Here is a 54,617-nt window from a genome sequence, read left to right as displayed (position 1 = left end):
GAGCGCGCGGGCCGCTTCGATCTGCCCGGTGGGGACGGCCGCGACACCCGAGCGGACCGTCTCGCAGACGTACGCGCCGAAGTACAGCCCCAGGCCGAGGACGACCGAGCCGAACAACGGCACGGTCGCCCCAACGTAGGGCAGCCCGAACACCACCATGACCAGGACGAGCAGCAACGGCGAGTTGCGCAGGCACTGGACGTAGAACCCGGCCACCGCCCGCAGCGGGCCGATCGGGCCGACCCGGCAGACGCCGAGCACGGTCCCGATGAGCAGGGCGAGCGGGAAGGCGAGCACGGCCAGCTCGAGGGTCACCAGCAGGCCGGTGAGCAGCTCACCGATGTGATCGAACAGGACGGACATGGTGGTGGCCTCTCAGGAACCGGGCACGGAGCCGATCTGCGGCGGCTGCGGCGCGGGTGTCTTGACGAGCTTGCCGACCGTGGCCTGCCAGAGCTTCGTCCACGTCCCGTCGGCCTCGATCGCCTTCAGGAACCCGTTGACGACGTCCTTGAACGCCGGGTCGTCCTTGGGCAGGCCGATGCCGAACGGGTTCGACCCGAACGTCGAGTCCAGCAGCTTGACGTCGCTCTTCGTGGCGACCACGCCGTAGAGCGACGCGTTGTTGAGCGTCATCGCTTCGGCGCGGCCCTGCTCGACGGCGGCGACGCACTGCGCGGCGGTGTCGAACAGGACCGGCTGTGCGGTCGGGACCGCCTTCAGGAGCGCGTCTTTCGCGGCACCGGACTCGGTGGCCACCTTCTTGCCGGCGAGGTCACTCGCCTGCCGGGTGGTCGTGTCCGACGTCTTCACGACGATGCCGCTGGCCGCCATGTAGTACGGCCCGGCGAAGTTGACCAGCTTCGCGCGGTCCTCGGTGATGGTGTAGGTCTGGATGGCCGTGTCGATGGTGTGGTTGCCCAGCAACGCTTCCCGCGTGTCGGATCCGCCGCTCTGCAGCTTGGCGTTCGGCTTGCCGAGCAGGTACTTCGCGAGCAGCTGGGCGATCCCGGCGTCGAAGCCGGACAGCTTGCCGGACGCGGGGTCGAGCTGGGAGAAGCCGATCGTGTTGCGGCTGCCCGCGAACGACAGCTCGCCCTTCTGGCGGATCTTGTCCAGCATCGGCGTGCTGGGCAGGTTCTGCCCGATCGGGCCGGCGTCCACCACGGACGTCTGGTCGATCTGGCCGGCGATCTCCGCGCCGGCCGGCTTGGCGGCGGCGCCGGGAGTCTGGTTGGGCGCGCTGCCGCACGCGGTCAGCGTCGCCAGCAGGGCGGTGGTGACCACTGTGGTGCGGGTGGCCGTGCGGATTCTCATGGGTGCTCCCGGGGGTGTACGGCGGGTCAGTGCTGGAGGACCTTGGACAGGAAGTCCCGCGCCCGGGCGGTGCCGGTGCGGTCGAAGAACTCTTCGGGCGTGCCCTGCTCGGCGATCCGGCCGTCGCTCATGAACACGACGCGGTTGGCGGCCTTGCGGGCGAAGCCCATTTCGTGGGTGACGACGACCATCGTGGTGCCGTCGGCGGCGAGCGAGGTCATCACGTCGAGCACCTCGTGCACCATTTCGGGGTCCAGCGCGCTGGTCGGTTCGTCGAACAGCACGAGCTTGGGGTTCATCGCGAGCGCGCGGGCGATCGCGACGCGCTGCTGCTGCCCGCCGGAGAGCTCCGCGGGCCGTTTCTCCGCCTGGTCGCCGACGCCGACGCGGTCGAGCAGGCGCCGCGCTTCGGTTTCGGCTTCGCGCTTGGGCACCCCGCGGACCTGGATCGGGCCGAGGGTGACGTTGTCGAGGATCGTGCGGTGGGCGAAGAGGTTGAACGACTGGAAGACCATCCCGACGTCGGCCCGCAGCTGCGCGAGCCGGCGGCCCTCGGCGGGCAGGGGCTCCCCGTCGAGGGTGATGGTCCCGGAGTTGATCTGTTCGAGGCGGTTGATGCACCGGCAGAGGGTCGACTTCCCCGAGCCGGACGGCCCGACGACGACGACCACTTCGCCGTGGTGGATGTCGAGATCGACGTCGTGCAGGACTTCGATGTCACCGAAGCTCTTGCACAGGCCGCGGATGCTCACCAGCGGGGTCATCGGCTTCCTCCGGATTTTTGGAAGCGTTCGCTACAGTTAACGAGATGTTGTAGCATCAGCTACCGATAAGATAGACCGTGCTACCGAGATGTCAACACCTGTCGTCGTCGCTACACCCGCAGCCATCCCAGCCGAGGAGCAGTCATGTCGAGTCCGCGCCCGAGTGCCGACGCGCGCGTCCTGGATCCGGTCGAGTACTACCACTCGGGTCCGACCGCTTTCTTCGCCTCGCAACGGGATCAGCGCTTCTCGTACTGTCTTTACGTGCCCGGCGTGCACCGCACGGCGACCAAGCCGCTCCCGCTGACCGTCGTGGTCCACGGGACGCAGCGGATGGCCGAGCGCTACCGCGACGCCTACCGCGGCTTCGCCGAAGAGAACGAGACGGTCGTGCTGGCCCCGCTCTTCCCGGCCGGCATCGGCGAACCGGGCGACCTGCACGGCTTCAAGCGGCTCAGCTTCCGCGGCGTCCGGTTCGACCGTGTCCTGCTCGACATCGTCGACGAGGTGGCGCAGCGGTACCGGGTCGACGCGACGCGGTTCGCGCTCCACGGCTTCAGCGGCGGCGGCCAGTTCGTCCACCGCTTCGCCTACCTGCACGCGCACCGGCTGTCCGCGCTCTCCATCGGGGCGCCGGGCCGCGTCACCCGGATCGACCCGCGGGTGCCGTGGTGGCCGGGCACGGCCGACCTGCGCGAGCGGTTCGGCACCGACCTCGACCTCGACGCGCTGCGGGCGGTGCCGGTGCAGATGATCGTCGGCGCCGAGGACACCGAGACCTGGGAGATCGCCGAGCCGGACGTCGACGCGGGCGGCGACACGCGGGTCGCCCGGCTGACCTCGCTGCGGGACAACTTCGAGGCGCACGGCATCGGCGTGCGCCTCGACGTCGTGCCCGGGCTCGCGCACCGCGGGCTCCAGCTGCAGCCGGTCGTCCAGGACTTCTTCGCCGGTGTGCTCGCCGGCCGGCCGTGACGGGGGTGACCACTACGATGCGGCGGTGCCGAGGGGAGAACCGATGACCGAGCCGGACGGCGAAGACCGCTCGCTGAGCGCCCGGATCAACCGCAACCTGGCCGGGATGTCCCGGGCGGAGCGGATCGTGGCCGAGTACCTGCGCGACCACGGCCGGCGCGCGATCTTCGCGACCGCCGAGCAGATCGGCACGGTGACCAAGACCAGTGACGCGACCGTCGTCCGCACGGCGAAGTCCCTCGGGTTCAGCGGGCTGCTCGACCTGCGGCGCTCGCTGGCCGCGGAGGTCGTCGTCGAAACCAGCCCGGTGCGGCAGTTCCACGACGAGCGGGAAAACGGCGGCTCGGCGGTCGCCCGGGTGTTCACCGAGGCCGCCGAACGGCTCGCGGCGACCTGGCGGCTGGTCGAAGACGACGAGTTCGCCGCCGCGGTCGGCCTGCTCGACGAAGCCCGCGAGGTGCTCGCCTTCGGGCTCGGCGGGTCCGGGCTGCTCGCCCGCTACCTCGCCCTGCGGCTGACCCGCATGGGCCGGCGCGCCCGGGCGAGCTGGGCCACCGGGTTCCAGCTCGCCGATGACCTGCTGGGCCTGCGCGCCGACGACGTCGTCGTGCTCTACACCCCGGCCCGCCTGCTGGCCGAGATCGAGGTCGTGCTCGACCACGCGCACGCCGTGGGCGCCCGGGTGCTGCTGGTCTCCAGCTCGCTGGGGGCCCAGTTCGCCGACCGCGTGGACGTCACGCTCGCCGCGCCGCAGTCGACGAGCAACTTCACCGGGGAGATGCTCAGCGCCGAGGTGCTGACCGACGCCTTGCTGCTGCAGCTGGGTTCCGGTGACGAGACGCGCGCGACCCGGGCTTCGGAACTGCTCACTTCGCTGCGTTCGGAGCTGGTGCAGGGCGACGAGCGCTCGGCCGCCCCGAAACGGCGGCGCAAGAAGCGGGCCTGACGCCGGTTTTCCTTACGCCGCGGGTTGATCGCCACGCGGTGGTCTCGTGCTGTCCATTGTGGACCACGGATTTTCTGTAGTGGAAACTTCGTACTTCACATTTCAGAAGCGTCAGCTACACTCGGGTCATCCCAGTTCCCGCCGAGGAGACCGCCGTGATGTCGTTCCTGCTCGCGCAAGTCCCGGCCGCCGTTGCCAACCCCACGCCCGCGTTGTGGCGGATCGTCACGAAGATGGCCTACTTCGCCGGCCTCATCGGGACGATCGGCGCCACGATGCTGCACCTGCTCGTGTTGCGTCCCGTCCTCAAGCGACAGTCCGTCGACGAAGCCGACCGCGCGGTGCTGCACCGCCGGACGAGCCTGCTGCTCGCCGTCGCGGGCAGCTGGTTCCTGGTCGCGCTGTACTTCCAGATCGCGGGCAAGGCCGCCCGCGTCAAGGGCGTCGAAATCCCTTACGGCCGCGCGTTGCAGCCGGGGAGCATCTGGAAGTACGTCACCGTGCCCGCCAAGAAGGGGGAGTGGCTCTCGACCGGCGCGCAGACGCTCACCCAGTACCTGCTCTGGGCGGCGTCGGCGATCGTGCTGATGCTCCTGTGGTCGCCGCGGGTGCGCGCGCACCTGACCGCGGTCGTGCTGACCTCGCTCGCCCTCAACTTCGTCGCCTACCAGGTCACCCTGCTGCCGACCGACTTCTCGAAGGAGACGGCCGACACCCTCGTCGACGGCCTGCTGGACCACACGCACGTCTCCGCCGTGTCCACGTGGGTCGGCGGGATCGCCGCCCTCGTCGTGCTCGCGACCGCCCGCCGCCGGCTCACCCCGCGCGCCGGGGCCACGTGGGCGCAGATCTGGACGCGGTTCAGCACCGTCGCCCTGTGCGCCGTCGGCTGCCTGCTGATCAGCGGCCTCTACCTGGCCTGGAGCCTCGTCGGCAGCCCCGGCGAGCTGCTCACCACCAGCTTCGGCCGCTTCCTGCTGGTCAAGGTCTGCCTGGTGGCGACCATGATCGGCGTCGGCGGGCTGAACGAGTTCGTCCTCATGCCGCGGATCGCACGGGCCCGCGCGGCGGGCGAGGAGGGCTCGGTGTTCCGGCTCGCGCTGCGCGTGTTCCCCGCCCTGGTCACCGTCGAGGTGGTCCTCGCGGTCGGCGTGCTCTTCGTCCTGTCGTTCCTGACCGGGTCGGCCCGCGTCGAGGCCGGCGAGCCCGACCCGACGCTCAGCGGCGGCATCGTCGGCATCGGCGTCCTGCTGGCCGTGCTGCTCGCGATCTCCTTCGTCACCACGGCGAAGGTGAGCGAACGGCTCTCCCGGACGGCCGGCCCCGCTCCCGCTCGCGAAGCGGTCCCCGAGTACTGACCCCCACCGTCCTAGGAGGACACCTCTCCATGACCGACCTCGCCTCCGAGCGCGCCCACTTCGTCGGCGGCACGCCCTTCTTCGCCTCGCAGCACGACCAGCGCCTGTTCTACGCGCTGTACGTGCCCAAGGACCACACGCCGGACGCCGAACCGCTGCCGCTCGTGGTCATCCAGCACGGCACCGGGCGGTCGGCCGAGCTCTACCGCGACCGCTGGAAGGCGTTCGCGATCGAGCACCGGTGCGTGATCCTCACGCCGCTGTTCCCGGCGGGCCTGGTCGACAAGGGCGAGCTGCACAGCTTCAAGTTCCTGGAGTACCAAGGGATCCGCTTCGACGAAGAGCTGCTGCACATCGTCGACGAAGCCGCCGGCACCTTCAACGCGCGTGGCGACCGGTTCTACCTCCACGGCTTCTCCGGCGGCGGCCAGTTCGCCCACCGCTTCTACTACGCGCACCCGGACCGGCTCGCCGGCGTGTCGATCGGCGCGCCCGGCCGGATCACCCAGCTCGACGACAGCCTGCCGTGGTGGCTGGGCACCGGCGGCTTCGAGGAGCGCTTCGGCATCCGAATCGACCTCGACGCACTGCGCCGGGTACCGGTGCAGATGGTCGTCGGCGCCGAAGACGTCGAAACCTGGGAGATCATGAACCCCGGCGGCCCGAACTGGATGGACGGCGTGGAGGCGACCGGCGAGACCCGGGTCGCGCGCTTGGAAACCCTGCGCGACAACTTCGTCTCGCAGGGGATCGACGTCCGGTTCGACGTCGTTCCCGGCGTCGCGCACCGCGGCACCGGTGTGGTGCCCGTGGTGCAGGACTTCCTCGGCGGCCTGCTGGCCGGAGCCCGGAGTGTGCGGTGACGCCGGTCGGGTCCCTTTTGGACACCCTCGCCGCGCGCGGCATGCGGGTGCACTCCCTGCTCGTGCACCGGCACGGCGAGCTGGTGCACGACCTGTGGCAGTGGCCGCACGACCCGTCGCTGCGCCACAAGCTGCACTCGGCCACCAAGAGCTTCACCGCCACCGCCGTCGGGTTCGCCGAGGCCGAAGGGCTGCTGGACCTCGAAGACCCGGTCGCCGGCTACTTCCCCGGCAGCGATCTCGACACCAGGATGCGCGTGCGCGACCTGCTGACCATGCGGACCGGGCACGCGCGCGGGCTCTCCGGCGCGACGACCCGGCTGCGCAAGACCGGCTGGGCCGGCGAGTTCCTCGAAGAACCCGTCGTCGACCGGCCCGGCCGCGGGTTCCGCTACAGCAGCACGACGAGCCACGTCCTGTCGGCGATCGTGCAGGAGGTCGCGGGCGAACCGGTCGACGAGTACCTGCGGCCGCGGCTGTTCGACCCCTTGGGGATCACGGACTACACGTGGGAACGCGACCCGGCCGGGGTGTCCAGCGGGGGCAACGGGTTGTCGCTGCGTCCGCGCGACCTGCTGTCGTTCGGCGTCCTCTATCTGCAGGACGGCGTCTGGGAGGGGAGTCGCGTGCTGCCCGCCGGGTGGGTGCGCAAGGCGTCGGGCCTGCACGTCCGGAAGGCGGTGAGCGGCGAGTGGAACGGCACCGAGCTGGTCCCGCCCGGCCCGGACGCCGTCGCCGACTCGGGGTACGGCTACCAGTTCTGGGTCAGCGAGAACGGCGTCTACTCCGCGTCCGGGCTCTTCGGGCAGGAGTGCATGGTGTTCCCGGACCACGGCGGCGTCGTCGTGGTCACCGGCGCGATGCCGGACCCGACCTACCACGACCTGCCGGGCCTGCTGCGTGAGGCGTTCTGGCAAGCGTTTTCTTCCGGCGACGTCGAATCGCTTGCGCAGTGGGTGACGCGCGCTCGTGAACCTGAGCGTCTTGAGTCTGTTGTGGACAATCTGTTTTCTTTCCGTGCCTTCGATTTCGAGACCAACGACCAAGGCATCCGCTCGTTGTCCGTCGAAGTCGACGACGGTGTCGTCCGGCTCGGGATCGAAGACGACCAGGGGACGCACAAGATCGAGCACGGCCTGGGGGAGTGGACGCGGCAGCGCACGGGCGTGAGCGTCTGGCGGCTGCACCACTCCTACCAGGAGGACGCGGCGCCGATCCTGGCCGGCGCGCGCTGGGCCGGGCCTGGCGTGCTCGACCTGACCTGGCACTTCCTGGAAGGCCCGTTCATCGACCGGCTGACACTGCGGTTCGAGGGCGACGACGTCGTCCTCGAGCACCGCGTCAACTGCAACTCGGGCCCGACGGAGCTGCCGCCCGCGAGGGGGACCGCCCGTGCTTGACGCCGCCGTGCTCGACCAGGCGTGGGACGTCGTGTCCCAGCACCTGCCGCCGACCCCGCTCATCCCGTACCCGCAGGCCGGGCTCGACGTCCCGGTGTACCTGAAGTACGAGGGCGCCCAGCCGATCGGCGCGTTCAAGATCCGGGGCGCGCTGACGGCTCTCACGGCGTACGCGGGCAAGCCGGTCGTGACGGCGTCGGCGGGCAACCACGCGCTCGGGATCGCCTACGGTTCAAGGCTGTTGTCACGCGAGGCGACCGTGGTGGTGCCGAAGACGGCTGCCGCGGTCAAGGTCGAAGCGCTGCGGCGCTACCCGATCGACCTCGTCCTGGCGGGCGACGACTTCGACGGCGCCGAGCGGCACGCACTCGGGCTGCCCGGGCAGTACGTCTCGGCCTACAACGACCCCCATGTCATCGCGGGGCAGAGCACGCTCCTCACCGAGGTGGCTCGCGTGCTGGAGGACGACTTCACGATCGTCGTCCCGGCCGGCGCCGGTGGCCTGCTCTCCGGCGTGGCGCTGGGCGCTCGCCGCGCGGCGCAGGACGTCCGCGTCATCGGCGTGGAAGCCGAGGCATGCCGCGCGTTGTCGACCGCCGTCGCGGCGGGACGCGTGGTGCCGGTGGAGATGGGGGAGACCATCGCGGACGGGCTGGCCGGCAACCTGGAACCGGAGTCCGTGACGCCGGCGATCGTGCGCGACTGCGGCGTGACCATGGTCGCCGTCGCCGAGGCGGCGATCCGCCGGTCGGTCCGCGAGCTCGTGACGACCGCCGGGCTCGTGGCCGAGGGCGCCTCGGCGACGTCGCTGGCGGCATTGCGTGCCGGGCTGGTGCCGCTCGATCGGCCCCTTGTGCTGGTCGTTTCCGGCCGCAACATCGACCTGGGCCTGCTGACCACGATCCTGGGAGAGCGATGATCACCACGACCGACTACCACACCGCCGGGGAGCCGTTCCGGATCGTCACGGCGGGCACGCCGGACATCCCTGGGGCGACCGTGCTCGACCGGCGGGCCGCCGCGCAGGCGTCCCCGGAGATCGACGCCGTCCGGCAGCTGCTGGTGCAGGAGCCGCGCGGGCACGCCGACATGTACGGCTGCTTCCTCGTCCCGCCCGACGACGACGGCGCCGAGTTCGGTGTCCTGTTCTGGCACAAGGACGGCTACTCGACGGCGTGCGGGCACGGCACGATCGCGCTGGGCGCGTGGGCGGTGCGCACCGGCCGGGTCGCCGCGGTTGCCGACGGCGTCACCGAGGTGGTCATGGACGTTCCGTCCGGGCGGGTCACGGCGGTGGTGACGTGCGTTTCCGGCGTCGTGCGGGAGGTGGCTTTCCGGAACGTGGACGCGTACGTGATCGGCCGGGACGTTCCGGTGGGCTCGACGCGCGTCGACGTCAGCTACGGCGGGGCGATCTACGCATCGGTCCCGGCTTCCTCGGTGGGGCTTACGGTTTCGCCGTCGCACTACCCGGAGCTGATCGCCGCGGGGCGCGAGATCAAGGGCGCGCTGAACACGACGTCGTGGGCGTCGCACTCGGACAGCCGCTTGAGCGGCATCTACGGCACGATCTTCTACGACGACCTCGGGGACACGCCTTCGGGACCGCACCAGCGGAGCGTCACGATCTTCGCCGACGGCCAGGTCGACCGGTCGCCGTGCGGATCGGGGACGTCGGCGCGGCTCGCGCTGCTGGCCGCCGACGGCCGGCTGCCTATTGGCGCGGTGCTGACGCACGATTCGATCATCGGGACCCGGTTCACCGGCCGGGTCCTTTCCGGCGGCTCCTCCGTCGCGACCGAAGTTTCGGGAAACGCCTACCTGACCGGCGAGTGCACGTTCAGCCTCGATCCGGACGACGAAGTGGGAAGGGGGTTCGTGCTGCGATGAGCACGACCATCGTGGGCGGCGGGAACATGGGCGAGGCCCTGCTGGCGGGGCTCGGTGCGGATGTCACCGTCGTGGAGCAGAATCCTTCGCGGGCTGCGTACTTGAAGTCGCGGTATGACGTTTCGGTGGCTTCGCTGGAAGCGGCGGTCGCTTCGGCCTCGACTGTTTTCGTTGTCGTGAAGCCGTATCACTTCGCGGCGCTGCTGGATTCGCTGGCACCGCACGTGCGGCCGGGGCAGCTGATCGTGTCGGCGGTGGGCGGGACGCCCCTCGCTCGCATGGAGGCGAGCCTGCCGGACGTGGCGGTGGTCCGCACGATGCCGAACCTCCCGGTCTCGGTGGGGCTGGGCACGATCGCGATCTCCGGCGGCACGCACGCGGTGGCGGCGGATCTCGACCGGGTCCGGACGATGCTGGCACCGCTGGGCCGGGTCATCGAGGTGGCGGAGACCCAGCTGGACGCGGTAACGGCGCTGTCGGGCGGCGGACCGGCGTATTTCGCGCTGATGGCGGAGGCGATGATCGACGCGGGAGTCCTGGCGGGCTTGCCGCGGCCGCTGGCGGAGGAACTGGTCCTGACGACGGCGGAGGGAACGGGCCGGATGCTGGGGGCGCCGGACGCGGACCCGGCGGGGCTGCGGGCAGCGGTGTGCAGCCCGGGAGGCACGACGATCGCGGCGATGCGGGAGCTGGAGGGCCGGGCATTGCGGGCGGCGGTGATGGCCGCGGTGGTCGCGGCGCGGGACCGGTCCATCGAAATGGGCCGGTGAGCCACTTCAGCTGCGCCGCGAGCGCATGTCCCGTGGCGCCAACCGGTCCCGCAGATCGGCCAGCAACTCCGTGTTCGCCGACACCGCACCCGGCTCCCGCTTCGCCACCGCGAGCAGCAGACAATCCAGCACCAAAGTCGTGCTGAGCCCCTCCTGAGTGAGCCCAGTAGAAGACCGCACGGCAGGGAGCGTCACATCCACCTGGCTGTCCAAAGTGGCCCCGAGCGAATCCGTCAGCAGCAGGATCCCCGCCCCGGCAGCGCGAGCGTGGCGGAGCGCCGTCGTCATGTCCGGCAGCAGGCGCTCGGGCGCGTTCAACACGAACACGTCACCAGCCTCGAGAGGCAACAGCTCGTCGGCGAGCCGGAACCCCGTCGCCGACGTGCTGCGCGCCCGGCGGCCGAGGCGCTGCAGGCGCGTCGCCAGGTAACGCATCGGGAGCTCCGCGATGCCGAGGCCGTAACCGAGCACCTCGCGCGCGCCGGCAAGCAGATCCACGGCTTGGGTGAACGCGGGCTCGGTGAGCAGCCGCCGGGTCTCGGTCAGGCGGTCGACGGACTCCGCGAGCAGCTGGTCGAGCTGGGACGCGCTGTCGTCGCCGGCCTCCTCGACCCGGTGCCGCAGCCGGGTGGCCGGCGTGTCCGACACGACGTGCCTGCCCACCGTGCGCTTGAGCTCGGGCAGTCCCGAATAGCCGAGGGACTTGACCGTCCGGATGACGGTGGCGTCACTGGTGCCGCTGAGCTCCCCGAGCTCCCCGGCGGTCGACAGGACGATCATCCCGGGGTGCTTCCACAGGTACTCGGCCACCCGCCGCTCGGCGGCCGACAGCTCGCCGATCCGCTGCCCGATCCGCTCGGCCAGCTGGCCCTGGCCTTCTTCCTGACCGCTCACCCCGGAAGCCTACCCACGACCCCGCGCCGAGCGCGGCTACCACGGCACGGCGAGCCCGGCGCGCCGCTCGCTCCGGAGGAGAGCATTCCGGGGGTCGTCGACGTGACGTGCTCAAGCCCCGTCCGAGCTGACGGCGCTCACTTCCGTTCCTCGATACCGGTGTAGCGGCCGGGCATCACCATGCAGTACAGCCCGCCGGTCTCGTTGGTCATGCAGTAGACCGGCCGGTCCGAGTCGGAGCCGGCGGTCGGATCGCTCTGGTCGCCGATCTGCTGGATGGTGATGTGCTGCGGGTTCTTGGGCGGCTCCGGCAGCGGCGGCTTGTCCCACGGGTGCCACGCCAGCAGGCCGCCGCCGATCCCGGCGACCAGGATCGCGAAGGCCAGCAGGCCGGTGCCGGCCCGTGGCTTCGCGGGCGTCGCCTGCGGCTCTGGCTGGGGCGGGGACGGCTGCGGTGCCGGGCTTTCCGGGGTCGACATGCCCGACAGTCAACATCATCGCCGCCCGAACCGAGACAGGACCCGCCCCTGAGTCTCGGTACCCGGACGTAGCGTCGGACGAGACCGGTGCCGCGGACGAGGGGCGAGGTGCATGCGGGCGGAGTCCGATCCGGCCGACGACGTCGTGCTGTCGACCGGCCGCCGCGTGTGGACGGTCGGCGTCATGTGCACGGCGGTCGGCCTGGTGATCGCCATGGTGACGATCGTGAACGCCGCGCTCCCGGCGCTGGCCGCCGACACCGGCGCGAGCCAGGCCGAACAGACCTGGATCGTCGACGTCTACACGCTGATGCTGGCCGCGCTGGTGCTGCCGGCCGGCGCGCTGGGGGACCGGCACGGGCGCCGCGGTGTGCTCGTCGCGGGCCTGCTCGTGTTCGCGGCCGGGTGCGCCGCGCCGGTCTTCCTCGACACGTCGACGTGGATCATCGCGGCCCGGGCCGTCACCGGCCTCGGCGCGGCCATGATCATGCCGGCCACGCTGTCGATCATCACCGCGAGCTTCCCGCCGGAACGCCGCGGCCGGGCCATCGGGACCTGGGCCGCGGTGGCCGGTGTCGGCGGGCTCGGCGGGCTCGTGCTCGCCGGGGTGCTGCTGCAGCACTTCGCGTGGCACTCGGTGTTCCTCGGCCCGGCGGTGCTCTCCGTGGTCCTGGTGGCCGCGAGCCTGACGGTCCCGACGTCACGCGACCGCCGTCCGCACGCGTTCGACGTCGCCGGCGCGGTCCTCAGCGCCCTCGCGATCGGCGCGGTGGTGTTCGGCATCCTGCGCGTCGCCGATCTCGGCTGGGGCAACGCAACCGTCCTCGGGTCGATCGCGGGCGGGCTGGTGCTGGGCGCGCTGTTCGTCGGGTACGAGCTGCGACGCGAGTCGCCGCTGCTGGACGTCCGGCTGTTCGGCAACGCGGCCTTCGCGGCCGGGTCGGTTTCGGTGACCGTGCAGTTCACCGCGGCGTTCGGGATGTTCTACGCGCTGGCGCAGTACCTCCAGCTGGTGCAGGGATATTCGGCACTGAAGTCGGGGCTGGCGCTGTGGCCCGTCGCCGTGACGCTCTTCCCGCTGTCACTGGCTTCGGCGCCGCTGGTCCGCCGGTTCGGGCTGCGCGCGGTGACGTGCACCGGGCTCGCCGTCGTCGTGGTCGGCATGGTCCTCATCGGACAGCTGGACGCCGGCAGCGGGTACGCCGCACTGGCGATCGCGGTGTGCGTGCTGGGTGGGGGGATCGGGGTGACGGCCCCGGCGGCGACGAGCGCGATCCTCGACAACGTGTCGCCGTCCCAGTACGGCGTGGCCTCGGCGGTCAACGACGCGACGCGCGAAGTCGGTGCGGCACTGGGGATCGCGCTCGTGGGCAGCGTCCTTTCCGCCGGCTACACGGATTCGGTCCGCTCGGCGACGGCGGCGCTGGCACCGCCCGCGCGCGAGGCGGCGGAAGGTTCGCTGGCGGGCGCGCTCGCGGCGGCGGTGGGGCCGGGCGGCGCGGAGCTGGCGGCGTCCGCGCGGGCGGCTTTCGCGCACGGCATGGGGATCAGCATGCTGGCGCTGGCGGCCGTCGTGGTGGCCGGCATCGTCGCGGCCGCGGTGCTGGTCCGCCGCTGAGCGTGTATCTGGGGGTGGCCGCGGGTCCCTTTGTCTTCAGTACAACCACGATTGTCCTGGAGGGGACCATGGCCGAACTGCACATCAAGTCGCTGAAGTGCGTCAAGAAGGACGACGTGATCGGGAAGGACGAAGTCCGCCTGCGGGCCAACGGCGTCACGATCTCGGGCCCGCACAAGCTGGGCAAGGGCGACACGGTCGCGCTCAACGCGAGGCCGCCGTTCGACGGCTCGATCAAGGTCACGCTCGTCGACGAGGACGGCGGCAAGGACGACGTCCTCGGCTCGGTGACGGTCACCGAGACGCAGGCCGGCCTCGACACGCTGACGGCGTTCTTCAACGCCTTGCCGGGCGCGGACTACCACATGACGTACGACGTGCACGCCGGCTGACCGCGGCGCGCCGATCAGCGATCGGCGGGCTCGGCGGTCCACGAAGCCAGGATCCGCAACGCTTCGTGGGCCGGCGAGCCAGGCTCGGCCGTCAGGACCATGAGCCGCTGCCCGCTGCCGTCCGGGCTTTCCCACATGTCGCAGTCCAGCGTCAGGTCGCCGACCACCGGGTGGCGGTACCGCTTCACGCCGTAACCCGCGCTCGTCACGTGGTGGGCCGCCCACCACGTGCGGAACTCCGGGTGGTGCACCGCGAGCTCGCCGACGAGGTCCGCCAGCTCCGGCGCGTCCGGGTCGCGCGCGGCCTCCAGGTGCAGGGCCGCCACCGCCGTGCGGGCCGCCTCTTCCCAGTCGGTGTGGAGCGCGCGCACCGACGGGTCCGCGAAGAGCAGGTAGACGTAGTTGCGGCGGTTCGCCGGGTAGCGGGCGAAGTCGGTGAACAGCGCCGCCGCCGACTCGTTCCACGCCACGATGTCCAGCCGGTGGCCCAGCACCATCGCGGGGGTCTCGGCCAGCCGGTCGAGCAGCCTTTTCATGGCGGGGCGCAGTTTTTCGCCCGCCCGGCGCCGCGGCCGGCGGAACGGCTTGCCGGCCAGTTCGTACACATAGGACTGCTGGTCGTCGCTCAGCCGGAGTGCGCGGGCGAGGGTGGCGAGGACCGACGACGAGGCCTGCACGCGCCCCTGTTCGAGCCGCGTCAGGTAGTCGACGCTGATCGCGGCGAGCTGCGCGACCTCTTCCCGGCGGAGCCCGGCCACGCGTCGCGGCGAAGCGAGTTCCGGCAGGCCGACGTCGCGAGGGCTCAGCTGGGCGCGGCGCGCCTTGAGGAAGTCGCCGAGCTCCTTCGGCTGACCGGTGGGCTCCATGCGACCGATTGTCCCCCGAAACCCGCCGGTCCTGGGTGGGCCGGTTCCTTCCCCCGCTCAGCCGCGCAGCTCGGCCGCCTGTTCTCGCAGGGCCGCGACCACCGCGGTGGCGCTCGCCGAGCGCCCGTGCCGGGTGACGACGACCGCGGCCCGGCCACGCCAGGCCGGGTCCTCGACGGAGACGACCGCGACCCCGGCCGGCACCGACGCGGCCGCCACGCCCGGCAGCAGCGCGACGCCGAGCCCGGCCGCCACCATGCCCAGCCGGGTCGTCCAGCTGCGGACCGCGTGGCCGACGCGGGGCTCGGCCAGGGTCGGCCACGCGCCGAACTGGGGTTCGCCGCGGCCGCCGCGGCCGACGATCCACGTCTCGTCACGCAGGTCCGCGACGTCCACCAGCCGCCGGTGGGCGAGCCGGTGCCCGGCCGGGACGGCGACGCGCAGGTCGTCCTCGGTCAGGACGTCCTGGTGCAGGCCCGCGAGGTCGTAGCCGGGCAGCCCGTCGCCGACGCCGATCACGACGGCCTCGGTGCGCCCGCCGCGGAGCCGGGCGAGCAGCGCCGGGGTCGCCCCTTCCTCGAGCGTGACGGCCAGCCCGGGGTGCCGGGTGCGCAGCACCGCCAGTGCGCGGGGGACCAGGACCGCCGCCGCGGCCGGGAACGCGCCGATCGCCAGGCGCCCCGCCAGCCGGTCGCGCAGGCCCGCCAGCTCCTGCTCCGCGGAGTCGAGCACCGCCAGCGCGGTGGTGGCGTGCCGGGCCAGCAGCGCGCCGGCCGGGCTCGGCCGCACCCCGCGGGCATGCCGCTCGAACAACGCCGTGCCCGCGGCGGCTTCCATCATCGCCACCTGCCGAGAGATGGCGGACTGCGTGTACCCGAGGGACGCGGCCGCCGCGGTGAACGAGCCCGTGGCCGCCACTTCGCGGATCACCCGCAGGCCGGTCAGCGTCACTTCTGCCATGCCGCCAGCCTAGCCATGAGCGAAGCGCACAGCAGATGTGCGAAGGCATCGCTGGTGCTCATGCCTGGCCGGGCGCAGCATGGAAGCATGATTTGGTTCATCACAGGATCTTCGAAGGGCTTCGGCCGCCACTGGGCCGAGGCCGCCCTCGAGCGCGGCGACCGGGTCGCCGCCACCGCACGCACCCCCGCCGACCTCGACGACCTCGTGCGGCGGCACGGCGACGCGGTCCTCCCGCTCGATCTCGACGTCACCGACCGGGCGGCCGCGTTCGCCGCGGTCCGGCGCGCCGCGGACCACTTCGGTGGCCTGGACGTCGTGGTCAACAACGCCGGCTACGGCCACTTCGGCCGGGTCGAAGAACTCGGCGAAGACGACGTCCGCGCCCAGCTCGAGACCAACTTCTTCGGCGCGTTGTGGGTCACGCAGGCCGCGTTGCCGATCCTGCGGGCGCAGCGCCGCGGGCACATCATCCAGGTCACCAGCGAAGGTGGTGTGCTCGCCTTTCCGGGCATCGGCGCCTACCACGCGTCGAAGTGGGCGCTGGAAGGCCTTTCCGAGTCTCTGGCGCAGGAGGTCGCCGAGTTCGGCATCCACGTCACCAACCTCGAGCCGGGCCCCTACGCGACCGACTGGCTGAGCGTGGGCTCGCGCCGGAGCACCCCGAACCCGGACTACCCGGCCGTCGGTGAGGGCCACTGGGACGTCGGCGACCCGCACGCCACCCGCGCGGCCGTGCTCGAGCTCGTCGACGCCGCCGCCCCGCCGCGGCGGATGTTCCTCGGCAAGTCGCTGGCCGCGGTCACCGAGGTGTACGAGGACCGGCTGAAGACGTGGAACGACTGGCAGCCGGTGGCGGTGCGGGCGTTCGGCTGAGCGCCGCGTGCGGGTCGTCCGCGGGCACCCACCCGGTGTCGAGGTCGAGCCCGCCGACGTCCCGGGTGAGCGCCGCGATCGTCGCCAGGACCGGCGCGCGGGTCTCGTCGCGGCGGGACACCAGTGACCACGTCCACAGCGGTGCCGGCCCGGTCACCGCCCGGCGCGCGAGGTCCGGCGGGACCGGCGTCGCCTGGCCCTTCGGCGAGTTGAGCACCGGGCGCCGCAGCCGGCGGACGTGGTCGAAGAACGCCGGGCCGGTCACGCCGCCGTCGTGCGTGCGCACGACCTCGGCGCCGGTGACCCGCGCGAACTCCGCGGCGTAGACGTTCCACGACGCCCAGCTGGCGGTGTCGTCGTCGACGAGCACGACGACGTCCTTCGCCGCCACCTCGGCGGTGCCGGTGCCGATCGCGTGGAGGCGGTCGGCGCCGAGCAGGTGGGCGTCGAGGTCGTGCTCGGCCAGGTCGGCGGCCCGCGCCCAGCAGATCGCCAGGTCGATGCTCCGGTCGGCGACCCGGCGCAGCTGGGCGTGCGAGGGCAGCACCCACGTGTCGACGTGCAGGTGCGCGACGCCCGCGACGCGGTCGAGCAGGTCGGCGGGGCGCCAGTTGACGTAGCCCAGCCGCACCGGCTCGCGCGCGCCGATCCCCGCCGCCGAGCGGCGGAGCTCGTCGGCCTGCTCCAGCAGCGCGAGCACCTGCGGCAGCAGCGATTCCCCGCATTCGGTGAGCGTGACCGACCGGCGGTCGCGGTCGAAGAGACGGACGCCGAGATCGCGTTCGAGCGCCTTGATCTGCTGGGACAGCGAAGGCCCGGCGATGCGCAGCCGCTCCGCGGCCCGGCCGAAGTTCAGCTCTGTGGCGACGGCCACGAAGTACCGAAGCTGGCGTAGCTCCATACCGGGAGCTTAGTGCGGTGGGAGCCCGGGCCTATCAGGTGAGAGCGAACCGGTCGTGGCGAACCGGTTTCGCCGGGCACATCCTCGGCTCAGGAAGCACCACCCACCAGGAGGTTTTCATGAGCACCCAGAAGGTCGCGGTCGTCACCGGCGCCTCGCAGGGCATCGGCGCTGCCGTGGTCGAGGCGTACCGCAAGCTCGGCTACGCCGTCGTCGCGAACTCGCGGTCCATCACCCCGTCGGGCGACGCCGGGATCCTGGCCGTCGCGGGCGACATCGCCGACCCGGTCGTCGGCGCTCGCGTGATCGACCAGGCCCTGGCGACGTTCGGCCGCGTCGACACGCTGGTGAACAACGCCGGCGTCTTCGTGGCCAAGCCGTTCACCGAGTACACCGCGGCGGACTTCGACTCCGTGACCGGCGTCAACCTGCGCGGCTTCTTCGAGGTCACCCAGCGTGCGATCGCCGCGATGCTGGAGGTCGGCGGCGGGCACGTCGTCAACGTCACGACCAGCCTGACCGACCACGCGAACAGCGCGGTCCCGTCGGCGCTGGCGTCGCTGACCAAGGGCGGCTTGAACTCGGTGACGAAGTCCCTGGCCATCGAGTACGCGGCGCGCGGCGTGCGCGTGAACGCCGTGTCGCCGGGCATCATCCGCACCCCGATGCACCCGGCGTCGACGCACGACGCGCTCGCGGGCCTGCACCCGGTCGGCCGGATGGGCGACACGAGCGACATCGTCGACGCGGTCGTGTACCTGGAGGGCGCACCGTTCGTGACCGGCGAGATCCTGCACGTCGACGGCGGCCAGAGCGCGGGACACTGAGCACCATGGACATCCTCACCGGCGTATTGGACGCCTGGAAGTCGGCGGTCGACGCCCACGACCCGAAGCGCGTGGCGGCATCGTTCACCGAAGACGCGATCTTCCAGGGCCTGCACCCGTACAGCGTGGGCCGCGACGACGTGGCCGCGTACTACGACTCCCAGCCGCTGGGCATGACGGCGGAGTACCGGATCGTGGAGACCCGCCGCCTGGCCGACGAAGTGATCCTCGGGTACGCGAGCGTCGACTTCGCGTTCACGGACCGGGAGACGATTTCGGTGCACCTGAGCGTGATCGTCCGCCGGGTGGGCGACGCTTGGCTGATCGCCCACTACCAGGTTTCGAGGCTCTGAATGGAGTTCCTGGTCGACATGAGGACGACGGTCCCACCGGGCACGTCCGACGAAGAGGTGGCGGACACCCGCCGTCGCGAGGGCGTGCGGAGCAGGGAACTGGCGGCCCTGGGCCACATCCGGCGGTTGTGGAAGCCGCCGGAGGGGCCGGGGGAGTGGCACACGATCGGGTTGTTCGCTGCCGGTGATGAGGAGGAGCTGCGGCAGGTGCTCGAGTCGATGCCGTTGCACGCGTGGATGGCGGTGACGGTGACGCCGTTGAAGCCGCACCCGAGCGACCCGGGCCGGTCCTAGCCGCGCCGGATTGTGCTGCGGTCCCAGCGGTTCAAGGCGGATGTTACTGGCCGTAGGAGAAACGGAGATCGGCGAACAGCAGTTGGTTGAGCCGTCGCCTAAGGTGTCCGGTCTTGCTCTGGTCGGGGGCTTCGTCGGGGGTGAGCAAGGTGAATCTCAGCAAGGTCCCTCCGTCGGAGGAGGCCGTGAGTGCGAAATGGATCTGGTCATTTGGCCGGCTCGGCCACAGCGATGACCACACTGCCAGGCTGGGCTTCTCCGCGGTCAGGACTCGGGGATCGACCTCGTCGGCCAGCAAACGGAGCCACGGACGAGTTCCTGGCCGGCGAGGCTCCACGAGCGAGTCCCAGACGACAGACGGAGGTGCCGGCAGTGTGCGCGCCCGCGAACCGATCTCGATCACACGAGCAGAGTATGTCGATTAACCACCAAGCACACATTCAATTCGGCATGCGAGGACGCCGTGGAGGAAACTGGCCGAGTGTCGAGCAGTGAACGAAGGGATCGGGCGGCCATGCACCGTGCCGCGGTCGAAGGAGTGGCGGCCTACCTTGCCGATGAGGACGCGGACGTCTACAACATCACCGACGCCGCGGTCCGGGAGGACGCGGTGGGAGCAGTACTGAATCTGACCGCGCTGGCGGCAGCAGCTGTCACAGCCCTCGCCGAGGCGACAGGCCTTACGTCAAGCGAGGCCCTACGCTCCATCGACCGAGCAGGCGTCGACGACATATCGCGCCGGCCGCCGCCGGCCCATTAGGGAACACAACGCCTGTGACACCGGAGTCCCGTCCGATGGGTGACTCCCATAGCCTGTCGCCGTGGTTTCGAAGGGGTGGGCCGTCAAGGTCGTGGAGCGGCATCTGGCCGGATGGTCGGCGCAGGGCGGCTCGACGATGGTGGTCACGGACGTCGGCCGCACCGGCTGGGTTGGGTGATCAGCAGCCAAAGCGAGCGCTACCTGCTCACCCGCGAAATCACGGACGCGGCGGTGGGCCGCGGGTCGTTCCTGGTCGATGGAGTGGACGGCAGCCTGCACGAGGTCCATGCGACCGCTGATGTCGAGAACGGTGAGTGGATCGAGGAGTACCTCGAGCGGGTTCGGGGGATCGAACGTGATGATCCGTTGCGGTCTCGGATCGCTGGGTTGATCGATTCCGATCAGCGTCTCGAGGCGCTCCGACTTGTACGGACTTCCGCGCCCGATCTAGCAGCGCGCGAGGCCAAATAGTACGTCGAGGCTGTGGCAGCAGGTGTGCCGGTTCGTGAACACCTCCGTGCACGCTTGCCTCGCTCGCCGGTCGGGCGCACCGTATGTCGGCGATTGTCCGGCCCGAACCCCGAGCCGGGTGCGTGAGCACTGAGTCCTGCCGGCGTGGACGGCCTGATCTGCAGTACGTCTGCGACTCCGACGATCAGTCGTAGTGCTTCAGGGACGGCCAGAGCTGAGCCCAGGTGCCGTGCGGTTGCCGGCACTCGTAGATCGCGGCGTGCTGGTCGGTCTCCTGGTTCGCGACACCATTCGGCATCGTGATCGGCTCGAGGCGGCGCACGTCCGACCAGAATCGCTGCAAGTAAGGGAGTTTGAACTCGCCGACGCACAGCACGGTGTCCGGGGTGCCGGCCGGTGGCCCCCAGTCGCTGTACGCGTTCTGGCCGCTGAAGACCGGATTGGCCGGCCCGTCGAGGATCGTGAGCGCGCCGGCTTCGCCGTAGTTGCTGGTGAGAATCGGGGTGCCGGCGGGCAATCCGGCCGCCGCGGTCTTGACCTGGTCGACGAATTCGGGCCAGCCGACGGTCTCCATGACCGTCGGGTTGAGCACCCGCACCGAGTTCTCGGCCCGGGGCGGCAGGATCGGGTACCCGATCAGGATCGCGATCAGTCCGGACACGACGATGACGGCCGGCCAGCGGAGCCGCGTCCGGGTGGTTGCCTCCGCGCGCACCGCGCCGGCCGCGAACAGCGCGATCAGCGCGGGTGCCGGGTAGTACGGCTTGCCGCCCCCGGCGGTGAACACGACGATCGCCGTCGCGACGACCACCAACGCCCACCGGTGGCGGGGTTCCCGGCCGAGCCGGCGGACCCCGAGCACGCACAGCACGACCAGCGGCGGGCCCGCCAGCAGCGGCAGCAGGGGCAACTGCGCCAGCGCGCCGAGCGGCCCGCCGGTCCGGTCGCCGAGTACCTGCGCCATCGCCAGGTTCGGCCAGCCGTGCCGCGCGTCCCACACCACGTTCGGGACGGCCAGCAGGCAGGCCACGGCACCGGCGAGCCACGGGCCGGGCGTGCGCAGCGCGTCCCGGTGCCACACCAGCAGGCCGATCGCCACGCCCAGCAGCAGCACGGCCACCGTGTCCTTGTTCTCCAGGCCGATGCCCCCGATCAGCCCGGCCGCCGACCACGCCGCGGTGGTGCGCAACCGCAGCGCCCGGGCGACGGCGACGAACATCGCGGCCCAGATCAGCTGATCGGTCACGGTCGTGCCGAACAGCACCGACGCCGCGACGAACGCCACGCTCGCCGCGGTCGCGCCGGCGGCGATCGCCTGGGCCCGTGCGCCGCCCCCGAACTCGGCGGCCAGCTTGGCGCCGAGCAGGACGCAGCCGGCCTGGCAGGCGATCGCGAGCACCCGCAGCGGCAGCACACCGCCGGGCAGCGCGGCGGCCCACCGCGCGAGCAGCGGGGTCAGCGGCGGCTGGTCGACGTAGCCCCAGGCCGGGTGCCGGCCGGTGATCACGTAGTAGAACTCGTCGCGGTGCCAGCCGTACCGGGTGGCCACCACGAGGTGCACCACGACCGCCACGGCGGCGATGGCCACCACCGGTCGCCAGGCCAGCTTCGGCTGCCGGGCGGGATCCACGGTCGTGACCAGTGCGCCGGTGTCACTCACGAGTCCTCCAGGAAGGCGCTGGTCAGGAGGTGGTGGACGGTCGCCCGGCACTGGTCGTCGGTCAGCATCGCGGAATCGGGGTCGCCCAGCCGGTGCCAGGCGAACCAGGCCACGGTTTCGGCGATGAAGCGGGCGGCCGTGGGCACATCGGGCACGTCCCGGAGGTGCCCGGACCGGATGCGCTTGCGCAGATAGCCGCTCAGCGCGTCGAAATGACCCCGGCGGCGCTGCACGAACCAGAACTGGAACATTTCGGGCAGTTCGCGGGCGCACTGCGCGACGAGCGCGAGGACGTCCCGGTTGCCTTCGATGAAAGCGTAGAGCTCGTCGACGATCTCGCCGAACTCCTCGCGGACCGAGCGCACCTGCCGCCGGGCCGTCGCGGCGGCCAGCTTCGGAAACCCCTCGGCCTCGGTCCACCGCCGAGCGAGCGCGACGATCTCGTCCTCGGACGACAGGCGCACCGGGGTGTCGAGGCCGTCCAGCAGCTCCGGCCCGATCGCCCAGGCCAGGGCGACGTAGAGCAGCGCTTCCTTGCTCTGGACGTAGGTGTAGAGCGCGCCGTGGCTGAGGCCGAGCGCTTTCGACACGTCGGAGATGCCGGTTTCGCGGTAACCGCGCTGGGTGAACACCTGCGCGGCCGCCGCGGCGATGTCCGCCAGCGACCGCGTGGCCACTCGTCCTGCCATGGGTGCGACTATTTCCTAACTGACTCAGTCAGTCAAGTATCATCGGGTCAGGGCGAGCAGTTCGTCGACCGCCGGCCCCGAACGGCCATTTCCGAGGTGTGCGACGGCGAACATCGGCGCGATCACCCGGCTCCAGGCGTACAACCTGTCCCCGTCGAGCCCGGATGCGGTCGCCACCAGCCGGCACCGGGCCTCGACACCCTCGTGCCCGGCACCGGACACCACGTAGTCGACCGCGTCGAAGCACGGATCACCCCAGCACGCCTTCGGATCGATCGCGACCAGACCCCGGGACGGACCGCCGTCGAGGGCGTTGCCGAGGTGCAGATCGCCGTGCAGCAACACGATCCCGGCCTGGGTGTCCAGCAACGCCTCGTAGCGCCGGATCGCCCGCTGCCACGTGCGCCGGTCGATCCGCGCGCCGATGGCCGGTTCGGACAGTCTCCGGCCGATGCGGGCGAAGGCCTCGTCGCACCGGCCGCGCAGGTCACGCGGCCAGTGCGCGGGCTGGGGCACGGCGTGCAGGGCGGCGAGCAACTCTCCCCACCGGTGCGGCAACGACTCCGGTGACAGGTCCCCGGCCTCGGTGCCGGGCCGGATCTCCTCCAGCGCCATCGCCCCCGCTTCCGCGTCGGCGGCAAGCACGGCCGGTACCCGGCCCGAAGGCGCGAACACGCGCAGCATCTCCGCCTGCGCGGTCAGCAGTGCCCGGTCCGGACTGAGCTTGAGCACCGCCGGCGTTCCGTCTCGCCAGCGGCAGCGCATGACGACGGAGGACGCCCCGCTCGCGAACAGCTCACCGAGCCCGAATCCCCATTCCGACGCCAGCCGCGCGGCGAGGGCCGGGACTTCCGCGAGCCACTTCACGGCTCCGGGCCCGAAACGATCCACCACCGGCGCGCCGGCTTCTTCGATGTCCATCCCGGCAGTCTCTCGCGAGAGCCTCAGACGGTGAGGACGACCTTGCCCCGCAGGTGGCCGCGCTCGATCAGGCGGTGTGCGTCGGCGATGCGGTCGAACGGGAACGTCTCCTGCACGTGGACCCGCAGCTTGCCCTGGTCGACAAGGTCGACGAGACCGCGCAGCGCGACCGGATCGGGGTCGACCGCGATGCCGCTGAAGCGCATGCCCGCGGCCTCGAACTTGGCCGCGAGCTCAGTGTCCTCCTCGGCGACCGCCGTCACCAGATGGCCTCCCGGGCGGAGCACCCCGAGCGACCTCTCGACGGTGTCACCGCCGATGGTGTCGAGCACGACGTCGATGTCGCGGACCGTCTCGGTGAAGTCGGCCGCCGTGTAGTCGATCACCTCGTCGGCGCCGAACCCCTCGACGAACTCCCGCTTGCTCCCGCCCGCGGTCGTGATCACGTGCGCGCCCAGCGCTTTCGCGAGCTGGATCGCGACGTGGCCGACTCCGCCACCGCCGCCGTGGATCAGGACGCGGTCGCCCTCGGTCACGCCGCCGAGGTCGACCAGGCCCTGCCACGCCGTCAGCCCGACGACCGGCAACGCCGACGCCTCGACGTGCGAGAGCGAAGCCGGCTTGTGCGCCAGGTGCAAGGCAGGCGCCGCCACGACCTCGGCGTACGCGCTCGCCGCCCGTGGGAACAGCGGCATCCCGAACACCTCGTCGCCGGGCCGGAACCGCCATGTCTGTGGCGCCTCCTCGACGACGCCGCTGATGTCCCAGCCGAGGACGAACGGCGGCGGGCCGAGCAACGGGAATTCGCCCGCGCGCAGGCGCGGTTCCAGGGGGTTCAGCCCGATCGCCTCGACGCGGACGAGGACCTCGGCCGGCAGGGCGCGGGGCTCGGGCGCGTCCACGATGGTGAGGACCTCGGGGCCCCCGAACGTGTGCTGGGTGATGATTCGCATGACACCGACGATGATCGCCGCGACGCGCCCGTACCACCGTTGTCGCGCCAGGAAATCCCGATAACCCGCCACACCCGGGGACTCGTGAACGCGGGCTAGGGTGCAGGGCATGACCGAACTTGCCCACGAGCCGGTCTTCTCGACCGGCGATTCGGCGGTCTGCGAGCCCCTGGCCCACGGCGAGGACGTCGCCGCGCACTTCCACGACTTCGGTCAGCTCAGGTACGCCGCCTCGGGGGCACTGGTCACCACGACCGACGTCGGGACCTGGGTGGCGCCGGCGAACCGCATCACCTGGGTGCCCCCGTTCTCCGTGCACAGCAGCCGTTCGCACGGCGAGACCCACATCCGGCTGCTCCGCGTTCCGGCGGCACTGGCCGGGCACCTGCCACCCGAGCCGTCGGTGTTCGTCGCCAGCGCGCTGATGCGCGAGGCCTACCTGGCGCTGCTCGACGACCGCGAACCGGACGACAGCCCTCGCGGCCGTCTGCTGCTCGACGTCGTCCTCTCGGAACTCGCCCGGTCCGAACAGGAACCACTGCGCCTCCCGGAGCCGGGCGACGCTCGCCTCAAGGCCGTCACCGACCTGCTGCACGCCGACCCGGCCGGCCCGGCGACGCTGGCCGAGCTGGGCCGCCGCACCGGTTCGAGCGAACGAACCCTCAGCCGCCTGTTCGGCAGCGAACTGTCGATGAGCTTTCACCAGTGGCGCACGCTGCTGCGCATCCAGCGGGCCGTGCTCGAACTCTGCGCGGGCACCTCGGTCACCGACACGGCGATGCGGCTGGGCTGGGCGAACCCGAGCAGCTTCATCGACGCGTTCACCGATCTCGTCGGGCAGACTCCCGGACGCTACCGAGCCGCGGCGCGCGGCTAGCGGCAGTGCGGCGGGTTGGTCTGAGAACTCAGTGCTCGACGTCGTCTTCGTGCACGGGCTCGACGGCGACGCCCGCAAGAGCTGGTCAGCCCGGACCCGAGGCACCGTAGGCACCGCCGGGGTGCATCAGGTTCCCGGCGGCGTGCGCACGTGCCGGTGCCCGCTGCCGGGGAAGGCCGGCGGTGCGGCCGGTAGCAGGTCGTACAGGACGTAGCCGCAGTTCTCCGCCACCCGGCAGGAGGCCGGGTTGTCCTCCGCGTGCAGCAAGTCGAGGCGGGTCAACCGGACGAGGTGCTGCGTGTGAAGTGCCCACCGCGACGCGGTCTCCAGGGCACGCGCGGCGATGCCGCGCCCCCGGACCTGGGCCGCCGTCCAGTAGCCGACCTCGGCGACACCAGCTGTCCCCACCTTCACCACCACGTGGCCGAAGGGTGCGTAGTCGTCGTCATCGGCCACCACCGCGAAACTGAACCGTGTCGCGGAGTCCCAGCCCGCGGCCTGTGCGTCCAGCCACCGCCGGGCATCGGCTCCGCCGGCCAAGGAGGTGGCCAGCCAGCGGCGCAGCGCCGGATCGCGATGCGCCGCGACCAGCGCCGGCAGGTCGTCCGGCCGCCATGGCCGCAGCCGTAAGGCGGCTTCGGACTCGGTCTGCGGTACGGACAGGATGATCGTCACGGTCGTTCATTCTGCGCTGTCGAGGTGACTCGCCTGAGTTCCTTGATTCTTCTCGGTGGCGACGGCGGAGGCGGACACCAGCGTCGCGGCGGTGAGGCTGCCCCAGAGAGCAGCCGAGCCGTGAGCGGCGAGAGCCGTGATGACCGCCGGGGAAACGGCGAGGCCGAAGCCCGTGGAGAGCTGGAAGCGGGCCAGGGCGCGCCCCAGGACCGGGGTCGGGGCGAGGGCTGTGACGAGCGCCGTGGCGCTGCCCGCGTAGATGATCTCGCCGATCGTGCAGACCACCGACACCGCGGCGACGGCCGGGGGACCCCAGCCGGCTCCCAGCGACGTGGCCGCGAGGAAGCCGAGGTAGGACGCCGCGAGCACCACGCCGCCGAGCGCCAGCACGGTCCGGCGGGCGAAGCGGGACAGCAGGACGGTGACCGGCACCTGCAGGGTGACCACCAGCACCGTGTTCGCCACGAAGATCGCCGCCGACCACACCGGGGACGCGTGCATCTGCGTCACCAGGACCAGCGGCACCGCGATCTCGGGGACGTTGAGGCAGAAGACGTAGATCACGTTGGCGGCCAGCAGCGCGCGCATCCGGGGTGCGGGCTCGTCGACCGCGGCCGGGGCGGCGGCCGGCTGCGCGTGCACGTGGACCGACCACGCCAAGGCCGCCGCGGTGAGGTAGGCGAGCCCGGTGACGGCCGCCAGCACCTGTAACGCGGTGGTGCCGCCCGCCAGGCATGCGGTGGCGATGAGCGCACCCACGCCCAGGCCGGCGTTGCGCAGCGCGCGGCCGCCCGCGAGCGCGGCGTCGCGTTCGCGCCCGTGGGCGACCGTGGCCACCAAGGCCGCGTGGGCCGCCGGCCACGCCTGGTTGCCGATGCCGAGGAAGAGCGACGCCGTCGTGAACAGCCCGACGTGCTCCGCCGGGGCGGCCAGCAGGAGCACCACGCCCAGGACCCGGACGAGCATCGACGCCGCCACGACCGTGCTGCGCGCGCCCCGGTCCAGCCACCGGCCCACCGCGGGCATGCACACCAGCCCCACGACGACGCCGACCGTCATGGCGATGCCGGTGACCGACGCGGACAGCCGCAGCACCGTCACCCCGTAGAGGAGCAGGAAGGGCCGCAGCATCCCGGTGCCGAGCGCGTCCACGACCAGCGCGACGGCGTAGCGGGGGCCGCCGGACGCCCGGACGAGGACGCGGGGCCGGATCTTGGTGGGGGTTGCCATGGCGTCCACGGTGCGGGCGGCCGCCCGGCTTGCCACGTCGATTGACGGACACCGTCAATCGACGCGGTCCTCGGCCGTCCGACCAGCGATGATGGGGGCGTGACGTTGAGGATCGACATCGGCGGCCTGCCGGCCGGGCGGCTGCGGTTCGCGGTTTCGCCGCTGGCCGAGCTGACCGCGATGCTGCACGTGCTGGCCGAACCCGGGCATCACCCGCAGCTCGCCGGCTGGGCCGCGGACGTCTGGGCCGGGCTGCGGCCGGAGCTGGCCGAGCGGCTCCGGGAGGCGGAGTTCCTCTGGCGTTCCTCGCGAGCCGACTTCCTGGTCCCCGCTCGTCCCCGGCCGACGCTGGCCGAGGAACTGGACGACGTGGACCGGATCGACGACGAGACCTATGTGACCGCCGCGCTCATCACCACGTGCGGCAGCAACCGGGTCCACTTCGGCACACCGTCACCGCTCGCCGACGCGACGGCGCGTGAGCGGGCCCTGGACCTCGCCCAGGCCCGCGGCGCGCTCCAGGAGGCCTTCGCGGAACGGCTGCTCGCGGATCCCGCCGCTGTGCGGGCGCGGGTGCGGGACACCCTCGAACAGTGCGCCGAGGCCTTCTTCGACGCCGCTTGGACGGGCGTCGCCGGGCAGCTCGCCACCGACCTGCGCCTCAAGGACGACCTGCTGAAGCGCCAGGGCCTCGGGGCGGCACTCGCGTCGGTCTCCGGCGCCGTGGCCCTGGCGCCCGACGGCGCCTGCATCGTCGTGGACAAGCTGCAGGACAACGCGACCACCGCTCACGGCACCGGGGTCACCTTCCTCCCCAGCGTCTTCGGCCGCCCGCACCTGGTGGCGGTCCACGCGCCCGGGTGGCAGCCGGTGGTGCAGTACCCCGTCGCCGAGGCGAGTGTGCCGGAGCCGGTGTCGCTGGAGACGGTCACGCTGCGGCTGGAGGCGCTGGCGCACCCGGTCCGGCTGCGGCTGCTGCGCACCCTGGCCCGCGGCCCGCACACCACCGGCGAGCTGGCGCACGCCTGGGCGCTTTCGCCCCCGGAGGTGTCCCGCCACCTCGCCGTCCTGCGCCGCGCGGGCCTGCTCACGACCCGGCGGCAGGGCCGGTACGTCCGCTACACCGTCAACCTGCCCGACCTGACGGCGTTGGGGTCCGACCTGCTGGCGGCCGTCCTGCGCTGATCCGGGCGGTTACTGCCCGGCCGCCGCCATGACCGGGTGCCACGGCGTGGCGTCGAAGATCAACGTGATGGCTTCGATCTTCCCGTCCCGCAACCGGAAGTGCTCGGCCGTGCGCTGGGTGCCGACCGGGGTCGCCGTGTGCACGTCGTACACCAGGGTGGCCTCCGATTCGCCGTAGAGCTCGCTCAGCATGTCGACGCCGGTGACCACGCTGACGAACCCGCCGAGGCCGGCGAGGTGGCCGCGGGCGTCGTCGGAGCTGATCATCGGGCTGCGGAAGGTGAACGTGCCGGCGAGCTGGGCGGCCGCGGCAGGCACGTCGCCGGCGAAGCGGGCTCGGGAATAGGCCTGGACAGTCTCACGGGTGGTCATCGGTCCTCCAGGTAGCGGGAGAGGTGCTGCTGGTTCTCGGCGAGACGCAGGCATAGGTGGCGCAGCTGGGTCGTTTCGGCGGCGGTGAAGCCGCGGAAGAGCGCGGCCATGGCCAGCTGTGACGGACGGCGGAACTCCTCGAGCCACGTCCGGCCGTCGTCGGTGATCCGGACGAGCACCGATCGCCGGTCGCGCGGGTCGGGGACGCGCACCGCGTGCCCGGCGCGCTCGAGGGTGTCGACCAGGCCGGTGACGTTGCGCGAGCTGACCCCGGCGGACGCGGCGAGGTCCTTGATGTTCGCTTCCGCCGTGCTCAGCCGGATGAGGATGTCGAGGGCGCCCGGGCTGAGGCCGCGGCTGTCGGTGCCGTGGGCCCGCAGCTGGTCCAGGCTCCGCGCGGCCACGCGCACCGCCGCGGCGGCTTCGAGCACGCCGGTGTCCTCGCCGCGGGTGAACCCGGCCAGCGCGCCGCGGGTGTCGGGGGAGTAGAGCAGGTCGTCCGGGTCGCGAGCGAATACGTCGTTCATAGTGAAGTACTACATTAGTACGTACTTCCGTATTCGTGTCAAGATCATGTCCGTCCGCAGGCGTTTACCAGGGTTTCGCCCGGCGTTAGCCTCGGGCCCGGCACAGGTTCTCGAAGTCCCGCACATACTGACCCGGCTCTCCACCACGACACCCCCGGAGTCCTCATGACGGACGTCAACCGACGGCGTTTCCTGCAGCTGGCCGGCGGCACCGCCGCCCTTTCCGCGCTCTCCACCAGCATCGCCCGCGCCGCCGAAATCCCCGCTCACCGGCGCACGGGGTCCTTGAAGGACATCGAGCACATCGTGGTCCTCATGCAGGAGAACCGGTCGTTCGACCACTACTTCGGCACGCTCCGCGGCGTTCGGGGCTTCGGCGACCCGCGCCCGGCGACGCTGGCCTCCGGCAAGTCCGTCTGGGCGCAGTCCGACGGCAAGCGCGACATCCTGCCCTTCCGTCCCGAAGCGGACAACCTGGGCCTGCAGTTCATCCAGGACCTGCCGCACGGCTGGAACGACACGCACGCGGCGTGGAACGGCGGCAAGTACGACAAGTGGGTGCCCGCGAAGGGCTCGACCACGATGGCGTACCTGACCCGCGAGGACATCCCGTTCCACTACGCGCTGGCCGACGCGTTCACGATCTGCGACGCCTACCACTGCTCGTTCATGGGCTCGACCGACCCGAACCGCTACTACATGTGGACCGGGTACACGGGCAACGACGGCACCGGCGGCGGGCCGGTCCTCGGCAACGACGAGAAGGGCTACTCCTGGACGACCTACCCGGAGCGGCTGGAGCGGGCCGGGGTGTCCTGGAAGATCTACCAGGACGTCGGGGACGGCCTCGACGCCGCCGGCGGCTGGGGCTGGATCGACGACGCCTACCGCGGCAACTACGGCGACAACTCGTTGCTGTACTTCAACTCCTACCGCAACGCGAAGCCGGGTGACGCGCTGTACGAGAAGGCGCGCACCGGTACGAACGCGAAGGCCGGTGACGGCTACTTCGACCGGCTGCGCGCCGACGTCAAGGCCGGGAAGCTGCCGCAGGTCTCGTGGATCACGGCGCCCGAGGCGTTCTGCGAGCACCCGAACTGGCCGGTGAACTACGGCGCCTGGTACATCGCGCAGGTGCTCGACGCGCTGACGGCGAACCCGGACGTGTGGAGCAAGACCGCGCTGCTCATCACCTACGACGAGAACGACGGCTTCTTCGACCACGTCGTCCCGCCGTACGCCGCGGCCGGACAGTCCACTGTGGACACGACCGGCGAGATCTTCGCGGGGTCGCCGTCGAACCCGGCCGGCCCGTACGGGCTCGGCCAGCGCGTGCCGATGCTCGTGGTGTCGCCGTGGAGCAAGGGCGGCTACGTGTGCTCGGAGACGTTCGACCACACGTCGATCATCCGGTTCATCGAACGCCGCTTCGGGGTGCGGGAACCGAACATCACGGCGTGGCGGCGCTCGGTGTGCGGCGACCTGACGTCGGCGTTCGACTTCGCCCGCACCGACGTCCGGGTGCCCGCGCTGCCGGACACGGCGGGCTACGAGCCGCCGGACCGCGTGCGGCACCCGGACTACGTGCCCGCGGTCCCGGCGCACAACGTGCTCCCGAAGCAGGAACGCGGGCTGCGGCCGGCGAGGGCGCTGCCGTACGACCTGGCGGCCGACGCCCGGCTGGCCGGCGGAACCCTGACGGTCACGTTCGCCAACCACGGCCGCGCGGGCGCGACGTTCTACGTCGTGACGCCGTCCGGCGAGCCGCGGACCTACACGGCCGGGGCCGGGGCCGCATTGCCGGCGGCGTTGCCTGCCTCCGGGGCTTACGACTACACGGTTTACGGGCCCAACGGGTTCGTGCGGCAGTTCCGCGGCGGTGCCGCCGGGCCGGAGGTGAGCGTCCGCCAGGAAGGCGGGGAGCTCGCGCTGGTCCTGACCAACAGCGGCACCACGACGGTGCGGCTGACGGTGTCGGACGCGTACGGCCGCTGCTCGTCGACGCACCAGCTGCGCCCGGGCGCGCGGGTCGTCGAGCACGTGGATACCAGGCACAGCAACAACTGGTACGACGTGTCGGTGTCGTCGGACCGCGACCCGAAGTTCCTGCGCCGCCTGGCAGGGCACGGGGAGACCGGCCGCCCGAGCACGAGCGACCCGGCGACGCTCACGAAGTGACGTCCGCGCCACCGCGGCGCCAGTCCGACGGGCTGGCGCCGCGGTGGCGTTTGAAGGCCACGCTGAAGGCGAACGGGTCTTCGTAGCCGACCGCCTTGGCCACCGCGGCGACGGTGTCTTCGGTGGTGCGCAACAGATCCGCGGCGAGCGTCATCCGCCAGCCGGTGAGGTAGGTCAGCGGCGGCTCGCCGACGAGGCGGGCGAAGCGCGCGGCGAACGCGGCCCGGGACAGCCCGGCCCGGGCGGCCAACGCCGCGACGGTCCACCGGTGGGCAGGCTCGGCGTGCAGCAGGCGCAGGGCTTCCCCGACGCCGGCGTCGCCCAGCGCCCGGTACCAGGCCGGCGGCGTTTCCGTCGCGGCGCACCAGGCCCGCAGAGCGAGGACGAGCACGAGGTCCAGCAGGCGGCGCAAGACCGCGTCCTGGCCCGGTTCGTCGCGGGCGACCTCGGCGGCGAGCAGGTCGAGGGCCGCCCGCGTCCGCGGCCCGGCGGGCACGACGGCCAGCGGCGGGAGCATCGCCAGCAGCCGCTCGGCGACGACGCCGTGGAGTTCGTAGGCGCCGCGCAGCATCGTCGTGGCGCCGGGCGTTCCGTCGCCGTACGTGCGGGGAGCCCGGGGGTTCGGGTCGCCCGTGCCGGTGATCGGGTACTTCTTCGCGCCGCGGATCACGACCTGCGGTGCGGTGCCCGGGTCGTCGGCGATCGTGTAGCTCTTCGTGGAGACCAGAGCGATGTCGCCGGCGGCCAGGCGAACCGGCGGCCCGGTGCCGAGGCTGACGAAGGCGTGCCCGCCGAGCGTCGCGACCAGGGTGAGGGGCGGGGCGTCCGCGAAGGTCATCGACCACGGCGGCCGCTGGATCAGCTGCCGGACCAGCGCGTCCGTGGCGTGGGCCCGGTGCAGCAGGTCGCTGAGCACGTCCATTCCCCGACCCTAGACGATCACAAAGGAACCATCGACTTTCTCCCATGGATCGTCTCGCGCATCCGCGGTTGCCTTGACGGCATGACCACCCTCATCCTCGGCGGCACCGGCAAGACCGGCCGCCGCGTCGCACAGCACGTCGACCAGGCCCGGATCGCTTCGCGCGGCACCGGTTTCGACCTCGGCGACCCCTCAAGCTGGGCACTGGACGGCGTCACGGCCGTCTACCTCGTGGAACCCGACCTGCAGGCCGAGCCGCGCCTGCCGCGGTTCGTCGCCGAAGCGGTCGCGGCGGGCGCGCGACGGCTGGTGCTGCTGTCCGCGCCGCGCGCGGGCGAGGAGGGCCATCCGCTGTACTCCGCCGAGCGGGCCGTCCGCGAGTCCGGCGTCGGCTGGACCATCCTGCACCCGAACTGGTTCGCGCAGAACTTCAGCGAAGGCCCGTGGGCGCAGGGGATCCGCGACGGCGTCCTGACCCTGCCGACCGGGGAGGGACGCGTGCCCTTCATCGACGCCGAGGACATCGCCGAGGTCGCCGCGGCGGCGCTGACCGGCGACCGCCACGACGGCGAGGTCTACGAGCTGACCGGGCCGCGGGCCGTGAGCTTCGGGGAGGCGGTCGCCCTGATCGCCCGGGCCGCCGGGCGGGAGATCGAGCACGAGGACGTCGACCCCGAGGCGTTCGTCGAGCGGCAGACCGCTTACGGCGTCCCGCTTCCCGTGGCCCGGCTGCTCACGGGCTTGCTGACGGACCTGCGCGACGGCCGGGGCGCCGACCTCGGGGACGGCGTCGAGCGAGCCCTCGGCCGGCCGCCGCGCTCGTTCGAGGACTTCGTCGCCGGGACCACCTGGACCTGACCGCCCCGCGCCGGTGCGGTCAGGCGAGCCGCTTGATCGTCAGCCGCACCGAGCCGCGGTTGCCCGAATACCCGAGCCAGCTGTCGTTGGCGAACGCGTAGAAGTACCCCGGCTTCCGGTTGACCCACTTCTCCAGCCGGCCGCCGATCGGGAACGCCTCGTACGGCTGCTGCACGTCGTGGGCGTCGAGGTTCGGGGCCGCCACCGCGCCGGTCAGCGCCATCCACTTCGCGGCTTCGCAGCGGCGGCCGCCGAACGGACGGGCGTGGGCGTCGTTGAGCCGGGCGAGCTGGGCCTGGAGCCAGGCCGACGTCGTGGCCAGCGCGTGCAGCACGTCCTGGAAGTCCAGCCGGGCGTGGGCCTCGGTGCCGTCGGGGTGGTGCGCGATCTTCCCGTTCAGCCAGGTGCCCTCGGCGGCGAACTCGTACTCGCCGGGGTCGAGGTAGATCCCGGTCCAGTTCCACGGCTTCCCGGCGTAGACGTCGACCGTGGCCGACTTGCCGGCTTCGAGGCGGCGCCCTTCGCGGTAGGGGCCCGTGGTGATCGGCGGCGTCGCCTGCCGGTCCACCGCGGACGGCGCGACGCCGGCGGAACCGGCGGCGATGAACGGGAAGGCGCGCGGTGCCGGGCACAAGACCGTGTACACGCTGTGGAGCGAGTTGTGCAGCACGCCCTGGGCGTCCGGGGTGATCTGCTTGTACATCCCGTCGTCGAAGACGAGGTCCGGCACGACCGCGCGGCACTCGTCGATCATCCACTGCAGGGCGGCGTCGGACAGGCCGCTGCTGTCGTGGCCGCCGCCGACATCGCAGTGGTCGCCGGGGAACCAGACCTGCGCGGCCGTGCGGCCGCCGTCGACCTCCTGCAGGTTCGACCACAGGGTCGGCATGAACGGGCCGCGCATCTCGTCGATGGCGAGGGCCTGGCGGGCGTGTTTGACGTGGTCGCCCAGCTTCGTGTCGTGGAAGCGGGGGAGGTGCCCGACGTGGTCTTCGACGAGCTTCAGCGGGCCGAGCCAGTCCGGGATGCCCAGCGAGCCGACGGTGTCCCAGACGCCGAGGAACTCGATCGGGACCGGGTCGGCCGCCTCGCCGGCCCCGGCCCGGTAGCCGGTGGTGAAGAGCCGGTCGACCTCGGCCCAGAACTCGGTGGACCCGGCGGTCTTGAGGTCCGCGGGCAGGCCGCACCGGCGGATCATGCCGCAGAGGCTGCGCACGGTGAACGCCCCGCGGCTGAACCCGAAGAGGTGGATCGCGTCGCCGGGGGAGTAGGTGCGCGCGAGCCAGCCGTAGGCGCTCTTGATGTTCTCCGAGAGCCCCTTGCCGACGAGCCCGCCTTCGAGGTGGTCGAGCAGCCCCGGCCCGGTGCCGACACCCGGGTGGTAGTACCGCGGCTGGCTGTCGAGGTTCGCCACGGCGTGGTGGATCCGCGCGACGTTGGTCGGCGTGGGCCGGCCCTGTTGCTCCTGGTCGGGCGTGTTCCAGGTGCCGTCGCAGCAGACCACCAGGTGCCGCCGGGTGGCTTTCGGCTCGGTCATCCGTTCCCCCTGTCGCTCCCCTCGGATGCTATTAGGAGGCACTGGGCGGCCGGGGAGATACCGTCGGATCCGTGACCGTGGACTTGATCGACTACGTACGGGCGCAGCGTGCGGGCGTCGTCTCGACACTCGGGCCGGGCGGGCAGCCGCAGGCCGCTTACCTCACCTTCGCCGTCACCGACCGCGGCGAGCTGGTGTTCGACGCCAAGCCGGACTCGCGCAAGGTCGCGAACCTGCGCCGCGACGGCCGGGTGGCGGTGGTCATCGGCGGTCCGGACGGCACGACCCTGCAGGGTGAAGGCACGGCCGGCTTCCCGGCCGGCGCGGACCTCGACCGCTGCACGGCCGCCTACGTGGCGGCGTTCCCGGAGTTCGCGGGCTCCTTCGACGCGGGCGCCGTCGTCGTCCTGCGGGTCGAGCTCGCGTGGGCCCGGTTCGGCGACTTCCGCGGGGCCACGCCGGAATTCCACGAGGTGCCGCTCCCGGGGTAGCGCCCGCTGGGCCATCCCGGGCTTGCCCGGTCGATCGCCGTTATGCTCCGGGACCGTGCCGGAAACGCGTCTCGACCTCGACCGGATCCGGGCCGCCCGCCGGGTGATCGACCCGGTCTTCCTCGACAGCCCGCTCTACCGCTGCGAGCCCCTGGAACGCGAGCTCGGCTGCCGGGTGAGCGTCAAGCTCGAGACCGCGAACCCAGTCCGCAGCTTCAAGGGCCGCGGCACCGAACTCGTCGTGGACGGCCTCGCCGGGCGTGACGAGCGGGCCGCCGTGTGTGCCAGCGCGGGCAACCTCGGCCAGGCCCTCGCGTTGTCTGGGCGGAGCCGGGGGATCGACGTCACCGTCGTGGCGTCGAGGTTCGCGCCGGCGGCGAAGCTCGAGCGCATCCGCGCGCTCGGTGCCGGCCTGGAACTGGTGGACGGCGACTTCGAACTGGCCCGCTCCCGCGCGGTGGCGCTCGCCCGGGAGCGGGGCGTGCGCCTGGTCGAGGACAGCCTGGACGTCGAGACCTGCGAAGGCGCGGCGACGATCGGCCTGGAACTGGCGGACGCCGGGCCGTTCGACGCGGTCCTCGTCGCCCTCGGCGGCGGCGCGATGGCCACCGGGGTCGGTCACGTCCTGAAGACCCGCGCCCCGGACACGGAAGTGATCGCCGTCCAGCCGGCGGGCGCACCGGCGATGACGCTGTCCTGGCGCGCGCAGCACGTCGTCACGACGGACTCGGCCGACACGATCGCCGACGGCGTGGCCGGCCGGTTCCCGATCCCGGAGGTCCTCGACGACCTGCTCGCCGTGGCCGACGACGCCGTCCTGGTGCGGGAGCCGTCGATCATCGCGGGGATGCGGCTGTTCCTGGAGCACGCGGGCCTGGTGGTGGAGCCGTCGGCGGCGCTCGGCCTCGCGGCGATCCTCGAAGACCGTGACCGCTTCGCCGGGCGCCACGTGGTGACCATCGTCTGCGGCGGCAACGTCGACCTGCCCGCGTACCGGCGGTGGCTAGGCCTTTGAGCCGGCCAGCAGGCCCTTCTCGCGCATGGCGGCCCGGAACACCTCGGTCCGCGGGGCGTCCAGGGCGTCCGCCGGGAACGCGACCTTGCCCTCGGCCTCGATCTTCAGCACCCAGAACCCCCGGACCAGCGCGACGCTCTTGAAGGTGGCCCACTCCCGGGTCATCGTCCGTCCGGGCGATTCGGCCGCGTACTCGGCGTTGGTCAGGACGATCCGGCTGGTCGCGGGCTCGGCGAACGGCCGCAGCAGCCGGGCGATCCGCCGCGCCTGGAAGACCGGCCAGCCCAGGCCCAGCAGCAGGACCACGCAGCCGACGCCGAGCCCGACCGGGTCCGGCGGCGAACTCCGCAGTGCTTCGGCCAGCGCGAGGACGCCGAGCACCACGTAGATCACGGCCGGCAGCCACCGGGCCACCGGGGCGCTCGGGTGGCACGCGCGGTACGACCGCTTCGCCATTTCGGGCGTGAAGACGAACGAAAACGAGATGTCCACGGACGGTTCCCCCAGGGTGGTGATCAGGCACGGTGATTCTGGCACGGCGCCCGACGTGTCATCATGGCCGTGGCCCGATCGGCAAACCGAACGGAGACGGGGCTCGATGGACGCTTTACCGAACGGCGGGACACCCGTGGCCGAGCCGTCGATCCGCGACATGCTCGCCGTCAACCTGCGGGCCGCGCGGGCGGCGCGGGGCCTGTCGCTGTCCGAGCTCTCGCGGCGGTCCGGGATCGGCAAGGCGACCCTTTCGCAGCTGGAAGCCGGCACCGGCAACCCGACGATCGAGACCGTCTTCAGCCTGTCCCGCGCGCTGGAAGTGGCCATCTCCGACCTGCTCGACCACCGGCCCCGCGGCGGGCTGACCGTCGTGCGCGCGGCCGACGTCGAGGTGCTCCGCGGCGAGGGCATCGACCTGCGGCCGCTGCGCCGGATCGAGGCCGAGAACAGCGTTTTCGAGGTTTACGACCAGGTTGTGCGCGGCGATGCGCCGCAGCGGTCGCAGGGGCACGTCGGGGTCGAGCACACCGTCGTCCAGACCGGTGGGCTGCGCGTCGAGGTCGGTGGGCGGACGGTCGACCTCGGGCCTGGGGACTACGTCGCCTTCGACGCCGGCGAGCCGCACAGCTACACCGCGCTCGAAGCCCCGGTGCACTCGGTGCTGCTGCTCCAGTACCGGGCGGGCGAACGCCTCGACGGACGACCCCACCCCGTCTTGCAGGATTGACACCCGCGCCCCGCGAGACTTAACCTCCGATCGTTCGCTTTACCGAACACCGGAGGGTCGATGAACCGAACGCGGGCGGTGGTGATCGGGGCCGGCGTCGTCGGGGCGGCGTGCGCCCGGGAGCTGAGCCTCGCCGGGTTCGACGTCCTGGTCGTCGACCGCGGCCGGCCCGCGGGCGGCACGACTTCCCACGGCGAAGGCAACCTCCTCGTGTCGGACAAGGGCCCGGGCGCCGAACTCCGGCTCGCGCAGCTTTCGGCCCGGCTGTGGCCGGAGATCGCGGCCGAACTCGGCGACGCTTGCGAGTTCGACCCCAAGGGCGGCATCGTCGTGGCGACCACCGAAGCCGGCGCCAGTGCGCTCACGGCGTTCGCCGCCGAGCAGGCCGAAGCCGGGGTGCTCACCGAATCACTGTCCACAGTGGACCTCGCGGCGGCCGAACCCGCGTTGACCCGCGAGGTGACCGCCGCGGTCCGCTACCCGGAAGACGCGCAGGTCCAGCCGGCCGGCGCGACACTGGCCCTGCTCGGCTCGGCCCTCGCGCACGGCGCCCGCCTGCGGACTGACACGGAGGTGATCGGCGCCGTCGTCCGCGGCGGCCGGATCACCGGGGTCCGCGTGCCCGGCGAGGTCCTCGACGCCGACGTCGTCGTGAACGCGGCGGGCCCGTGGGCGGGGGAGGTTTCGGCGCGCCTGGGCGCCCCGATCGCGGTCCGGCCCCGGCGCGGCGAGGTGCTGGTGACCACGCCGATGCCCGGGGTGGTGCGGCACAAGGTGTACGACGCGGACTACGTCGGAGCGGTCGGCTCCGGCGACGGCGAGCTGCAGACGTCGGCGGTGGTCGAGTCGACGCGCGGCGGCACGATCCTGATCGGCTCGTCCCGCCGCCGGGTGGGCTTCGACGAGGCGATCATCCCGGGCGTTTTGAGCGCTATTGCGGCCAAGGCGCTGCGGCTGTTCCCGTCCCTGGCCGACGCCGCGGTGATGCGCGCGTACGGCGGGTTCCGGCCCTATGTGGACGATCACCTCCCGGTCCTCGGCGAGGATCCTCGGGTCGGAAACCTTTGGCACGCAACGGGACACGAAGGGGCGGGCATCGGCCTGAGCGTCGGTACGGCGAGGCTGTTGCGTGAGCTGCTGACGGGGGTTTCGCTGTCGATGCCGGTGGAGGAGTTCACGGTGGACCGTCCGGCGGTGGTCGCATGATCGAGATCACCGTCGATGGTGAGGCCCTTTCGGGAATCGAGGGGCAGACCGTTGCTGGGGTGCTGCTGGCCGCCGGGCGGATATCGTGGCGCACTACGCGCTCAGGGGAGCCTCGAGGTGTTTTCTGCGGGATCGGCGCGTGCTTCGACTGCGTGGTGACGGTGAATGGAGTGCCGGACGTTCGGGCTTGCCGCCGCCGTGCTGTCGACGGGGATGAGATCCGGACGCAGTCTCGTCAGGAGGGGGTATGAGGAGGGTGGTCGTGGTCGGCGCCGGGCCCGCGGGGCTCGCGGCCGCGGAAGCCGCGCTGCGGGCCGGGGCGCTGGTGACGGTTCTGGATCAGTCGGACGCTCCGGGTGGGCAGTACCACCGGACGTTGTACGGCGTGGGGCAGACCGGGTTCGAGGGACTGCTGGCACGGTGCGAGTGGTGGCCGGAGAGCACGGTGTGGGCCCTCGAGGCTACTGCGGCTGGCGATGCCGGGGTGGATGATTCCGCGGCTGCCACCTTTGCGATCGGCGATCCCGCAGTTGGCGATGCCGTGGCGGGCGATCGTGGGACTGCCCATGCCGTCGGCGATGCTGTGGCGGGTGACCCCGCGGCTGCCGCCCGTGCGGCCGGCGATCCCGGGGCGGCCGCGGAGCCCGGAGCCGCCAGGCGAGGAGCGAAGCTGCGGCTCCACGTCCTGCGCGGCCCGGCAGACGGCTCCGGCCGAACCCGCCACACCCTCGAACCCGACGCCCTGATCCTCGCCACCGGCGCGCACGATCGCACCCTGCCCTTCCCCGGCTGGCAGCTGCCCGGCGTCTTCACCGCGGGCGCCGCGCAGGCGCTCGCCAAGGGCGAACGGGTCGCCGTCGGAAAGCGCGTTCTCGTTGCCGGGGCCGGGCCCTTCCTGCTGCCCGTTGCCGCGTCGCTGCTGGGCATCGGGGTCGAAGTCGCCGCTGTCCTGGAGACCAACCCTGCCACGACCATCCTCAAAGGATGGCGCTTCCCCACCCGCAAAGCCGGCGAACTCACCCGCTACGCCGCCACCCTCGCCCGGCACCGCGTCCCCTACCTCCTGGGCCGCGCCGTCGTCGAAGCCCGCGGGGACGATCGGGTCCGCGAAGCCGTCACCGCCCGGGTTCGCGCGGACTGGTCCGTCGTGCCCGGCACCGAACGCACCTACGACGTCGATGCCGTCTGCGCCGGGCACGGCTTCACGCCGCAACCCGAACTCGCCGTCGCCGCCGGGTGTGCGCTCGACGGTGGGTTCGTCCGAACCGACGACCACCAACGCACCAGCGTCGCGCATGTCTTCGCCGCCGGGGAGATCACCGGGATCGGCGGTGCGGACGCCGCACGAGCCGAGGGCGCCGTCGCGGGATGCGTCGCCGCCGGGGGTACGCCGAGCCGGGCGCTGCTGCGCGAGCGTGACCGCACCAGGAAATTCGCGCAGCGGCTGAAGACCGCTCACCCCATCGGCGCCGCCTGGCCCGGCTGGCTGCGTGACGACACGATCGTCTGCCGCTGCGAGGAAACCTCGTACGGGGAACTGAAAAGCGCCGCCGACGACCCGGTCATGCCGGGCCCGCACGCCCTCAAGCTCGGCACCCGCGCCGGCCTCGGCCCGTGCCAAGGCCGGATGTGCGGGCCCACCGTCGCCGACCTGTGCGGCGGCGCCGAACGCCACCACCGTCCGATCGCCCAGCCGATCCGCCTGGGCGAACTCGCCGACCCGAAGGAGACCCCAGCATGAGCACCCGCGACCTCGGCGGCGTGGTCGTCGCCGCCGCGCTGCCGTACAAAACCGACGACAGCGCGCCCGCCGGGCTGGCCGTCGACTACGACGCCTACGCCGAACACTGCCGCTGGCTCGTCGAGAACGGCTGCCGCGGCGTCGGCCCGAACGGCTCCCTCGGCGAGTACTCCTCGCTCACCGACGACGAACGCCGCCGCGTCGCCCGCACCGCCATCGAAGCTGTCGGAGAAGACGGGATCGTCGTCGTCGGCGTCCACGGACCCGGTGCGCACCAAGCCAAGCAGTGGGCGGAGGCGGCGGCCGAAGACGGCGCGCACGGCGTGCTCTGCCTCCCGCCGACGCTCTACCGCGCCAACCGCGGCGAGGTGCTCGCCCACTTCGAAGCGGTCGCGTCGGTCGGCCTCCCGGTGATGGTCTACAACAACCCCTTCGACACCAAGGTCGACCTCACCCCCGACCTGCTGGCCGAGATCGCGCAGATCGACAACATCGTGGCCGTCAAGGAGTTCTCCGGCGACGTCCGGCGCGTGCTGGAGATCCGCGAACGCGCCCCGGAGCTGGCCGTGATCAGCGGCGCCGACGACGTCGTCCTGGAAAGCCTGCTGATGGGCGCGACCGGCTGGTTCGCCGGCTTCCCGAACGTCTTCCCGGCCGAGTCGGCGCGCCTGTTCGAACTGGCCACGGCGGGCAAGCTCGACGAGGCCCGCGCCCTGTACGAGCCGCTGGTGGCCGCGTTCCGCTGGGATTCGCGCACCGAGTTCGTCCAGGCCATCAAGCTCGGCATGGACATGGTGGGCCGCTACGGCGGGCCGTGCCGCCCGCCGCGGGGACCGCTGTCCGACGGCCAGCGCGAGCAAGTTCGCGCCGACATGGGCCGTGCGCTGGCCGCGCTGGGGGTGGCGTAGGTGCGGTCCTCGCGCGCGATCACGGCGGTCGACTCGCACACCGAGGGCATGCCCACGCGGGTGGTGACCGGCGGCGTCGGCCCGATCCCCGGCGCCACGATGGCCGAACGCCGCCGGTACTTCATGGAACACCTCGACCACATCCGGCAGTTCCTCATGCACGAGCCGCGCGGGCACTCGGCGATGAGCGGCGCTATCCTGCAGCCGCCCAGCCGCGACGACGCCGACTGGGGTGTCGTGTACATCGAGGTGTCCGGCTGCCTGCCGATGTGCGGCCACGGCACCATCGGCGTCGCGACGGTGCTGGTCGAGACCGGCATGGTCGAGGTGACCGAACCGACGACCGTCGTGCGCCTGGACACCCCGGCTGGGCTCGTGCACGCGGAAGTGACCGTCCGCGACGGCCGCGCCGAACGGGTCAAGCTCCGCAACGTCGCGTCGTTCCTCGCCGAGCGCGACGCCGTCGTGGACGTGCCCGGCCTCGGCGAGGTGCGCTACGACCTGGCCTACGGCGGGAACTTCTACGCCATCCTCGAACTGTCCCAAGTGGACATCCCGTTCGAACGGTCCGAAAAGGACCGCATCCTGGGCGCCGGCCTGTCGATCATGGGCGCGATCAACGAGCAGCGCCCGCCGAAACACCCGGCCGACCCGCTGATCGGCGGATGCAAGCACGTCCAGTTCCTCGCCCCGGGCTCGGACGCGCGGGCGTCGCGGAACGCGATGGCGATCCACCCGGGCTGGTTCGACCGGTCGCCGTGCGGCACCGGCACGTCCGCCCGGATGGCCCAGCTGCACGGCCGCGGCGAGCTGCCGCTGCACACGCCGTTCGAGAACAGTTCCTTCATCGGCACGACGTTCACCGGCGAGCTGGTGGGGGAGACCGAGGTGGGAGGGGTGCCGGCGGTGATCCCCGAGTTCTCGGGCCGGGCGTGGATCACCGGCACGGCCACCTACCTCCTCGACCCGGACGACCCCTTCCCGGCCGGGTTCGTGCTCTAGGACGTGATGCTGGCGACCGCGTCGACACCGTAGTTGTTCGCGTACCCGTTCTCGACGCCGACCAGGATCTCGGCGACCTCGAACCAGCGGTCCCAGAAGGGAGTTTCGCGGAGGGCGTCGACCAGGTGCTGGTACGCCGCGTGGTCGACGGCCTCCCACACCCACACGTCGGTCACGCGCGCCGAGTAGAACTCGGTGTCGTAGAAGCGCGATCGGACGCCTTTCGCCTTCTCCTCGATCGCCGGGACGACCTCGGTGCGGAACGCTTCGATCCGCTGCTCGACGGTCAAGGCCAGCCACTCGGGCGTCGTCTTCACCAGCATGAAGGCGGTTACGGCCGGGGTCACGCGTAGGCCCCCGCTTCGATGTCCTCGACCAGCGTCGGCCCGGAGGGCGTCCAGCCGAGCAGTTCGCGGGTGTGGGAGTTGGACGCGGACATGTCCAGGCCGAAGAACCGGCCGATGAACCCGAAGTGCTCGACGGCGTTCTCGGGTGCGACCGACACCACCGGCAGGTCGAGCGTGCGCCCGATCGCCTCGGCGATCTCCCGCGTCGTCACGGCTTCTTCGGCGACGGCGTGCAGCCGCGACCCCGCCGGTGCTCCTTCCAGGCCCAGCCGGACGACCTGAGCCGCGGCCGGGCGGTGCACCGCGGACCAGGCGGCGTCGCCGTCGCCGATGTACCCGGACACGCCGTGCTTGCGGGCCGCCGCCGTGACGGACGCCAGGAACCCGTGGTCGCCGGCGCCGTGGACCGACGGCGCGAAGCGGACGCTGACCACCCGGACTCCCTTGTCGACGTACTCGAGGGCGAGGTTCTCCCCGCCGCCGCGCATCGAGTCCGGGCCGACCGCCGGGGACACGTCGGTTTCGACCGCGGGCCGGCCCTGGACCAGGCCCGCGAGGGCGCCGGCGAGCACGAACGGCCGGTCGGTGCCGGCGAGCGCGCCCGCCATCGCCTCGATGGCGGCCCGCTCGGTCCGGTTGTTCTCCGCCGGGTTGCCCCAGTCGTGCTTGTTGCCCAGGTGGACGACAGCGTGGGCGTCGATCGCGCCGTCGCGGAGGCCGTCGAGGTCGTCGAGGTCGCCGCGCCGGACCCGGGCGCCCGCCTTGGCGAGCTTGAGGGCCGCGGCGTCCGAGCGGGCGAGGCCGGTGACCTCGTGCCCGGCGCCGAGCAGTTCGCCGACGACGGCCGTGCCGATCCACCCGGTCGCTCCGGTGACGAACACGTGCATGGTGTTGCTCCTTCTTCGGGATACTCGTTACGAGTACGAAGCTAGGAGCCGCGGTACTGTTCGTGCCACGCAACTTCGGCAATCCACAGTTGCGTCAAGCGCAAGTCGTGGTCGTCCCGGTGCCGGTTCCGGTGCCCTGGTAGCCGAACTCCACCGACTGGCCGGGGGACAGGGCGCCGTTGAAGCCGACGTTCGTGAACCGGACCGTGCCGGTGTCGCCGCTGCGCCCGGCGTTCCACGCGGAGGTGATCGTGGCGCCCGCGGGCAGGGCCGCGGTGACCGTCCAGCCGGTGATCGCGGTGGTTCCGGCGGTGACGCGGACCGTCGTGACGAACCCGCCCGTCCACTGGTTCACCGACACCGAAGCCGTGCAGCTGCCGGCCGGCGTGGTCGGGGTTGTGGGAGTGGTCGGCGTCGTCGGAGTGGTGGGGGTCGTGCTGCCGGGGCCGTCGGTGAGGACCGGCGTCGACCAATCGCGCCACTCGGCCAGGTTCCCGGCCTTCTTGCCCGAGATCCGGAAGGTGCCGGCCGCGCTGCCCGTCTTCAGCAGGAACTTCTGGATGTTCTGCTGCAGCGGCGTCCGCCACTCGGGCCGCGAGGCGCAGTGCGTGCCGTCCTGGACGTCGGACCAGTAGCTGATGTTCTCACCCGCGCCCAGCGCCTTGTAGACCTCCGCGCCGGCCAATGCCGCGACGCTGCCGGAGCGCGCGCCGAGCCAGTCGATGTGCGGGTTCTCCATGATGAACAGCCCGCGCGGCGCGACCATGCCGATCATCTCGTGCGTGTCCACCGGCAGCGCGGCCGGATTGCCGGTGTACGCGCTGAAGGCGTCACCGAACCACGGCTGCTCCCCGTAAGCGTTGCTCAGCGGCTGGGAACCGCTTTCGCCGGGGATGCCGCGAAGGATCGGCGCGCCGGCCGTGCCGGACTCGATCGGCATGGTGAGGGCGATGCGCTGGTCGAACGCACCGATCGCGAAAGCACTCTTCCCGTACCGCGAACACCCGGTGACGCCGAGCGCGTCCGCCTTCAGGACTCCGCCGCCGGACTGCTCGACGACGTCGATGATCCGGCTCACGCCCCAGGCCCAGGCGGCGAGCAGCCCGGTGCTGCTCGACGAGCCGTAAATGCTGTAGAACGCGCCCTGCTTGTTGGTCCGGGGCGTGCCTTCCTTGCCGACGGCCAGCGGATCGTAGGTGATGACGGCGGCGCCGGACGCTTTGATGGTGGCGGTGTCCGCCCCGAATCCGCCCACCACGACCACGGCCGGGAACGGACCGGTACCACTGGGCAGCTGGACACCCGCGGAGAAATTGGCGCTCCGGCCGTTTTCGCTCACGTTCACGCTGATGCTCGTGGTCGAGACCGTGCCGGTGACACTGGCCGGCTTCGCGTGCTTCTCGCCGTAGACCGTCCGCTCGGCGAGCTTCTTGATCTCCTCCCGCCGGCACCGCCAGTCGGACTTGGCGGTGATCCGGGTGCCGTCGATCTTCTTGAAGGGATCGGGAAGTTTCGCGGTGCTGGGCCACGACGCCGGCACGGAGACGGGACAGTCGGCGCCGTCGTCCTCGACCGCCGCGGCGGCGCCCGAGGCCATGGTCACCACCCCGGCGAGGCCGATGGCGGTGGCCGCCAGGAGGACGAGGGCAGGACGGAGCCTCGAACCACGCACCGGGATTCTCCCTTCCGGGGAAACGGAATGAAGAAAACGTTAGGACCATTCCGTTTCCGCCGTCAAGAAGGGAAGGACTTCCGAAACTTTCGTATTCAGCCCGATTGCGAAACTTTCGCGTGCTCGGCGTCGACCCGGGTGGTCACGCCCGTTGCGACGATCGTCCTCGTCGCCTCCACCGACGCGTACGTCCACAGGATGCGCATCGGCTCGGTCGTCGACGCGTTGCGGAACCGGTGCGGCGTGCCCGCGTCCACGTACGTCGTGTCGAACCGCTCCAGGTGGTGCTCGACGCCGTCGATCTCCACGATCGCCGAGCCTTCGAGGATCACCACGCTCTCCGGGCAGTTGTGCGTGTGCAGCGGGATGCCCGCGCCGCCCTCGAAGTGCGTGGTGCCGTTGAGGAACGCCCGCGCGCCGATCGCGCGGGTCACCAGCGGCACGGTGCTCGCGCCGCCGCCGCGGTTGTGCGCCGGCAGGTCCGCCGGGCGCAGCACCGACGGCGCGAACGACGTCGACCCCGGGCCGCGCCACACGGTCTTCGTGTTGGTGAACTCGCGGATCCCTTCGGCGCCCAGCTCCCGGCCGTACCCGGACTTCTTGATGCCACCGAACGGCAGCCGCGGGTCGGACGCGACCATCCCGTTGACGAACACCGCGCCCGCCTCGAACCGGCGCACCAGCGCGGTGGCCCGGGCGAGGTCGCGCGTCCACAACGCCGCGCCGAGACCGAACTCCGTGCGGTTGGCCATCGCGATCGCCGCGTCCGCATCGGCCACGCGCGTGATCGCGGCGACCGGACCGAACGTCTCCTCGTCGAACGCCGCCATGCCCGGCGTCACGTGGTCGAGCACGGTCGGCGGGTAGAAGTACCCGGGCCCGTCGGCCGGTTTCCCGCCCAGCAGCAGGGAAGCACCCGCGTCGACGCTCCGGCCGACCTGGTCGTGCAGCGTCGCGCGCAGGTTCTCCCGCGCCAGCGGGCCGACCTCCAGGGCGGCGGCCGCCGCGGTGAACTCCCGGACGAACTCGTCGGCCACGGCTTCTTCGACGATGAACCGCTTGGCGTTCACGCAGCTCTGGCCACCGTTGACGAACCGGGCCTTCACGGCGGTGGCCGCGGCGGCGGGCACGTCCGCGTCGGCCAGCACGACGAACGGGTCCGACCCGCCCAGCTCCAGGACCTGCTTCTTCAACGCCGCCCCGGCCTGTGCGGCGATGATCGCGCCGACCTCCGTCGACCCGGTGAAGGTGACCGCCGCGATCCGGTCGTCCGCGATGAGCCCGGCGACCGCGCCGGATTCCACGAGCAGCACCTGGACCAGCCCTTCGGGCGTTTCCGCGTCCCGCACGACGTCGGCGATGGCCAGCGCGCACTGCGGCACGTTGCCGGCGTGCTTGAGGACGATCCCGTTGCCCGCGGCGAGCGCGGGCGCCGCGAAGCGGAAGAACTGCCAGAACGGGTAGTTCCACGGCATCACGGCCAGCACCACGCCGAGCGGGTCGTGCACGACCACGCTGTCGGGCGGGATCGGCCGGTCGGCGAGATAGGTGGCCGCTTGCCCGGCATAGTGCTCGCACGTCACCGCGCACTTCTCGATCTCGGCTTCGGCCTCGCCGAGCGGCTTGCCCATCTCCGCGGTGATCAGCCGGGCGTACTTTTCCTTGCCGGCCCGGAGAACGCGGGCCAGCTCCCGAAGCAGCCCCACCCGCTCGGTGACGTCGAGGGTGCGCCAGTGCGCCTGGGCGCCGGCGGCCGCGTCGAGCGCGACTTCGACGTCCACAGTGGACTGCGGGGTGAACCGGGCCAGCTCGGTGCCGGTGGCCGGGTCGACGGAGAGGATCATCGGACTCCAGTCTTAGTGAGGGCGTTCGCGACGGCCTCGGCGAATTCGGCCGTGCCGAGGGAGCCGCCGAGGTCGCGGGTGCGGGTGGCGGGGTCGTCGAGCACGGTGTCGACGGCCGCGGTGACCAAGGCGGCGGCCTTGACCAGGCCGGGGTCGTCGTCGCGGCGGCCGCGCCAGTCGAGCAGCATCGCCGCGGAGAGGATGAGCGACGTCGGGTTCGCGACGCCGAGCCCGGCGATGTCCGGCGCGGACCCGTGCTGGGCCTGCCCGACGCACAGGTCGTGCCCCGCGTTGATCGACCCGCCGAGGCCGAGACCGCCGGAGAGTTCGGACGCCTCGTCCGACAGGATGTCGCCGAACATGTTGGTGGTCACCAGGACGTCGAAGCGGTCCGGGGTGCGGATGAGCAGCGCGGCCGTCGCGTCGACGATCAGCTCCTCGAGTTCGACGTCCGGGTACCGCGAAGCGACCTTCCGGACCTCGCGCAGGAACAGCCCGTCGGACAGCTTGAGCACGTTGGCCTTGTGCACCGCGGTCACCTTGCGGCGGCGGCCGCGCGCCAGGTCGAACGCGGCCACGGCGACCCGCTCGGCGGCCTTCGCGCTCACCTTGCGGACCGAGAGCGCGAGATCGGGGTCGGGCATGAACTCGCCGGTGCCCGCGTGCATGTTGCGGTCGGAGTAGAAGCCTTCGGTGTTCTCGCGCACGATCACGAGGTCCATCGGGGCGCGCAGCACGCTCAGCTCCGGCCGCGAGCGGCACGGCCGGACGTTGGCGAACAGCTCGAACACCGTCCGCAGTTCGGCCGAGGGGTTGATGCCGCCTTCGGCACGCGACGGGTACTCGTAGTGCGACACCGGGCCGAGCAGGACGCCGTCCACCTGCGGGATCCGGGTCATCACCTCGGCGGGCAAGGTGGTTCCCTCGGTGGCCAGCGACGCCAGCCCGATGGCGCGGGTCTCGAACTCCAAGCCGAGCCCCAGGAGCCGGTCGGCCGCGGCGAGGACGTCGAGGGTGGCGGTGGTGATTTCGGGGCCGATGCCGTCGCCCGGCAGGACCAGGATCTTCATGGGTGACGTCCTTCGGTTGCGGGGAGCAGCGCGGCGAGGTGCGGCCGCAGCCGCTCGGCGATCAGGCGGTAGCCCTCGGCGGCCGGGTGGAGGCCGTCGGCGAGGAGCCCGGCGTCGGCGGGGCCGAGGATCGACGGGCCGTCGACGACGGGCAGGCCGTGGGCGGCGTTCGCGACCTCGGCCCGCACGTCGGCGAGGGTGAGCCCGAGCGCGTTGGGCTGCCGCTCGCGTTCGGGGGCGTGCAGGGGAGTGGTGAGCAGGATCGGCGTGTCCGGGTGGCCGTCGCGGATCGTGCGGACGAACCCTTCGAGCGCGGGCCCGAGCGAGCGCGCGGAAAACGTTGCGGCGCCGTGGATGTTGACGCCGACGCACAGGCTGATCACGTCCGCTTCGGTGTCGCGGATGTACCGGGCCACCACGGGATCGAGGTGGCATTCGCCCGCGAACCCCAGGCAGCGCAAGGACCAGCCCAGTTCGGTCGCCACCAGGGCCGGCCAGGTCTCGGACGGCCCGGCGGCCAGCCGGCACTGCGTGATCGAGCTGCCGTAGGCGATCCAGCGCGGGCCTTCGGGTACCGGCGTCATCTCGCCGCTCAGGCTGAGTTCCCCGAGGCTGACGGGAGCCGACTGCGGCAGCCAGATCCGCACGCGCTTGCGCCCGGCCGGAAGCCCGCCGACGTGGACCGTGGGCGAGCGGCTGACCAGCTTGCCGTCGACGACGACGTCGATGTCGGCGGTGGTCCGCACGTCCCAGCCGAATCCGCGCGCCACGGTGTCGAACTCGAGCCGGACCCCGGCGGGCATCCGCGCGACGTCGTCGAGCCGCGGGTGCAGCGATCCGGCGGGCAGCCGGCGGGGGACGAACCGGCCGTCCTCCTCGACGAGTTCCGCGTGGCCCCGGAGGAAGTCCTTCACGAGCCGAGCTCCTCGGCGAGCTGCCCGACGGCGTGCCGCAGGTCCTCCTCGTCGATCACCAGCGGCGGCGCGAGGCGGATCGTCGAGCCGTGGGCGTCCTTCGCCAGCACACCGCGGCGGAGCAGCCCTTCGCAGACGTCGCGGCCGCTGCGGCCGAGGACGTCGACACCGGCCCAGAGGCCGAGCGTGCGCACCTCCCGGACATTCGGCAGTCCGGCGAGAAGCCCGGCGAAGACGTCGCCCAGCTCGGCGGCCCGGCGCTGCGGTTCCCCGGTCGCGAGCTTGCGGACGACGGCGGTGCCGATGGCGCAGGCCAGGGGGTTGCCGCCGAAGGTGCTGCCGTGCTGGCCCGGCCGCAGGACGCCGAGGACGTCCCGGTGGGACACCACCGCCGACAGCGGGACCAGGCCGCCGCCGAGCGCCTTGCCGAGCAGGTAGACGTCCGGCACGACACCGTAGTGTTCGCAGGCGAAGGTGCGCCCGGTGCGGCCGAGCCCGGACTGGATCTCGTCGGCGATCATCAGGACGTTGTTCGCGGTGCAGGTCTCGCGGACGGCGGCGAGGTAGCCGGCCGGGGGCAGGAGCACGCCCGCTTCCCCTTGCACCGGCTCGATCAGCACCGCGACGGTGTCCTCGGTGACGGCCGCGCGCAGTGCCTCGGCGTCGCCGAACGGGACGGTGTCGAATCCCGGCGTGAACGGGCCGAAGTCCGCGGTCGCGACCGGGTCGTCGGAGAAGCTGACGATGGTCGTGGTGCGGCCGTGGAAGTTGCCGCCCGCCACGACGATCCGCGCGCGTCCGGCGGGCACGCCTTTGACCGTGTAGCCCCATTTCCGGGCCACCTTGATCGCCGTCTCGACCGCTTCGGCGCCGGTGTTCATCGGCAGGACCATCTCCATGCCGGCCAGCGCGGCCAGCTCTTCGCCGAAGGTGCCGAGCCGGTCGTGGTGGAACGCGCGGCTGGTCAGCGTGAGCCGGTCCAGCTGCTCGTGGGCCACGGACAGGAGTTCCTTGTCGCCGTGGCCGAAGTTCAGGGCGCTGTACCCGGCGAGGAGGTCGAGGTAGCGCCGGCCCTCCACGTCGGTGACCCAGGCGCCGCGTCCTTCGGTCAGCACGACGGGCAGCGGGTGGTAGTTGCGGGCGGTACCGGCCTCGACGCGGCTGATTTCTTCGGTCGTCGCGCTCACGGGCTCTCTTTCCTGGGACGGCGGGGGGTTCGGGTCTGGCTGAGCTCGGATCGCAAGCCGGTCAGCAGCTCGGCGCGTTCGGTGGCGCGGGACTCGTCCGTCGCGCGCACCGCCAGCACGAGGGCGTCGGTGAGCACCTGGGACGGCAGGGCTTCGCCGGTGGCTCCGGTGTCGCTGTCCACGGCGAACAGCGAGACGTGCACGCGGTCGGCGTACACGGGGACGAGCGAGTCGGAGATCAGCACGGCCCGCGCGCCGACGGCGGCGGCGTGGTCGAGCACGATCTCCAGCTCGGCGAGCAGCCGGCTGGGGGAGTACAGGACGATCACGTCGCCGCGGCCGAGTTCGAGGAGGTCGTCGGCCAGGCGGAAGCCGGTGGCGCCGCTGACCCGGGCGCGCCGGCCGATGCGACGCAGCCGCAGGGCCAGGTAGGCGGCGACCGATTCGGACGGCCCGATCCCGAAGGCGAGCACTTCGCGGGCGCCGGCCAGGGTCTCGACCGCGGTGTCGAACGCGGGCTCGGTGGTGAGCCGCCAGGTGTCCGCCAGCCGCTGCGCCGCCTCGGTGAACACGCGCTCGAGCAGGGCGGCGGTGGCCGAGACCCGCTCGTCCGGCCGCCCGGGTGGGGGCGCCGGGCTCGTGGCCTGCACCACCTGCCGGGTGAGGCTGTGCCGCAGTTCCAGCAGGCCCGCGTACCCCAGCGAACGCGCCGTCCGGACGACGGTCGCGTCGCTCGTGCCGGCGGCCGCCGCGATCTGCTCGGCGGTGGCGAAGATGGCTTCGCGGCTGTGGGTGCGCAGGTACTCCGCGACCTTCCGCTCGGCCTTCGACATCATCGCCAGCCGGCCGGTGATCCGGTCCTGCAGCGACAGCTCTGTAGTGTCCATGTCAGTCATTGACTTCCCTGTAGGAATGACTACATAGTAACGCATCAATCATTCGGTGCAAGGTCTGTAATGGCCACTACATCCGCTCGGAGGAACTGCCCGTGCCGACCGTCCCCCTGCTGGAGCTCAGCGGCTCGCCCGCCGACCGCGGCCGTCACCACGGTGAGGCGGCGCGGTCGGAGATCGCCCGCTCGCTCGACCACTACCGGCGCTCGTTCGCCCTCAAGCCCGGCTTGGCCTGGGCCGACGTGGTCTCGCGGGTGGGGCCGTGGCGGAAGCTCGTCGCCGCCCACGCCCCGGACCTCCTCGAGGAGATGGACGGCATCGCGGCGGGCGCCGGCGTGCACCCGGACGAGGTGCTCGCGCTCAACGCCCGCGGCGAGATCGCGCGCAACCACGCCAGCGGCTTCACGGAGATGGACGGCTGCTCGTCGTTCGCGCTGCTGCCCGAGGCGACCGCCGACGGCCACGTCTACTGTGGACAGAACTGGGACTGGCGGGCGGAGACCGAGGCCACGACGGTGCTGGTCCGGATCGTGCAGCCGCCCAAGCCGACGGTGATCATGCAGGTGGAGGCGGGGCAGGTCGGCCGCCACGGCGTCAACTCGGCGGGCCTCGCGCTCAACGCCAACGGCCTGGACGGCGCGTTCGGCACCCCGCCCGGCTTGCCGCAACCGTTGCTGCGCCGCCTGATCCTCGACAGCCCGACACTGCGCGACGCCTTGCGCGTGCCGTTCACTGTCCCGCAGCACATCGCCACGAACCTGCTCTTCACCCACCGCGACGGGTTCGCCGTCGACCTGGAGACCACCCCGCTCGACCACCGCTGGGGCTACGCGTCGGGCGGCGTTCTGGTGCACGGCAACCACTACCAGTACGGCATCCCGCCGGCGCTGGACGGGCGGTACCGGCCGGGCGCGGTCGACTCGCTGTACCGGGTGCCGGTCATCGAACGCGGGCTCGCGCGGGCGGCGGACGCCACGGACTCGGCGGGGGTGCGCAAGGTCGTGCAGGAGACCATGAGCGACCACTTCGGGCACCCGCACGGCGTGTGCGCGCACCCCCGGGCGGGCGACCCGGACGTGCGCCGCTACAAGACGACCATGAGCAGCCTGGTCGACCTCACCGCGGGGGAGTACCGCGTGCTGCGCGGGAACCCGTGCGAGGGCGACTATCAGCTGCTGCCGTGGCACATCGCCGACGGCCCGGGTGGGTCATGAGCCGGTTTCGACGTGGTCGAGGACGCCGAGTGCGTCCGGGACGAGCACGGCGGCGGAGTGGTAGGCGCTGACCAGGTAGGACGTCACGGCGCGGTCGCTGATGCCCATGAACCGGACGTTCAAGCCGGGTTGGTATTCGTCCGGGAGGGATTTGGGGCGGAGGCCGATGACGCCGGCGTCGTCTTCGCCGGTGCGCATGGCGAGGATCGACGTGGTGCCGGTGTCGGTGATCGGGATTTTGTCGCAGGGCAGGATCGGGACGCCACGCCAGGACTGGACGCGTTTGCCGTCGAGGACCGTCGGATCCGGGTAGACGCGGGCTCGCGTGCATTCGCGGCCGAAGGCGGCGATGGCGCGGGGGTGGGCGAGGAAGAATTTGGTTTTGCGGCGTCGGCAGAGCAGGTCGTCGAGGTCGAGGGGGGTGGGTGGGCCGGTGCGGGTGGTGAGGCGGTGTTTGAGGTCGACGTTGTGCAGGAGCCCGAAGTCGGTGTTGTTGACGAGTTCGTGTTCTTGCCGTTCCCGCAGTGCTTCGACGGTGAGCCGGAGTTGTTGTTCCAGCTGGTTCATGGGGTTGTTGTAGAGGTCGGTGACGCGGTTGTGGACGCGGAGCACGGTTTTGTGCGACGGCGAGGTCGTACTCGCGGGGTGAAGGGTCGTAGTCGACGTAGGTGCCGGACAGCATCGGTTCGCCGTCGTGGCCGGCGGAGAGGTCGATGCTGGCTTCGCCCTTGCCGTTCTGGGGTTTTCGCGGTCGCCCGAGGGCTTCGGCGACGTGGGCGCGTAGCGGCTCGGACCGGCCGTTGAGCCGGGCGTAGGCGTCCGCGGGCAGGACGAGGGCGATGACGTGGGTGGCGGCGCGGGCGGTGAACGTCCACGTCGTGTCGTCGCGGGCGAGGAGGTCGGCGCCGAAGTGGTCGCCGTCCGTTGCGGTGCCGAGGTGAACCTCGTCGCCGTACTCGCCGCGCCCGTGGCGGCTGACCTTGCCGTGGGCGATGAGGATCAGCGTGTCGAGGGGCTCGCCGGCGGTGGCGATGACGGCGCCGGGTTCGTACTCGCGTTGTTCGAAGGCTTCGGCGAGGGCGCTCAACGCTTGTTCGTCGTTGAAGCCGCGGAGGAGTTCGAGTTCGGTGAGTTCGGCGGGGACGACGTGGATGCGGGCGCCGGTGTTGTAGAAGCTGACTTTGCCGTCGCCGATGGTGTAGGTGAGGCGGCGGTTGACGCGGTAGCTGCCGGCGGGGACGTCGACCCAGGGGAGCTGGGAGAGCAGCCAGCGGGTGGTGATGCCGCGCATCTGCGGCAGCGTCTTGGTCGTCGTGGACAGCGTCCGTGCCGCTGTGACGCTCAGCGACAGCTGCACGGACGTCGTTTCCTCCGTCACCGTCACGGTGCTCAGCCCTCCCGGCCGAGTTCGGCGCTTTCCAGCACGGCCAACGCGTCCGGCACCAGCACCGCGGCCGAGTAGTACGCCGACACGAGGTAGGACATGATCGCCTGTTCCGACACACCCATGAACCGGACGTTCAGCCCTGGCTGGTACTCATCCGGCAGCCCGGTCTGGTGCAACCCGACCACGCCTTGGGCCTGTTCCCCGGTGCGCATCAGCAGGATCGAGCTGGTCCGGGTCTCCGTCACCGGGATCTTGTTGCACGGCAGGATCGGCACCCCCCGCCACGCCGGAACGTGATGCCCACCCATGTCCACCGCATCCGGGTAGACCCCGGCCTTGGTGCACTCCCGCCCGAACGCCGCGATCGTCTTCGGATGCGCCAGGAACACGCCCGGGTCCTTCCACACCAACGCCAGCAGCTCATCCAGGTCGTCCGGGGTCGGGGGACCGGTGCGGGTGGGGATGCGCTGGGCGAAGTCGGCGTTGTGCAGCAACCCGAAGTCGCTGTTGTTGATCAGTTCGTGTTCCTGGCGTTCCCGCAACGCCTCCACCGTCAGCCGCAGCTGCTGCTCGATCTGGTTCATCGGCTGGTTGTAGAGATCCGCCACCCGCGAATGCACCCGCAACACCGTCTGCGCCACCGACAGCTCGTACTCCCGCGGCTGAGCGTCGTAGTCGACGAACGTACCCGGCAGCATCGGCTCACCGTCGTGGCCGGAGGCGAGGGAGATCTCGGCTTCGCCGTGGTCGTTGCGGGCGGACGCGCCGCCGGCGATGAACGCGTCCAAATGCGCCTGCAGGGTCTCCGACCGCGACAGGACATCCTCGAACACGTCCCGCGGCAGCGAGAGGACGGTGCAGGTGGTGACGGCCTTGGCGGTGAACTCCCAGATCCCGTCATCCCGGATCAACGCCGTCTCGCCGAAGTAGTCCCCGTCGGCCATCGTCCCCAGCACGGTCTGGTCGCCGTAGGCGCCGGTGCCGACCTTGGTGATCTTGCCGTGGGCGATGAGGAACACCTGGTCGGCCCGGGACCCGAACTCGACCAGCGCGTCACCG

Annotated in this window: 58 protein-coding genes and 1 pseudogene (1 of these 59 running past the window's edge); 29 read left to right on the top strand and 30 right to left on the bottom strand. The window is 71.9% G+C overall.

Annotation, left to right across the window (positions count from 1 at the left end):
- The 3 genes in view from QQ657_RS12570 to QQ657_RS12560 are tightly spaced (at most 26 nt apart) and all read right to left on the bottom strand, a layout consistent with a single transcriptional unit that may run on beyond the window.
- Positions 1-363: the 5' portion of an amino acid ABC transporter permease gene (locus QQ657_RS12570; protein WP_284742268.1), read on the bottom strand. 282 nt of this gene lie to the left of the window's left edge; only the first 363 of its 645 coding nucleotides appear in the window; its start codon is at positions 361-363; its stop codon lies off the left edge, out of view.
- 12 nt (positions 364-375) lie between these two features.
- On the bottom strand, positions 376-1,317 hold the full coding sequence (locus QQ657_RS12565; protein WP_284742267.1) for a transporter substrate-binding domain-containing protein: 942 nt from the start codon (positions 1,315-1,317) through the stop codon (positions 376-378).
- 26 nt (positions 1,318-1,343) lie between these two features.
- Positions 1,344-2,081 carry an amino acid ABC transporter ATP-binding protein gene (locus QQ657_RS12560; protein ID WP_284742266.1) on the bottom strand — a complete coding sequence of 246 codons (738 nt, stop codon included), beginning with the start codon at positions 2,079-2,081 and terminating at the stop codon, positions 1,344-1,346.
- Positions 2,082-2,225: 144 nt separating this feature from the next.
- On the opposite strand from QQ657_RS12560, the gene QQ657_RS12555 reads away from it, so the two are divergent.
- The 8 genes from QQ657_RS12555 (at position 2,226) to proC (ending at position 10,283) form a co-directional block, all read left to right on the top strand.
- Entirely contained in the window at positions 2,226-3,056 is an 831-nt protein-coding gene (locus tag QQ657_RS12555) for an alpha/beta hydrolase family protein (protein ID WP_284742265.1), read from the top strand.
- Between the two features lie 43 nt (positions 3,057-3,099).
- Entirely contained in the window at positions 3,100-4,002 is a 903-nt protein-coding gene (locus QQ657_RS12550; protein WP_284742264.1) for a MurR/RpiR family transcriptional regulator, read from the top strand.
- A gap of 158 nt (positions 4,003-4,160) precedes the next feature.
- Complete coding sequence (locus QQ657_RS12545) at positions 4,161-5,360, top strand: copper resistance D family protein (protein WP_284742478.1); 1,200 nt, start codon at positions 4,161-4,163, stop codon at positions 5,358-5,360.
- A gap of 29 nt (positions 5,361-5,389) precedes the next feature.
- A complete protein-coding gene (locus QQ657_RS12540) occupies positions 5,390-6,223 on the top strand; it encodes a PHB depolymerase family esterase (RefSeq protein ID WP_284742263.1) in 834 nt (277 codons plus the stop codon).
- Positions 6,220-7,623, top strand: a complete 1,404-nt coding sequence (locus QQ657_RS12535) for a serine hydrolase domain-containing protein (protein WP_284742262.1) — start codon at positions 6,220-6,222, stop codon at positions 7,621-7,623. The genes QQ657_RS12540 and QQ657_RS12535 overlap by 4 nt, the downstream gene beginning before the upstream one ends.
- Positions 7,616-8,542, top strand: a complete 927-nt coding sequence (locus QQ657_RS12530; RefSeq protein ID WP_284742261.1) for a threonine ammonia-lyase — start codon at positions 7,616-7,618, stop codon at positions 8,540-8,542. The genes QQ657_RS12535 and QQ657_RS12530 overlap by 8 nt, the downstream gene beginning before the upstream one ends.
- Positions 8,539-9,513, top strand: coding sequence for a proline racemase family protein (locus tag QQ657_RS12525; protein ID WP_284742260.1), 975 nt, complete (start codon positions 8,539-8,541; stop codon positions 9,511-9,513). The genes QQ657_RS12530 and QQ657_RS12525 overlap by 4 nt, the downstream gene beginning before the upstream one ends.
- Positions 9,510-10,283, top strand: coding sequence for a pyrroline-5-carboxylate reductase (proC, locus tag QQ657_RS12520; protein ID WP_284742259.1), 774 nt, complete (start codon positions 9,510-9,512; stop codon positions 10,281-10,283). The genes QQ657_RS12525 and proC overlap by 4 nt, the downstream gene beginning before the upstream one ends.
- Positions 10,284-10,289: 6 nt before the next feature.
- Here the strand turns inward: proC and QQ657_RS12515 are convergent, their stop codons facing one another.
- The gene (locus QQ657_RS12515; protein WP_284742258.1) at positions 10,290-11,177 is read right to left on the bottom strand and encodes a MurR/RpiR family transcriptional regulator; all 888 of its coding nucleotides are present in this window, start codon (positions 11,175-11,177) and stop codon (positions 10,290-10,292) included.
- 137 nt (positions 11,178-11,314) lie between these two features.
- Entirely contained in the window at positions 11,315-11,656 is a 342-nt protein-coding gene (locus tag QQ657_RS12510; RefSeq protein WP_284742257.1) for a hypothetical protein, read from the bottom strand.
- Between the two features lie 112 nt (positions 11,657-11,768).
- On the opposite strand from QQ657_RS12510, the gene QQ657_RS12505 reads away from it, so the two are divergent.
- A complete protein-coding gene (locus QQ657_RS12505; RefSeq protein ID WP_284742256.1) occupies positions 11,769-13,274 on the top strand; it encodes an MFS transporter in 1,506 nt (501 codons plus the stop codon).
- A gap of 68 nt (positions 13,275-13,342) precedes the next feature.
- Complete coding sequence (locus QQ657_RS12500) at positions 13,343-13,666, top strand: hypothetical protein (protein ID WP_284742255.1); 324 nt, start codon at positions 13,343-13,345, stop codon at positions 13,664-13,666.
- A gap of 14 nt (positions 13,667-13,680) precedes the next feature.
- Here QQ657_RS12500 and QQ657_RS12495 read toward each other — a convergent pair whose 3' ends face one another.
- Both QQ657_RS12495 and QQ657_RS12490 read right to left on the bottom strand, forming a co-directional pair.
- On the bottom strand, positions 13,681-14,532 hold the full coding sequence (locus QQ657_RS12495; protein WP_284742254.1) for a helix-turn-helix domain-containing protein: 852 nt from the start codon (positions 14,530-14,532) through the stop codon (positions 13,681-13,683).
- Between the two features lie 57 nt (positions 14,533-14,589).
- Positions 14,590-15,492: a LysR family transcriptional regulator gene (locus QQ657_RS12490; protein ID WP_284742253.1), complete on the bottom strand. Its 903-nt coding sequence runs from the start codon at positions 15,490-15,492 to the stop codon at positions 14,590-14,592.
- An 87-nt stretch (positions 15,493-15,579) separates the two neighbouring features.
- On the opposite strand from QQ657_RS12490, the gene QQ657_RS12485 reads away from it, so the two are divergent.
- The gene (locus QQ657_RS12485; protein ID WP_284742252.1) at positions 15,580-16,368 is read left to right on the top strand and encodes an SDR family NAD(P)-dependent oxidoreductase; all 789 of its coding nucleotides are present in this window, start codon (positions 15,580-15,582) and stop codon (positions 16,366-16,368) included.
- On the opposite strand, the gene QQ657_RS12480 is transcribed toward QQ657_RS12485, so the two are convergent.
- A complete protein-coding gene (locus tag QQ657_RS12480; RefSeq protein ID WP_284742251.1) occupies positions 16,295-17,269 on the bottom strand; it encodes a LysR family transcriptional regulator in 975 nt (324 codons plus the stop codon). The two genes, QQ657_RS12485 and QQ657_RS12480, sit on opposite strands and share 74 nt — an antisense overlap.
- A gap of 119 nt (positions 17,270-17,388) precedes the next feature.
- Between QQ657_RS12480 and QQ657_RS12475 the strand changes: the two genes are divergently transcribed.
- Genes QQ657_RS12475 through QQ657_RS12465 form a run of 3 tightly spaced genes read left to right on the top strand, consistent with a single transcriptional unit; the run spans position 17,389 to position 18,743 of the window.
- Positions 17,389-18,096: an SDR family NAD(P)-dependent oxidoreductase gene (locus QQ657_RS12475; RefSeq protein WP_284742250.1), complete on the top strand. Its 708-nt coding sequence runs from the start codon at positions 17,389-17,391 to the stop codon at positions 18,094-18,096.
- A gap of 5 nt (positions 18,097-18,101) precedes the next feature.
- Positions 18,102-18,449, top strand: a complete 348-nt coding sequence (locus QQ657_RS12470) for an SgcJ/EcaC family oxidoreductase (RefSeq protein ID WP_284742249.1) — start codon at positions 18,102-18,104, stop codon at positions 18,447-18,449.
- Positions 18,450-18,743, top strand: a complete 294-nt coding sequence (locus QQ657_RS12465) for a muconolactone Delta-isomerase family protein (protein WP_284742248.1) — start codon at positions 18,450-18,452, stop codon at positions 18,741-18,743.
- Between the two features lie 43 nt (positions 18,744-18,786).
- Here QQ657_RS12465 and QQ657_RS12460 read toward each other — a convergent pair whose 3' ends face one another.
- Entirely contained in the window at positions 18,787-19,146 is a 360-nt protein-coding gene (locus tag QQ657_RS12460; RefSeq protein WP_284742247.1) for an SRPBCC family protein, read from the bottom strand.
- A gap of 111 nt (positions 19,147-19,257) precedes the next feature.
- Here QQ657_RS12460 and QQ657_RS12455 point away from each other — a divergent pair, with 111 nt between their 5' ends.
- Both QQ657_RS12455 and QQ657_RS12450 read left to right on the top strand, forming a co-directional pair.
- Entirely contained in the window at positions 19,258-19,503 is a 246-nt protein-coding gene (locus QQ657_RS12455; RefSeq protein ID WP_284742246.1) for a hypothetical protein, read from the top strand.
- Positions 19,504-19,677: 174 nt separating this feature from the next.
- Positions 19,678-19,974: a hypothetical protein gene (locus QQ657_RS12450; RefSeq protein WP_284742245.1), complete on the top strand. Its 297-nt coding sequence runs from the start codon at positions 19,678-19,680 to the stop codon at positions 19,972-19,974.
- Between the two features lie 184 nt (positions 19,975-20,158).
- Here QQ657_RS12450 and QQ657_RS12445 read toward each other — a convergent pair whose 3' ends face one another.
- From QQ657_RS12445 to QQ657_RS12430, 4 genes are read right to left on the bottom strand one after another with little or no spacing between them, the layout of a single operon-like run.
- Complete coding sequence (locus QQ657_RS12445; protein ID WP_284742244.1) at positions 20,159-21,634, bottom strand: glycosyltransferase family 39 protein; 1,476 nt, start codon at positions 21,632-21,634, stop codon at positions 20,159-20,161.
- The gene (locus QQ657_RS12440) at positions 21,631-22,323 is read right to left on the bottom strand and encodes a TetR/AcrR family transcriptional regulator (protein WP_284742243.1); all 693 of its coding nucleotides are present in this window, start codon (positions 22,321-22,323) and stop codon (positions 21,631-21,633) included. The genes QQ657_RS12445 and QQ657_RS12440 overlap by 4 nt, the downstream gene beginning before the upstream one ends.
- Positions 22,324-22,362: 39 nt before the next feature.
- Positions 22,363-23,244 (bottom strand): aminoglycoside phosphotransferase family protein, encoded by an 882-nt coding sequence (locus tag QQ657_RS12435; protein ID WP_284742242.1) that lies wholly within the window; start codon positions 23,242-23,244, stop codon positions 22,363-22,365.
- A gap of 23 nt (positions 23,245-23,267) precedes the next feature.
- Entirely contained in the window at positions 23,268-24,197 is a 930-nt protein-coding gene (locus tag QQ657_RS12430) for an NADP-dependent oxidoreductase (protein WP_284742241.1), read from the bottom strand.
- Positions 24,198-24,306: 109 nt separating this feature from the next.
- On the opposite strand from QQ657_RS12430, the gene QQ657_RS12425 reads away from it, so the two are divergent.
- Positions 24,307-25,074, top strand: coding sequence for an AraC family transcriptional regulator (locus QQ657_RS12425; protein ID WP_284742240.1), 768 nt, complete (start codon positions 24,307-24,309; stop codon positions 25,072-25,074).
- 126 nt (positions 25,075-25,200) lie between these two features.
- Here the strand turns inward: QQ657_RS12425 and QQ657_RS12420 are convergent, their stop codons facing one another.
- Both QQ657_RS12420 and QQ657_RS12415 read right to left on the bottom strand, forming a co-directional pair.
- A complete protein-coding gene (locus tag QQ657_RS12420; RefSeq protein ID WP_284742239.1) occupies positions 25,201-25,749 on the bottom strand; it encodes a GNAT family N-acetyltransferase in 549 nt (182 codons plus the stop codon).
- A gap of 6 nt (positions 25,750-25,755) precedes the next feature.
- Positions 25,756-26,979, bottom strand: coding sequence for an MFS transporter (locus QQ657_RS12415; protein ID WP_284742238.1), 1,224 nt, complete (start codon positions 26,977-26,979; stop codon positions 25,756-25,758).
- A gap of 99 nt (positions 26,980-27,078) precedes the next feature.
- Between QQ657_RS12415 and QQ657_RS12410 the strand changes: the two genes are divergently transcribed.
- Entirely contained in the window at positions 27,079-28,164 is a 1,086-nt protein-coding gene (locus QQ657_RS12410) for a helix-turn-helix domain-containing protein (protein WP_284742237.1), read from the top strand.
- 9 nt (positions 28,165-28,173) lie between these two features.
- Here the strand turns inward: QQ657_RS12410 and QQ657_RS12405 are convergent, their stop codons facing one another.
- The gene (locus QQ657_RS12405) at positions 28,174-28,536 is read right to left on the bottom strand and encodes a nuclear transport factor 2-like protein (RefSeq protein WP_284742236.1); all 363 of its coding nucleotides are present in this window, start codon (positions 28,534-28,536) and stop codon (positions 28,174-28,176) included.
- Positions 28,533-29,063: a MarR family winged helix-turn-helix transcriptional regulator gene (locus QQ657_RS12400; protein ID WP_284742235.1), complete on the bottom strand. Its 531-nt coding sequence runs from the start codon at positions 29,061-29,063 to the stop codon at positions 28,533-28,535. Before QQ657_RS12400 ends, QQ657_RS12405 begins: the two co-directional genes overlap by 4 nt.
- A 165-nt stretch (positions 29,064-29,228) precedes the next feature.
- Here QQ657_RS12400 and QQ657_RS12395 point away from each other — a divergent pair, with 165 nt between their 5' ends.
- Entirely contained in the window at positions 29,229-31,241 is a 2,013-nt protein-coding gene (locus QQ657_RS12395; RefSeq protein WP_284742234.1) for a phosphocholine-specific phospholipase C, read from the top strand.
- Here the strand turns inward: QQ657_RS12395 and QQ657_RS12390 are convergent.
- Entirely contained in the window at positions 31,231-32,163 is a 933-nt protein-coding gene (locus QQ657_RS12390) for an AraC family transcriptional regulator (RefSeq protein WP_284742233.1), read from the bottom strand. The genes QQ657_RS12395 and QQ657_RS12390 overlap by 11 nt on opposite strands.
- A gap of 81 nt (positions 32,164-32,244) precedes the next feature.
- Here QQ657_RS12390 and QQ657_RS12385 point away from each other — a divergent pair, with 81 nt between their 5' ends.
- Positions 32,245-33,021 carry an NmrA family NAD(P)-binding protein gene (locus QQ657_RS12385; RefSeq protein ID WP_284742232.1) on the top strand — a complete coding sequence of 259 codons (777 nt, stop codon included), beginning with the start codon at positions 32,245-32,247 and terminating at the stop codon, positions 33,019-33,021.
- A 19-nt stretch (positions 33,022-33,040) separates the two neighbouring features.
- Here QQ657_RS12385 and QQ657_RS12380 read toward each other — a convergent pair whose 3' ends face one another.
- Positions 33,041-34,558, bottom strand: a complete 1,518-nt coding sequence (locus QQ657_RS12380) for a T6SS phospholipase effector Tle1-like catalytic domain-containing protein (protein ID WP_284742231.1) — start codon at positions 34,556-34,558, stop codon at positions 33,041-33,043.
- Between the two features lie 71 nt (positions 34,559-34,629).
- On the opposite strand from QQ657_RS12380, the gene QQ657_RS12375 reads away from it, so the two are divergent.
- Together QQ657_RS12375 and QQ657_RS12370 are read left to right on the top strand one after the other, a co-directional pair.
- The gene (locus QQ657_RS12375; RefSeq protein ID WP_284742230.1) at positions 34,630-35,049 is read left to right on the top strand and encodes a pyridoxamine 5'-phosphate oxidase family protein; all 420 of its coding nucleotides are present in this window, start codon (positions 34,630-34,632) and stop codon (positions 35,047-35,049) included.
- A 55-nt stretch (positions 35,050-35,104) separates the two neighbouring features.
- A complete protein-coding gene (locus tag QQ657_RS12370; protein ID WP_284742229.1) occupies positions 35,105-36,064 on the top strand; it encodes a threonine ammonia-lyase in 960 nt (319 codons plus the stop codon).
- Here QQ657_RS12370 and QQ657_RS12365 read toward each other — a convergent pair.
- Positions 36,053-36,556, bottom strand: a complete 504-nt coding sequence (locus QQ657_RS12365) for a hypothetical protein (protein ID WP_284742228.1) — start codon at positions 36,554-36,556, stop codon at positions 36,053-36,055. The two genes, QQ657_RS12370 and QQ657_RS12365, sit on opposite strands and share 12 nt — an antisense overlap.
- Positions 36,557-36,662: 106 nt before the next feature.
- Here QQ657_RS12365 and QQ657_RS12360 point away from each other — a divergent pair, with 106 nt between their 5' ends.
- Genes QQ657_RS12360 through QQ657_RS12335 form a run of 6 tightly spaced genes read left to right on the top strand, consistent with a single transcriptional unit; the run spans position 36,663 to position 42,143 of the window.
- Positions 36,663-37,286 carry an XRE family transcriptional regulator gene (locus tag QQ657_RS12360; RefSeq protein WP_284742227.1) on the top strand — a complete coding sequence of 208 codons (624 nt, stop codon included), beginning with the start codon at positions 36,663-36,665 and terminating at the stop codon, positions 37,284-37,286.
- A 60-nt stretch (positions 37,287-37,346) separates the two neighbouring features.
- Entirely contained in the window at positions 37,347-38,492 is a 1,146-nt protein-coding gene (locus tag QQ657_RS12355; protein WP_284742226.1) for an NAD(P)/FAD-dependent oxidoreductase, read from the top strand.
- Positions 38,489-38,743 carry a (2Fe-2S)-binding protein gene (locus tag QQ657_RS12350; RefSeq protein ID WP_284742225.1) on the top strand — a complete coding sequence of 85 codons (255 nt, stop codon included), beginning with the start codon at positions 38,489-38,491 and terminating at the stop codon, positions 38,741-38,743. Before QQ657_RS12355 ends, QQ657_RS12350 begins: the two co-directional genes overlap by 4 nt.
- Positions 38,740-40,233: an FAD/NAD(P)-dependent oxidoreductase gene (locus tag QQ657_RS12345; protein WP_284742224.1), complete on the top strand. Its 1,494-nt coding sequence runs from the start codon at positions 38,740-38,742 to the stop codon at positions 40,231-40,233. Before QQ657_RS12350 ends, QQ657_RS12345 begins: the two co-directional genes overlap by 4 nt.
- Positions 40,230-41,141, top strand: a complete 912-nt coding sequence (locus QQ657_RS12340; RefSeq protein ID WP_284742223.1) for a dihydrodipicolinate synthase family protein — start codon at positions 40,230-40,232, stop codon at positions 41,139-41,141. Before QQ657_RS12345 ends, QQ657_RS12340 begins: the two co-directional genes overlap by 4 nt.
- Positions 41,142-42,143 (top strand): proline racemase family protein, encoded by a 1,002-nt coding sequence (locus tag QQ657_RS12335; protein WP_284742222.1) that lies wholly within the window; start codon positions 41,142-41,144, stop codon positions 42,141-42,143.
- Here QQ657_RS12335 and QQ657_RS12330 read toward each other — a convergent pair.
- The 8 genes from QQ657_RS12330 to QQ657_RS12295 form a co-directional block, all read right to left on the bottom strand.
- Positions 42,140-42,490: a darcynin family protein gene (locus tag QQ657_RS12330; RefSeq protein ID WP_284742221.1), complete on the bottom strand. Its 351-nt coding sequence runs from the start codon at positions 42,488-42,490 to the stop codon at positions 42,140-42,142. The genes QQ657_RS12335 and QQ657_RS12330 overlap by 4 nt on opposite strands.
- Positions 42,487-43,377 (bottom strand): NAD-dependent epimerase/dehydratase family protein, encoded by an 891-nt coding sequence (locus QQ657_RS12325; RefSeq protein ID WP_284742220.1) that lies wholly within the window; start codon positions 43,375-43,377, stop codon positions 42,487-42,489. The genes QQ657_RS12330 and QQ657_RS12325 overlap by 4 nt, the downstream gene beginning before the upstream one ends.
- Positions 43,378-43,471: 94 nt before the next feature.
- A complete protein-coding gene (locus QQ657_RS12320) occupies positions 43,472-45,049 on the bottom strand; it encodes a glucuronyl esterase domain-containing protein (protein WP_350310668.1) in 1,578 nt (525 codons plus the stop codon).
- Positions 45,050-45,144: 95 nt separating this feature from the next.
- A complete protein-coding gene (locus QQ657_RS12315) occupies positions 45,145-46,893 on the bottom strand; it encodes an aldehyde dehydrogenase family protein (RefSeq protein WP_284742219.1) in 1,749 nt (582 codons plus the stop codon).
- On the bottom strand, positions 46,890-47,963 hold the full coding sequence (locus tag QQ657_RS12310; RefSeq protein WP_284742218.1) for an isocitrate/isopropylmalate dehydrogenase family protein: 1,074 nt from the start codon (positions 47,961-47,963) through the stop codon (positions 46,890-46,892). Before QQ657_RS12310 ends, QQ657_RS12315 begins: the two co-directional genes overlap by 4 nt.
- Entirely contained in the window at positions 47,960-48,877 is a 918-nt protein-coding gene (locus QQ657_RS12305; protein WP_284742217.1) for a GDSL-type esterase/lipase family protein, read from the bottom strand. The genes QQ657_RS12310 and QQ657_RS12305 overlap by 4 nt, the downstream gene beginning before the upstream one ends.
- On the bottom strand, positions 48,874-50,064 hold the full coding sequence (rocD, locus tag QQ657_RS12300; protein ID WP_284742216.1) for an ornithine--oxo-acid transaminase: 1,191 nt from the start codon (positions 50,062-50,064) through the stop codon (positions 48,874-48,876). The genes QQ657_RS12305 and rocD overlap by 4 nt, the downstream gene beginning before the upstream one ends.
- Positions 50,061-50,951, bottom strand: a complete 891-nt coding sequence (locus tag QQ657_RS12295; protein WP_284742215.1) for a MurR/RpiR family transcriptional regulator — start codon at positions 50,949-50,951, stop codon at positions 50,061-50,063. The genes rocD and QQ657_RS12295 overlap by 4 nt, the downstream gene beginning before the upstream one ends.
- A gap of 101 nt (positions 50,952-51,052) precedes the next feature.
- Between QQ657_RS12295 and QQ657_RS12290 the strand changes: the two genes are divergently transcribed.
- The gene (locus QQ657_RS12290) at positions 51,053-52,171 is read left to right on the top strand and encodes a C45 family autoproteolytic acyltransferase/hydrolase (RefSeq protein ID WP_284742214.1); all 1,119 of its coding nucleotides are present in this window, start codon (positions 51,053-51,055) and stop codon (positions 52,169-52,171) included.
- Here the strand turns inward: QQ657_RS12290 and QQ657_RS12285 are convergent.
- Positions 52,166-53,555 (bottom strand): annotated as a pseudogene (locus tag QQ657_RS12285) (family 2B encapsulin nanocompartment shell protein). The gene QQ657_RS12290 and the pseudogene QQ657_RS12285 sit on opposite strands and share 6 nt — an antisense overlap.
- A 5-nt stretch (positions 53,556-53,560) precedes the next feature.
- Positions 53,561-54,617: family 2B encapsulin nanocompartment shell protein (locus tag QQ657_RS12280; RefSeq protein ID WP_284742213.1), on the bottom strand; the 1,057-nt coding region annotated here is incomplete at its 5' end.

Origin of the sequence: Amycolatopsis ponsaeliensis (assembly GCF_030182635.1) — a bacterium.
Taxonomy (GTDB): Bacteria; Actinomycetota; Actinomycetes; order Mycobacteriales; family Pseudonocardiaceae; genus Amycolatopsis; species Amycolatopsis ponsaeliensis.
This window is presented reverse-complemented; position numbering and strand designations above follow the sequence as displayed.

Excerpts from the sequence above, each read along its gene's own strand:
- QQ657_RS12565 (WP_284742267.1), bottom strand. The coding sequence starts at position 1,317 with ATGAGAATCCGCACGGCCACCCGCACCACAGTGGTCACCACCGCCCTG.
- QQ657_RS12560 (WP_284742266.1), bottom strand. The coding sequence starts at position 2,081 with ATGACCCCGCTGGTGAGCATCCGCGGCCTGTGCAAGAGCTTCGGTGAC.
- QQ657_RS12555 (WP_284742265.1), top strand. The coding sequence starts at position 2,226 with ATGTCGAGTCCGCGCCCGAGTGCCGACGCGCGCGTCCTGGATCCGGTC.
- QQ657_RS12550 (WP_284742264.1), top strand. The coding sequence starts at position 3,100 with ATGACCGAGCCGGACGGCGAAGACCGCTCGCTGAGCGCCCGGATCAAC.
- QQ657_RS12545 (WP_284742478.1), top strand. The coding sequence starts at position 4,161 with ATGTCGTTCCTGCTCGCGCAAGTCCCGGCCGCCGTTGCCAACCCCACG.
- QQ657_RS12540 (WP_284742263.1), top strand. The coding sequence starts at position 5,390 with ATGACCGACCTCGCCTCCGAGCGCGCCCACTTCGTCGGCGGCACGCCC.
- QQ657_RS12525 (WP_284742260.1), top strand. The coding sequence starts at position 8,539 with ATGATCACCACGACCGACTACCACACCGCCGGGGAGCCGTTCCGGATC.
- proC (WP_284742259.1), top strand. The coding sequence starts at position 9,510 with ATGAGCACGACCATCGTGGGCGGCGGGAACATGGGCGAGGCCCTGCTG.
- QQ657_RS12510 (WP_284742257.1), bottom strand. The coding sequence starts at position 11,656 with ATGTCGACCCCGGAAAGCCCGGCACCGCAGCCGTCCCCGCCCCAGCCA.
- QQ657_RS12505 (WP_284742256.1), top strand. The coding sequence starts at position 11,769 with ATGCGGGCGGAGTCCGATCCGGCCGACGACGTCGTGCTGTCGACCGGC.
- QQ657_RS12500 (WP_284742255.1), top strand. The coding sequence starts at position 13,343 with ATGGCCGAACTGCACATCAAGTCGCTGAAGTGCGTCAAGAAGGACGAC.
- QQ657_RS12495 (WP_284742254.1), bottom strand. The coding sequence starts at position 14,532 with ATGGAGCCCACCGGTCAGCCGAAGGAGCTCGGCGACTTCCTCAAGGCG.
- QQ657_RS12490 (WP_284742253.1), bottom strand. The coding sequence starts at position 15,492 with ATGGCAGAAGTGACGCTGACCGGCCTGCGGGTGATCCGCGAAGTGGCG.
- QQ657_RS12485 (WP_284742252.1), top strand. The coding sequence starts at position 15,580 with ATGATTTGGTTCATCACAGGATCTTCGAAGGGCTTCGGCCGCCACTGG.
- QQ657_RS12480 (WP_284742251.1), bottom strand. The coding sequence starts at position 17,269 with ATGGAGCTACGCCAGCTTCGGTACTTCGTGGCCGTCGCCACAGAGCTG.
- QQ657_RS12475 (WP_284742250.1), top strand. The coding sequence starts at position 17,389 with ATGAGCACCCAGAAGGTCGCGGTCGTCACCGGCGCCTCGCAGGGCATC.
- QQ657_RS12470 (WP_284742249.1), top strand. The coding sequence starts at position 18,102 with ATGGACATCCTCACCGGCGTATTGGACGCCTGGAAGTCGGCGGTCGAC.
- QQ657_RS12465 (WP_284742248.1), top strand. The coding sequence starts at position 18,450 with ATGGAGTTCCTGGTCGACATGAGGACGACGGTCCCACCGGGCACGTCC.
- QQ657_RS12455 (WP_284742246.1), top strand. The coding sequence starts at position 19,258 with ATGCACCGTGCCGCGGTCGAAGGAGTGGCGGCCTACCTTGCCGATGAG.
- QQ657_RS12440 (WP_284742243.1), bottom strand. The coding sequence starts at position 22,323 with ATGGCAGGACGAGTGGCCACGCGGTCGCTGGCGGACATCGCCGCGGCG.
- QQ657_RS12435 (WP_284742242.1), bottom strand. The coding sequence starts at position 23,244 with ATGGACATCGAAGAAGCCGGCGCGCCGGTGGTGGATCGTTTCGGGCCC.
- QQ657_RS12430 (WP_284742241.1), bottom strand. The coding sequence starts at position 24,197 with ATGCGAATCATCACCCAGCACACGTTCGGGGGCCCCGAGGTCCTCACC.
- QQ657_RS12425 (WP_284742240.1), top strand. The coding sequence starts at position 24,307 with ATGACCGAACTTGCCCACGAGCCGGTCTTCTCGACCGGCGATTCGGCG.
- QQ657_RS12415 (WP_284742238.1), bottom strand. The coding sequence starts at position 26,979 with ATGGCAACCCCCACCAAGATCCGGCCCCGCGTCCTCGTCCGGGCGTCC.
- QQ657_RS12405 (WP_284742236.1), bottom strand. The coding sequence starts at position 28,536 with ATGACCACCCGTGAGACTGTCCAGGCCTATTCCCGAGCCCGCTTCGCC.
- QQ657_RS12400 (WP_284742235.1), bottom strand. The coding sequence starts at position 29,063 with ATGAACGACGTATTCGCTCGCGACCCGGACGACCTGCTCTACTCCCCC.
- QQ657_RS12395 (WP_284742234.1), top strand. The coding sequence starts at position 29,229 with ATGACGGACGTCAACCGACGGCGTTTCCTGCAGCTGGCCGGCGGCACC.
- QQ657_RS12390 (WP_284742233.1), bottom strand. The coding sequence starts at position 32,163 with ATGGACGTGCTCAGCGACCTGCTGCACCGGGCCCACGCCACGGACGCG.
- QQ657_RS12385 (WP_284742232.1), top strand. The coding sequence starts at position 32,245 with ATGACCACCCTCATCCTCGGCGGCACCGGCAAGACCGGCCGCCGCGTC.
- QQ657_RS12380 (WP_284742231.1), bottom strand. The coding sequence starts at position 34,558 with ATGACCGAGCCGAAAGCCACCCGGCGGCACCTGGTGGTCTGCTGCGAC.
- QQ657_RS12360 (WP_284742227.1), top strand. The coding sequence starts at position 36,663 with ATGGACGCTTTACCGAACGGCGGGACACCCGTGGCCGAGCCGTCGATC.
- QQ657_RS12355 (WP_284742226.1), top strand. The coding sequence starts at position 37,347 with ATGAACCGAACGCGGGCGGTGGTGATCGGGGCCGGCGTCGTCGGGGCG.
- QQ657_RS12350 (WP_284742225.1), top strand. The coding sequence starts at position 38,489 with ATGATCGAGATCACCGTCGATGGTGAGGCCCTTTCGGGAATCGAGGGG.
- QQ657_RS12345 (WP_284742224.1), top strand. The coding sequence starts at position 38,740 with ATGAGGAGGGTGGTCGTGGTCGGCGCCGGGCCCGCGGGGCTCGCGGCC.
- QQ657_RS12340 (WP_284742223.1), top strand. The coding sequence starts at position 40,230 with ATGAGCACCCGCGACCTCGGCGGCGTGGTCGTCGCCGCCGCGCTGCCG.
- QQ657_RS12325 (WP_284742220.1), bottom strand. The coding sequence starts at position 43,377 with ATGCACGTGTTCGTCACCGGAGCGACCGGGTGGATCGGCACGGCCGTC.
- QQ657_RS12315 (WP_284742219.1), bottom strand. The coding sequence starts at position 46,893 with ATGATCCTCTCCGTCGACCCGGCCACCGGCACCGAGCTGGCCCGGTTC.
- QQ657_RS12310 (WP_284742218.1), bottom strand. The coding sequence starts at position 47,963 with ATGAAGATCCTGGTCCTGCCGGGCGACGGCATCGGCCCCGAAATCACC.
- QQ657_RS12295 (WP_284742215.1), bottom strand. The coding sequence starts at position 50,951 with ATGGACACTACAGAGCTGTCGCTGCAGGACCGGATCACCGGCCGGCTG.